The sequence below is a fragment of the Paenibacillus sp. FSL P2-0121 genome (genome assembly GCF_037975345.1).
Classification (GTDB): Bacteria; Bacillota; Bacilli; order Paenibacillales; family Paenibacillaceae; genus Paenibacillus_AQ; species Paenibacillus_AQ odorifer.
Genome location: NZ_CP150245.1, coordinates 6282992 through 6336294 on the forward strand (window position 1 = coordinate 6282992; position 53303 = coordinate 6336294).

72 protein-coding genes, 14 tRNA genes and 4 rRNA genes (2 of these 90 running past the window's edge) are annotated in these 53303 nt (G+C 45.3%); 4 read left to right on the forward strand and 86 right to left on the reverse strand.

Annotated features, from left to right (window positions below; all coding sequences use genetic code 11):
• The 22 genes from MKY54_RS27645 to MKY54_RS27750 form a co-directional block, all read right to left on the reverse strand.
• Positions 1-133, reverse strand: partial view of a hypothetical protein gene (locus MKY54_RS27645; protein ID WP_339169929.1) — the start only. It extends 257 nt beyond the left edge of the window; the window shows 133 of its 390 coding nt (coding positions 1-133); its start codon is at positions 131-133; its stop codon lies off the left edge, out of view.
• Entirely contained in the window at positions 126-326 is a 201-nt protein-coding gene (locus MKY54_RS27650; protein ID WP_036681274.1) for a hypothetical protein, read from the reverse strand. The genes MKY54_RS27645 and MKY54_RS27650 overlap by 8 nt, the downstream gene beginning before the upstream one ends.
• A gap of 2 nt (positions 327-328) precedes the next feature.
• The gene (locus MKY54_RS27655) at positions 329-610 is read right to left on the reverse strand and encodes a hypothetical protein (RefSeq protein WP_036681272.1); all 282 of its coding nucleotides are present in this window, start codon (positions 608-610) and stop codon (positions 329-331) included.
• Between the two features lie 93 nt (positions 611-703).
• Complete coding sequence (locus MKY54_RS27660; protein WP_076186574.1) at positions 704-922, reverse strand: hypothetical protein; 219 nt, start codon at positions 920-922, stop codon at positions 704-706.
• Between the two features lie 25 nt (positions 923-947).
• Positions 948-1388 (reverse strand): XkdW family protein, encoded by a 441-nt coding sequence (locus MKY54_RS27665; RefSeq protein WP_339188616.1) that lies wholly within the window; start codon positions 1386-1388, stop codon positions 948-950.
• Between the two features lie 18 nt (positions 1389-1406).
• Complete coding sequence (locus tag MKY54_RS27670; RefSeq protein WP_339188617.1) at positions 1407-2903, reverse strand: hypothetical protein; 1497 nt, start codon at positions 2901-2903, stop codon at positions 1407-1409.
• Between the two features lie 11 nt (positions 2904-2914).
• Positions 2915-3526: a putative phage tail protein gene (locus MKY54_RS27675; protein ID WP_339188618.1), complete on the reverse strand. Its 612-nt coding sequence runs from the start codon at positions 3524-3526 to the stop codon at positions 2915-2917.
• A 3-nt stretch (positions 3527-3529) separates the two neighbouring features.
• Positions 3530-3865: a hypothetical protein gene (locus tag MKY54_RS27680; protein WP_076099872.1), complete on the reverse strand. Its 336-nt coding sequence runs from the start codon at positions 3863-3865 to the stop codon at positions 3530-3532.
• 11 nt (positions 3866-3876) lie between these two features.
• Positions 3877-4899 carry a DUF2793 domain-containing protein gene (locus tag MKY54_RS27685; RefSeq protein ID WP_339188620.1) on the reverse strand — a complete coding sequence of 341 codons (1023 nt, stop codon included), beginning with the start codon at positions 4897-4899 and terminating at the stop codon, positions 3877-3879.
• A 1-nt stretch (position 4900) separates the two neighbouring features.
• The gene (locus MKY54_RS27690; RefSeq protein ID WP_339188622.1) at positions 4901-5314 is read right to left on the reverse strand and encodes a phosphoglucomutase; all 414 of its coding nucleotides are present in this window, start codon (positions 5312-5314) and stop codon (positions 4901-4903) included.
• A gap of 1 nt (position 5315) precedes the next feature.
• Positions 5316-6374: a baseplate J/gp47 family protein gene (locus tag MKY54_RS27695; RefSeq protein WP_339188623.1), complete on the reverse strand. Its 1059-nt coding sequence runs from the start codon at positions 6372-6374 to the stop codon at positions 5316-5318.
• Positions 6367-6798: a DUF2634 domain-containing protein gene (locus MKY54_RS27700; RefSeq protein WP_339188624.1), complete on the reverse strand. Its 432-nt coding sequence runs from the start codon at positions 6796-6798 to the stop codon at positions 6367-6369. Before MKY54_RS27700 ends, MKY54_RS27695 begins: the two co-directional genes overlap by 8 nt.
• Complete coding sequence (locus MKY54_RS27705; RefSeq protein ID WP_076099903.1) at positions 6795-7091, reverse strand: DUF2577 domain-containing protein; 297 nt, start codon at positions 7089-7091, stop codon at positions 6795-6797. Before MKY54_RS27705 ends, MKY54_RS27700 begins: the two co-directional genes overlap by 4 nt.
• Positions 7092-7096: 5 nt before the next feature.
• Positions 7097-8059, reverse strand: a complete 963-nt coding sequence (locus MKY54_RS27710; RefSeq protein WP_076129764.1) for a hypothetical protein — start codon at positions 8057-8059, stop codon at positions 7097-7099.
• Between the two features lie 9 nt (positions 8060-8068).
• Complete coding sequence (locus tag MKY54_RS27715) at positions 8069-8821, reverse strand: LysM peptidoglycan-binding domain-containing protein (protein WP_076129763.1); 753 nt, start codon at positions 8819-8821, stop codon at positions 8069-8071.
• Between the two features lies 1 nt (position 8822).
• Positions 8823-10766 carry a hypothetical protein gene (locus MKY54_RS27720; RefSeq protein WP_280753584.1) on the reverse strand — a complete coding sequence of 648 codons (1944 nt, stop codon included), beginning with the start codon at positions 10764-10766 and terminating at the stop codon, positions 8823-8825.
• A 194-nt stretch (positions 10767-10960) separates the two neighbouring features.
• Positions 10961-11383: a phage portal protein gene (locus MKY54_RS27725; RefSeq protein ID WP_076129761.1), complete on the reverse strand. Its 423-nt coding sequence runs from the start codon at positions 11381-11383 to the stop codon at positions 10961-10963.
• A gap of 126 nt (positions 11384-11509) precedes the next feature.
• The gene (locus MKY54_RS27730) at positions 11510-11980 is read right to left on the reverse strand and encodes a phage tail tube protein (RefSeq protein ID WP_036681245.1); all 471 of its coding nucleotides are present in this window, start codon (positions 11978-11980) and stop codon (positions 11510-11512) included.
• A gap of 1 nt (position 11981) precedes the next feature.
• Entirely contained in the window at positions 11982-13304 is a 1323-nt protein-coding gene (locus MKY54_RS27735) for a phage tail sheath family protein (protein WP_339188628.1), read from the reverse strand.
• Positions 13304-13483, reverse strand: coding sequence for a hypothetical protein (locus MKY54_RS27740; RefSeq protein WP_076220512.1), 180 nt, complete (start codon positions 13481-13483; stop codon positions 13304-13306). The genes MKY54_RS27735 and MKY54_RS27740 overlap by 1 nt, the downstream gene beginning before the upstream one ends.
• Complete coding sequence (locus tag MKY54_RS27745) at positions 13480-13893, reverse strand: DUF6838 family protein (protein ID WP_339188629.1); 414 nt, start codon at positions 13891-13893, stop codon at positions 13480-13482. The genes MKY54_RS27740 and MKY54_RS27745 overlap by 4 nt, the downstream gene beginning before the upstream one ends.
• A 531-nt stretch (positions 13894-14424) precedes the next feature.
• Complete coding sequence (locus MKY54_RS27750) at positions 14425-14925, reverse strand: ArpU family phage packaging/lysis transcriptional regulator (RefSeq protein ID WP_094902361.1); 501 nt, start codon at positions 14923-14925, stop codon at positions 14425-14427.
• A gap of 285 nt (positions 14926-15210) precedes the next feature.
• Here MKY54_RS27750 and MKY54_RS27755 point away from each other — a divergent pair, with 285 nt between their 5' ends.
• Positions 15211-15642, forward strand: a complete 432-nt coding sequence (locus MKY54_RS27755) for a transcriptional regulator (RefSeq protein ID WP_076129758.1) — start codon at positions 15211-15213, stop codon at positions 15640-15642.
• A 28-nt stretch (positions 15643-15670) separates the two neighbouring features.
• Complete coding sequence (locus tag MKY54_RS27760) at positions 15671-16084, forward strand: ImmA/IrrE family metallo-endopeptidase (RefSeq protein ID WP_036681396.1); 414 nt, start codon at positions 15671-15673, stop codon at positions 16082-16084.
• 101 nt (positions 16085-16185) lie between these two features.
• Here the strand turns inward: MKY54_RS27760 and MKY54_RS27765 are convergent.
• The 20 genes from MKY54_RS27765 to MKY54_RS27860 form a co-directional block, all read right to left on the reverse strand.
• Positions 16186-16259, reverse strand: a tRNA-Pro gene (locus MKY54_RS27765).
• A gap of 14 nt (positions 16260-16273) precedes the next feature.
• A tRNA-Gly gene (locus tag MKY54_RS27770) sits at positions 16274-16347 on the reverse strand.
• Between the two features lie 11 nt (positions 16348-16358).
• Positions 16359-16432, reverse strand: a tRNA-Pro gene (locus tag MKY54_RS27775).
• Between the two features lie 31 nt (positions 16433-16463).
• A tRNA-Arg gene (locus MKY54_RS27780) sits at positions 16464-16540 on the reverse strand.
• Between the two features lie 7 nt (positions 16541-16547).
• Positions 16548-16622, reverse strand: a tRNA-Gly gene (locus MKY54_RS27785).
• Positions 16623-16628: 6 nt separating this feature from the next.
• Positions 16629-16712 (reverse strand) — tRNA-Leu (locus tag MKY54_RS27790).
• Positions 16713-16728: 16 nt separating this feature from the next.
• A tRNA-Lys gene (locus MKY54_RS27795) sits at positions 16729-16801 on the reverse strand.
• Positions 16802-16806: 5 nt separating this feature from the next.
• Positions 16807-16881 (reverse strand) — tRNA-Gln (locus MKY54_RS27800).
• Positions 16882-16924: 43 nt separating this feature from the next.
• Positions 16925-17000: transfer RNA gene (locus tag MKY54_RS27805), tRNA-Val, on the reverse strand.
• Positions 17001-17040: 40 nt separating this feature from the next.
• Positions 17041-17115: transfer RNA gene (locus tag MKY54_RS27810), tRNA-Glu, on the reverse strand.
• A gap of 11 nt (positions 17116-17126) precedes the next feature.
• Positions 17127-17202: transfer RNA gene (locus MKY54_RS27815), tRNA-Thr, on the reverse strand.
• Position 17203: 1 nt separating this feature from the next.
• Positions 17204-17279 (reverse strand) — tRNA-Asn (locus tag MKY54_RS27820).
• 6 nt (positions 17280-17285) lie between these two features.
• A 5S ribosomal RNA gene (gene rrf / locus MKY54_RS27825) occupies positions 17286-17402 on the reverse strand.
• A gap of 74 nt (positions 17403-17476) precedes the next feature.
• Positions 17477-20403 (reverse strand): 23S ribosomal RNA (locus MKY54_RS27830).
• A gap of 169 nt (positions 20404-20572) precedes the next feature.
• Positions 20573-20648: transfer RNA gene (locus MKY54_RS27835), tRNA-Ala, on the reverse strand.
• 24 nt (positions 20649-20672) lie between these two features.
• A tRNA-Ile gene (locus tag MKY54_RS27840) sits at positions 20673-20749 on the reverse strand.
• A gap of 46 nt (positions 20750-20795) precedes the next feature.
• Positions 20796-20912: ribosomal RNA gene (rrf, locus tag MKY54_RS27845) — 5S ribosomal RNA — on the reverse strand.
• A gap of 124 nt (positions 20913-21036) precedes the next feature.
• Positions 21037-22594 (reverse strand): 16S ribosomal RNA (locus tag MKY54_RS27850).
• The 16S, 23S and 5S rRNA genes sit together here with 14 tRNA genes alongside, the layout of an rRNA operon.
• A gap of 359 nt (positions 22595-22953) precedes the next feature.
• Positions 22954-23184, reverse strand: coding sequence for a hypothetical protein (locus MKY54_RS27855; protein ID WP_036680631.1), 231 nt, complete (start codon positions 23182-23184; stop codon positions 22954-22956).
• A 253-nt stretch (positions 23185-23437) separates the two neighbouring features.
• A complete protein-coding gene (locus MKY54_RS27860) occupies positions 23438-24049 on the reverse strand; it encodes a stage II sporulation protein M (RefSeq protein ID WP_076138447.1) in 612 nt (203 codons plus the stop codon).
• Between the two features lie 108 nt (positions 24050-24157).
• Here MKY54_RS27860 and pdaB point away from each other — a divergent pair, with 108 nt between their 5' ends.
• Positions 24158-24961, forward strand: coding sequence for a polysaccharide deacetylase family sporulation protein PdaB (gene pdaB / locus MKY54_RS27865; RefSeq protein WP_036680629.1), 804 nt, complete (start codon positions 24158-24160; stop codon positions 24959-24961).
• Between the two features lie 50 nt (positions 24962-25011).
• Here pdaB and MKY54_RS27870 read toward each other — a convergent pair whose 3' ends face one another.
• Together MKY54_RS27870 and MKY54_RS27875 are read right to left on the reverse strand one after the other, a co-directional pair.
• Positions 25012-25833, reverse strand: coding sequence for a PPK2 family polyphosphate kinase (locus MKY54_RS27870; protein ID WP_076280126.1), 822 nt, complete (start codon positions 25831-25833; stop codon positions 25012-25014).
• Positions 25834-26204: 371 nt separating this feature from the next.
• Entirely contained in the window at positions 26205-26795 is a 591-nt protein-coding gene (locus tag MKY54_RS27875; protein ID WP_038574906.1) for a KinB-signaling pathway activation protein, read from the reverse strand.
• 131 nt (positions 26796-26926) lie between these two features.
• Here MKY54_RS27875 and gerD point away from each other — a divergent pair, with 131 nt between their 5' ends.
• On the forward strand, positions 26927-27613 hold the full coding sequence (gene gerD, locus MKY54_RS27880) for a spore germination lipoprotein GerD (protein ID WP_036680627.1): 687 nt from the start codon (positions 26927-26929) through the stop codon (positions 27611-27613).
• Between the two features lie 59 nt (positions 27614-27672).
• Here gerD and MKY54_RS27885 read toward each other — a convergent pair whose 3' ends face one another.
• From MKY54_RS27885 to tuf, 42 genes are all read right to left on the reverse strand, one after another.
• Positions 27673-28782, reverse strand: coding sequence for an Mrp/NBP35 family ATP-binding protein (locus tag MKY54_RS27885; protein WP_076130012.1), 1110 nt, complete (start codon positions 28780-28782; stop codon positions 27673-27675).
• A 90-nt stretch (positions 28783-28872) separates the two neighbouring features.
• A complete protein-coding gene (gene cwlD / locus MKY54_RS27890; protein ID WP_038573445.1) occupies positions 28873-29613 on the reverse strand; it encodes an N-acetylmuramoyl-L-alanine amidase CwlD in 741 nt (246 codons plus the stop codon).
• Positions 29614-29691: 78 nt separating this feature from the next.
• Positions 29692-30861, reverse strand: a complete 1170-nt coding sequence (sat, locus tag MKY54_RS27895; RefSeq protein WP_076280125.1) for a sulfate adenylyltransferase — start codon at positions 30859-30861, stop codon at positions 29692-29694.
• A 37-nt stretch (positions 30862-30898) separates the two neighbouring features.
• Positions 30899-31591, reverse strand: a complete 693-nt coding sequence (locus MKY54_RS27900) for a phosphoadenylyl-sulfate reductase (RefSeq protein WP_036680616.1) — start codon at positions 31589-31591, stop codon at positions 30899-30901.
• A 229-nt stretch (positions 31592-31820) separates the two neighbouring features.
• Positions 31821-32459 carry a hypothetical protein gene (locus MKY54_RS27905; RefSeq protein ID WP_076219352.1) on the reverse strand — a complete coding sequence of 213 codons (639 nt, stop codon included), beginning with the start codon at positions 32457-32459 and terminating at the stop codon, positions 31821-31823.
• Between the two features lie 12 nt (positions 32460-32471).
• Positions 32472-33041, reverse strand: a complete 570-nt coding sequence (locus tag MKY54_RS27910; protein ID WP_076194820.1) for a matrixin family metalloprotease — start codon at positions 33039-33041, stop codon at positions 32472-32474.
• A gap of 198 nt (positions 33042-33239) precedes the next feature.
• Positions 33240-33632, reverse strand: coding sequence for a 30S ribosomal protein S9 (gene rpsI, locus MKY54_RS27915; RefSeq protein ID WP_025706574.1), 393 nt, complete (start codon positions 33630-33632; stop codon positions 33240-33242).
• 20 nt (positions 33633-33652) lie between these two features.
• On the reverse strand, positions 33653-34090 hold the full coding sequence (rplM, locus tag MKY54_RS27920) for a 50S ribosomal protein L13 (RefSeq protein WP_036680589.1): 438 nt from the start codon (positions 34088-34090) through the stop codon (positions 33653-33655).
• A gap of 229 nt (positions 34091-34319) precedes the next feature.
• The gene (gene truA, locus MKY54_RS27925) at positions 34320-35102 is read right to left on the reverse strand and encodes a tRNA pseudouridine(38-40) synthase TruA (RefSeq protein WP_076194818.1); all 783 of its coding nucleotides are present in this window, start codon (positions 35100-35102) and stop codon (positions 34320-34322) included.
• 317 nt (positions 35103-35419) lie between these two features.
• The gene (gene rplQ, locus MKY54_RS27930; RefSeq protein ID WP_019908254.1) at positions 35420-35785 is read right to left on the reverse strand and encodes a 50S ribosomal protein L17; all 366 of its coding nucleotides are present in this window, start codon (positions 35783-35785) and stop codon (positions 35420-35422) included.
• Positions 35786-35819: 34 nt separating this feature from the next.
• Positions 35820-36764, reverse strand: a complete 945-nt coding sequence (locus MKY54_RS27935; protein ID WP_036680585.1) for a DNA-directed RNA polymerase subunit alpha — start codon at positions 36762-36764, stop codon at positions 35820-35822.
• 130 nt (positions 36765-36894) lie between these two features.
• Positions 36895-37290 (reverse strand): 30S ribosomal protein S11, encoded by a 396-nt coding sequence (gene rpsK / locus MKY54_RS27940; RefSeq protein ID WP_019908251.1) that lies wholly within the window; start codon positions 37288-37290, stop codon positions 36895-36897.
• A gap of 19 nt (positions 37291-37309) precedes the next feature.
• Positions 37310-37678 (reverse strand): 30S ribosomal protein S13, encoded by a 369-nt coding sequence (rpsM, locus tag MKY54_RS27945; protein WP_036680583.1) that lies wholly within the window; start codon positions 37676-37678, stop codon positions 37310-37312.
• Between the two features lie 19 nt (positions 37679-37697).
• Positions 37698-37811: a 50S ribosomal protein L36 gene (rpmJ, locus tag MKY54_RS27950; protein ID WP_003322638.1), complete on the reverse strand. Its 114-nt coding sequence runs from the start codon at positions 37809-37811 to the stop codon at positions 37698-37700.
• A gap of 53 nt (positions 37812-37864) precedes the next feature.
• Positions 37865-38080: a translation initiation factor IF-1 gene (gene infA / locus MKY54_RS27955; RefSeq protein ID WP_036652996.1), complete on the reverse strand. Its 216-nt coding sequence runs from the start codon at positions 38078-38080 to the stop codon at positions 37865-37867.
• Positions 38081-38082: 2 nt separating this feature from the next.
• A complete protein-coding gene (locus MKY54_RS27960; RefSeq protein WP_036680581.1) occupies positions 38083-38391 on the reverse strand; it encodes a KOW domain-containing RNA-binding protein in 309 nt (102 codons plus the stop codon).
• An 11-nt stretch (positions 38392-38402) separates the two neighbouring features.
• Positions 38403-39155, reverse strand: coding sequence for a type I methionyl aminopeptidase (gene map / locus MKY54_RS27965; RefSeq protein WP_038573450.1), 753 nt, complete (start codon positions 39153-39155; stop codon positions 38403-38405).
• Between the two features lie 4 nt (positions 39156-39159).
• On the reverse strand, positions 39160-39804 hold the full coding sequence (locus MKY54_RS27970) for an adenylate kinase (protein WP_038573451.1): 645 nt from the start codon (positions 39802-39804) through the stop codon (positions 39160-39162).
• A gap of 96 nt (positions 39805-39900) precedes the next feature.
• Complete coding sequence (gene secY, locus MKY54_RS27975; protein ID WP_036680571.1) at positions 39901-41199, reverse strand: preprotein translocase subunit SecY; 1299 nt, start codon at positions 41197-41199, stop codon at positions 39901-39903.
• Positions 41199-41639: a 50S ribosomal protein L15 gene (gene rplO, locus MKY54_RS27980; protein WP_036680569.1), complete on the reverse strand. Its 441-nt coding sequence runs from the start codon at positions 41637-41639 to the stop codon at positions 41199-41201. The genes secY and rplO overlap by 1 nt, the downstream gene beginning before the upstream one ends.
• A 40-nt stretch (positions 41640-41679) precedes the next feature.
• Positions 41680-41865, reverse strand: a complete 186-nt coding sequence (gene rpmD / locus MKY54_RS27985) for a 50S ribosomal protein L30 (protein WP_036680567.1) — start codon at positions 41863-41865, stop codon at positions 41680-41682.
• 14 nt (positions 41866-41879) lie between these two features.
• A complete protein-coding gene (gene rpsE, locus MKY54_RS27990) occupies positions 41880-42377 on the reverse strand; it encodes a 30S ribosomal protein S5 (RefSeq protein WP_036652980.1) in 498 nt (165 codons plus the stop codon).
• Positions 42378-42404: 27 nt separating this feature from the next.
• Positions 42405-42773 carry a 50S ribosomal protein L18 gene (gene rplR / locus MKY54_RS27995; RefSeq protein WP_036680564.1) on the reverse strand — a complete coding sequence of 123 codons (369 nt, stop codon included), beginning with the start codon at positions 42771-42773 and terminating at the stop codon, positions 42405-42407.
• Positions 42774-42857: 84 nt separating this feature from the next.
• On the reverse strand, positions 42858-43400 hold the full coding sequence (gene rplF, locus MKY54_RS28000) for a 50S ribosomal protein L6 (RefSeq protein WP_036680562.1): 543 nt from the start codon (positions 43398-43400) through the stop codon (positions 42858-42860).
• A 30-nt stretch (positions 43401-43430) separates the two neighbouring features.
• Positions 43431-43829 (reverse strand): 30S ribosomal protein S8, encoded by a 399-nt coding sequence (gene rpsH / locus MKY54_RS28005; RefSeq protein WP_036680560.1) that lies wholly within the window; start codon positions 43827-43829, stop codon positions 43431-43433.
• A gap of 32 nt (positions 43830-43861) precedes the next feature.
• Positions 43862-44047, reverse strand: a complete 186-nt coding sequence (locus MKY54_RS28010) for a type Z 30S ribosomal protein S14 (RefSeq protein WP_013312154.1) — start codon at positions 44045-44047, stop codon at positions 43862-43864.
• Positions 44048-44096: 49 nt separating this feature from the next.
• Entirely contained in the window at positions 44097-44639 is a 543-nt protein-coding gene (rplE, locus tag MKY54_RS28015; protein ID WP_036680558.1) for a 50S ribosomal protein L5, read from the reverse strand.
• Positions 44640-44670: 31 nt separating this feature from the next.
• Positions 44671-45024 (reverse strand): 50S ribosomal protein L24, encoded by a 354-nt coding sequence (gene rplX, locus MKY54_RS28020; RefSeq protein ID WP_076099615.1) that lies wholly within the window; start codon positions 45022-45024, stop codon positions 44671-44673.
• Between the two features lie 48 nt (positions 45025-45072).
• On the reverse strand, positions 45073-45441 hold the full coding sequence (gene rplN / locus MKY54_RS28025) for a 50S ribosomal protein L14 (RefSeq protein ID WP_036680556.1): 369 nt from the start codon (positions 45439-45441) through the stop codon (positions 45073-45075).
• Positions 45442-45479: 38 nt separating this feature from the next.
• Complete coding sequence (gene rpsQ / locus MKY54_RS28030) at positions 45480-45746, reverse strand: 30S ribosomal protein S17 (RefSeq protein ID WP_036680554.1); 267 nt, start codon at positions 45744-45746, stop codon at positions 45480-45482.
• 43 nt (positions 45747-45789) lie between these two features.
• The gene (rpmC, locus tag MKY54_RS28035; protein WP_019908232.1) at positions 45790-45987 is read right to left on the reverse strand and encodes a 50S ribosomal protein L29; all 198 of its coding nucleotides are present in this window, start codon (positions 45985-45987) and stop codon (positions 45790-45792) included.
• On the reverse strand, positions 45977-46411 hold the full coding sequence (rplP, locus tag MKY54_RS28040; protein WP_036680552.1) for a 50S ribosomal protein L16: 435 nt from the start codon (positions 46409-46411) through the stop codon (positions 45977-45979). Before rplP ends, rpmC begins: the two co-directional genes overlap by 11 nt.
• 2 nt (positions 46412-46413) lie before the next feature.
• Complete coding sequence (gene rpsC / locus MKY54_RS28045; RefSeq protein ID WP_038573452.1) at positions 46414-47079, reverse strand: 30S ribosomal protein S3; 666 nt, start codon at positions 47077-47079, stop codon at positions 46414-46416.
• A 13-nt stretch (positions 47080-47092) separates the two neighbouring features.
• Positions 47093-47425 (reverse strand): 50S ribosomal protein L22, encoded by a 333-nt coding sequence (gene rplV, locus MKY54_RS28050; protein WP_036680546.1) that lies wholly within the window; start codon positions 47423-47425, stop codon positions 47093-47095.
• Positions 47426-47458: 33 nt separating this feature from the next.
• Positions 47459-47737, reverse strand: a complete 279-nt coding sequence (gene rpsS, locus MKY54_RS28055) for a 30S ribosomal protein S19 (RefSeq protein ID WP_036652940.1) — start codon at positions 47735-47737, stop codon at positions 47459-47461.
• Between the two features lie 76 nt (positions 47738-47813).
• The gene (gene rplB, locus MKY54_RS28060) at positions 47814-48644 is read right to left on the reverse strand and encodes a 50S ribosomal protein L2 (protein ID WP_036680541.1); all 831 of its coding nucleotides are present in this window, start codon (positions 48642-48644) and stop codon (positions 47814-47816) included.
• Positions 48645-48673: 29 nt separating this feature from the next.
• Entirely contained in the window at positions 48674-48967 is a 294-nt protein-coding gene (gene rplW / locus MKY54_RS28065) for a 50S ribosomal protein L23 (RefSeq protein WP_036680537.1), read from the reverse strand.
• Positions 48967-49590 carry a 50S ribosomal protein L4 gene (gene rplD / locus MKY54_RS28070; RefSeq protein ID WP_036680536.1) on the reverse strand — a complete coding sequence of 208 codons (624 nt, stop codon included), beginning with the start codon at positions 49588-49590 and terminating at the stop codon, positions 48967-48969. Before rplD ends, rplW begins: the two co-directional genes overlap by 1 nt.
• A gap of 25 nt (positions 49591-49615) precedes the next feature.
• A complete protein-coding gene (gene rplC, locus MKY54_RS28075) occupies positions 49616-50239 on the reverse strand; it encodes a 50S ribosomal protein L3 (protein ID WP_036680532.1) in 624 nt (207 codons plus the stop codon).
• A 42-nt stretch (positions 50240-50281) separates the two neighbouring features.
• Positions 50282-50590, reverse strand: coding sequence for a 30S ribosomal protein S10 (rpsJ, locus tag MKY54_RS28080; protein ID WP_017692074.1), 309 nt, complete (start codon positions 50588-50590; stop codon positions 50282-50284).
• 225 nt (positions 50591-50815) lie between these two features.
• Positions 50816-52165: a globin-coupled sensor protein gene (locus MKY54_RS28085; RefSeq protein ID WP_076280122.1), complete on the reverse strand. Its 1350-nt coding sequence runs from the start codon at positions 52163-52165 to the stop codon at positions 50816-50818.
• Between the two features lie 259 nt (positions 52166-52424).
• Positions 52425-53303, reverse strand: partial view of an elongation factor Tu gene (gene tuf, locus MKY54_RS28090; protein WP_036680523.1) — the 3' portion only. Its footprint extends 312 nt past the window's final position; only the last 879 of its 1191 coding nucleotides appear in the window; its start codon lies off the right edge, out of view; it ends in the stop codon at positions 52425-52427.

A 53303-nucleotide genomic window follows, 5' to 3' on the forward strand; every position in this document is an offset into this window, starting at 1 on the left:
GCATAGCCAGCATAAACACGCTGACCACACCTTTTTGGAATCTTTCGTAAAAATATTGCCTGTGGCGATGAATAATGTATATTCCGCAGGCCGTAGTAGTGCCATATAGCACCAATAATAAAAATTCAATCATGTGCATCATGATCCCCTCGATCATAAACTAAATATTTGGCGAACCGGTTACGATCAATCTCCTCCTGAATTTCCTGCGAGACATTTTTATAATGACTTATGGTCAGTGTAACGCTGGTAGAGGCTCTGCGGAGCTCCATCTCTTTATCAACATGCCGGGGGAGAAGCAGCCGCCGAATCCATTGTGACAGCATTCCTAACTCCCCCTGTCTTCCGTATGGTCAATCTTCAGTTTCTTTAAGACGTCCAGTGTGGGCTGCATAAACTCCGAGCGCTCCTTATCCAAAATCGCTTGCAGACGATCCCGATCCTCCTCTGCCCGATCCAGCATTTCTCGCGGTACAAGGTTCCCTTTGACAATCGCACGCAATAACACCATCAGTACGATCATCAAAATGAAAGCAACAATATAAGCCAGCCCATACTTATCTGCCAGCGGCAGCAGCTTCTCCAATTGCGCAATATCCCCTTCGCCCATTCGTCTGCTCCTTTCTGTAATGATGTTGATGCGTAATAGCCCCCGGCACCACCGAGGGCACAAAAAACACGCTCCTGTGTGGATGCGTGCTAATTATTTGGCTGATGAAGCTTGCTCAGTCGAATCGTTTTCAGCAAAATGAATATCTGATCGTTTCTCGATAATCTGATCCTTAACCAAAATCTCATTATCCGGCTGCATGTTATAGGAAGAAATGATATTCTCTATCGGACCCTCCTCACGATCAAAACGAGTGATGCAGGCATTGGCCATCAAGCGGAGTTTGGCGGCTGTCAATGAATCCATTGTCATGATTACAACTCACCTCCTTTTGGGTTTATATGCTGAGTAATTCAGCCATAATGACTTCGACATCTTGAAGCCTGTCTTGCAAAGTAGTATTCTCAGCACGGAGTTGCTCGAATTCGCTTAATTCTGGTGGTTTGTTAGCTTCTGCTTCTAGATATGCTTCCCACGCGGCTTCGAGTTCTTCTTCCGTTGGTTGTGGGACATCTAGGTTCCAAGCTGCGATGTATGGGCCACGTTCAATAATGTCGTAGTCTACGCCCTTTTTCAATCGGTTAAAATCCACTACATAACGATAGTGTACATCTTCTATATACTCGGTTTCGTCTTGATCTAATAGTCGGATTTCGTAGCGTGTGCGTCCGTGTACGCCTTCGTGTAATACGGGTTCAGCTCCGTTATCTTGCACTATGAAATCTTTTATTGGGTCGGCGTTTGGGTATAGATACATAATTGCTTGTGCTATATTCATTGTTCCTCATCCCCTTTTCTATGCAACTTTAACTATTCTCAAATGACTGAAAAGACCGTCACCAGTTACCCCAACGTTAGATGTTCCGTAATGATAAATGTAAAATTCAAGCGTATGCCCAGCGCTAAGATCTGTATTAGAAACCCCAAGGACGGAAACGTCTTGCCCACTAGCTGACGCAACGGTTCTTCCAATGCACTGATCCCGCGCTCCGTTTTTATAAATTTGAATCTGAACCACAAATGGCAAGGGTACGGATGTGCATGTAGCCATAACATCAATAGCGTATATACCAGCAGCTTTTGCAGTGAAAATCCCGGTGGTCGCATTCCATTCACCTAAACGATCATAGTAAACCGATGGGAATAAAAGTTTAGTGAATGTGAGCGGTACGATTGTTTGTGTAGCGCTACCGCCGCATGCAATATTACTTCTAGAATTCGTTGTATTATCTCCCCATGGGTTAAGAACCCCACTTGTGATGATACCATTTAATGAGCCTTCGGGAGTTATTCCTGATGGCTGTGAGCCATATTTATAGATTGAACCGCCATGACTAGTGTAAAGACCTACGCCATTCGCTTGCCCCGTGTTTTCGAGTGATGTAACAATCGAAGCACTTCCGACTATTATTCCAAAGTTTCGTCCAGATACCGAAGAATTTCTAATGTCTGCGTTTTGACCTGCAATATTAATGCCCGGATAATTAGCGGTAGTTCCACAGGAGCAATTTTTAATGTCGATGTTTCCACCGTCATATGCATTAAAACCCATTGAGGTTGTGGTATTAGCAGAAAAACCGTCTATAACAATACGATTGCACCGTTCAGCCACGAAGGAGCGGATAGTTACAGAAGTACCCATAAATTGAACATGACCACCGCCTACTTTGCCGCTAATCCTCACATCTTCGGCATAGGTTCCAGATGTAACATTTATAGATGCAGTATGATTAACAACTTGAGGAATCATGCCGATAGCCCTATTGATTGTTTTAAATGCCCCTGCTGCCGTATTGGCTAAACCGTTGTTTGTGTCATTCCCGTCCGTCCGTACGTAGTACGTAATATCCGCTGTCGTCTGCTGAGGCGTAGTAACCAACGGCGCCTTACCATTCAACTGCCCCTGAATCCCACTAGTCACCCCATCCAAGTACCCAAACTCCGCGTTAGAGACCACTCCCGTTCCAATCTTCGAAGCATCAATTCCGGCTGAAGCATTAACATCGGCGTTTACAATCACCCCAGCCGCAATTGCGGTCCCCCCGTCACCAGTACTTATAACATCCCCCGTGTGATTAGGATGCACATAATTATTCGCTCCTGTTGCAATCCCCGCCAGCTTTGTTTTCTCAGCTGCGGTGTAGTCGTTCGTGGATAGCTGCTTACCAGTAACTTTATCGACCTTGCTATTCACTGCATTATCCAAAATGTCCATATTCCCGTTCAAATCGGCAATATCAACGATATCTGTTCCCTCTGGCTTCTTTAAGCCCAAATTTCCTGTGGTTTGCATATGTCACTCTCCTATCTATAAGTTCTTAATTCGTTCCATGTTTTACTGTGAGCACTCTCCCAAGTCAAAGCCTTAACAGAGTCCCACCAGGTATAGCTGAACACAAATTCATAAGCTAAATGCGCAGGTTTAATCTCTTCGATGATTTGAATCAACCCTACCATATTTGGAGGAATCCCCAGTGTACTCACAAAATGAATCTCAAAACGGTACTCCTCAGGCACTTCCTTTACTTCAACCACTCCACCTGAAAAAGCTGACGCCGTCCGCTGAATCATCTCCGGTGTGGTCGTCCCATTTCCACGCAGCTTTGCCTTAATCATCTCTCGGCGTGTGGCATATGACTTGGATGAATCGATATTTAGTCCAAGCTCAGCTTCCCATCGTCCAAGGCTCACCGTTGCCGTTTCAACAAAAGCCTGATCCAGTACGTCTATAGTGCCCAGCTTCAGTCCACCAATTTCTAGCCCGATGGTCTCCTGAAGCTTCTCCATTTCGCGGACATCCTTATAATAGTCCGGCAAATACTGCATTAGATCAGGCGCCTCGACTTCACCCGGATGGCTCGAATCTTTATCTGCGGAATATTGCAATTCGCTGTATAAAGAGCTGCCGTAACTCATCCTCTACACCCCCTTCAGTTGATTCCAGGTTAGGGGGCCTTTGGGCAAATAATCATGTGTATGCGCCGCCGGAGGAAATACCACTGGTTTACCTGCTACCCCCGCCCAAGCTACACTATCCGCTTGTTGCGCAAAATCCACCTTGCCATTGTTATTCGTATCGTAAATGCTTTTCAGCATATCCCCGGTACTCTGCGCGGCTACCAGCAAGACATTACCAGCGGCAGAACCAATGTACAGCTTGCCACTGTCTGTACAATACCCAAGCTCACCAATAGCCAGCGCTCCAATGGCGCTTTCCAAGCCGCGGCGTATTTGAATCAATGTTTTTAGAGCCATTGTCCCGCCCCCTAGAATGTTCCGCCATCAATACTGGCTACGGTAAGTCTATTGCCATTCGCTGCATCATAAATGATGCTGCTTCCATCCACACTTACAACTACACCGGATCCATCTACGGTGATCCCTTTTCCTGCCGTAACCGCAATCGCGTCTGCAGTAACCGTGATCCCATTACCCGCACCAATGTTCAACGTCACAGTATCGGCCTGCCCCCCACCAATCAGCCCGCTCCCGGCTGTAATGGTCTGTAGTGCACCACCGGTACGTACCCATGCGCTGCCGTTCCAGCTGTAAATCTTCTGCTCATCATCGACGTAAGCGGTCCAACCGACGGCAGGAACATAAAATACCCAAGCGGCAGATTGGTATTCAACAATTTGATTCGCTTTGCCCGCCCATGCCCCGGTTGCCCCTGCTGGAATAATATAACGATCACCCTCAACCGGACTGGCAGGTGGAGCCAGCAGGTTCTGGTCTTTTACCGATGCTTGCGGTTCGATGTTATGCTTAGCCAGCTCAATTTCATTTTTAATCTTTTGCGCAGACCACAAGTCTGTAATCGTAGTCCCTGCATCATTGATTGTCCGGTGCTTGGCCACATCATCAATGTGAGTCTTGATCTCAGCGGCAGTCTTTACGTTTGTGCCATCCGATACTTTATTGATATGTCCCGCACTAATATCCGCTTTAAGCACCTTCGCATAGGTTGCTCCATCAGCGATATCATCAATTGTACCTGTCAGATCGGTAAGCTTCTGCGCATTCACCCGCCGCCAAGCTGCCCCATCATCAAAATATAAATATCCGCTATTCGAACCCGTAGTCACGTAATACAAACGACCAACGGATCCTGCAACCGGACGCGAAGCTTCTGGCCCTGACAGCGCCCTGCCGACCATGGAATTGGACGTGCCGTCACCAATATAAACTTCCTTAGTATCACTGCAAAAACCAAGCTCGCCTGCCTTCAACACGCCATAACTCGTTAGCTCAGCCTTTGTACCCCGCTTTATTTGTATGGTCTGTGCCATTTTACACCTCTCTTCTAAATGATCCTCCGTCAATCTGGCCCTTGTTCTTATAACGCTCTATTTCAGTCTGGACAGCAGTAAGACTCACCTGCAAACCGTTAATATCCTCTGCTTCAACCGTATCGCCGGGAGTTTCGTAAGTCACATATACCTCAGGCACATCGGCAAAAACCTTAATCAACCGCCGCCAGGGCGCCTCATCCGGAAAAGACACAGTGAAATTGCGTAGCTCGATCCCGGAATACTGTGACCCTGTGTACACCGCAATGGTCTGATTATTAATATTGTCATGCGCTAGAAGACCACTGTAAACGCCATTTACAAGCGGTAATCTCTCTTCGATAACATAGCTGCTACCGTTTACTTTTTTATTAAGTTTTTCTTGAAAAATATCAATTTGCTCTGGATAACCCATGCTACACCTCCAGTAGAACGTTACCGAACAACGGTACTTCTTCTTCGTTCAACATCACATTGCCCGCTCCACTGTTCAACTTCAGCTCTGTGTAATCCGCAACTCCTTCAGTAGCAAGCAATAATGCCCCGATGACAGAATGACTGATATAGGTTGCTGAAAAAGCCTTCTCCTTGCGATATTTCTCAAGCATCACCTGAAAGCCTTGGCTTACAGCTTGCAGTGCATAGCCAGAAGCAAGGGTTACTTTGGCGCTTATACTGATGTTTTTGCCCGCAGCCGGCGCCACGGTCACAACAGCCCCTACCGGTGCTTGTCCCTCACCCGCTCCTGAGACCGGATCAATGTATTGCTGCACCTGAGCCGCCAACAGCTCGGATGCAGGTTTTTTTTCGGCGTCCACAATAATCACCTTCACAGTTTTAGGACCTTTCCATAATGGAAAAACACGTGCGCCTCCCACACCCGAAACTTGCAGTGCCCACTCCATATAGTGATATTTATTTCCGCTAGTAGCTGGGCGTCTGGCTGAATCCAAATAACGCTGGCGTAGCGCATCATCCGTTTCAATGTCCTCCCCAGGGATCAGAAGAGAAGCTATTTCTCCGCGCGCTAGGTCTGAAATATAATCCACTGGCAGTAAAGAGCCAAAATATCGATTTCCTTCTTCTCCAGCGGTTTCACTTTCCAAGCGATACACTCCAGGAGATAACTTCTCTACAGCCGTATAATTCAGCATTTCGAGTGAGAAGCGGCTGCCGAGTGGAACATCCAACAATCCTCCATCCGCCTTATAAAAAATCCCTTTCAGCTGTGCCTTGCTGGCTTCATGCCTTACAATGCCTGACCAGGAGATACTTCGCTCTAAGTACTCTCCGGTAGCCGTATCTGCAAAATACAGATTATTATTCACATCCAGCTCAATATACATCTGTGCCAACTCAGCGGCTGCTGGAGCCAACGCGTCATAAATGATGCTGCCCTCGCGTTTATCCAATCCTGATGGAATCCGGTCCAACATCCGCTCCAAAAGAGCCTCATACGTCTGATCCTCATACATCCTCATTCCACTCCTTTCTCAGCTGAAAATTTCCGTAACGTGTGACGACTTTACAGTCAAAAGTTAGATTATCTCCGGTAAACGAAACAACAATATTCTCTAAGCTAAGTATTCGTTCATCCTGAAGTAGTGCCTCACTAACGATACGTCTGATTTCAGCTCTAACCAGCAGCCGGTCCCTACCAAGTACCAACCGCCACTCTGTTCCGTAATCAGAACTGTAAATCAGATGTTCAAACCGTTCGGTTCGCAAAATTTTTGCCGCTGCCTGTTGAACTGCTTCTAGTCCATCCGTTTGGCCTGTAATCCTTTTTCTCTCCCAATCCATCCGGTACGTAAGACTAGGGCTTTCCCCACGCTCAAGGTTGACCTCCCCCTCAAGCAAGGCCGTTATCGGTCCAGCTTTTCCAATCGCCGGGATCATATCGGGCTCACCAGCCGATCCAGAACAATGTAGCTTTGTCCGCCCTGCATTCGAACCATTAATACGCGGTCCCCACTCGCTAATCCTCGCCGAAGTATTACTTCTTTGCCCTCGATGTCGATCTTGCTTTCCATTACCGATTCAGGCAGCACTAACGCATTCCCCGATAAAATAAACCGCTGATCCACCTGGATCTGCAAAGGAGCTGCCTCCGTTACCGTTCCATAAGAAAAAGCCACGGGATTTGTACTTCCCACGGCTCCTAGACTTGCTTTTTTAATAATATCTAACATTATTTCTACACCACCTTAATATCGAGGGACATGGTATGCTCCCCTCCAGAAATCTTATGGCTGCATTGGTCCACCAGAAACAATTGAGTCTCGAATTCATCCAATAGGACATAAATGAAATTGCCTGCTCTTACGCGCATATCACCAATCGCCTGTACGGAGAGACTGAGCTTTTCACGGTTGTGCATTTTCAGTAAATTGTTTGCCTTCTCCTGAATTTGGGCAGCATTCGCTTTGTCATCAGCCTTCTGATACAAGTGCAGGATACCCCAGCGTTTCACATTGTCCTTGTCACTAACCGGATAGAAATCGCGTTTGCCCGATGCCTCGTTATCCTTGTACAGAAAAATCGTGTTGTACGTATCGTCATCAATACTTTTTTTGAGCGAATAATCGTACAGATAATGACCCGCTCCGAGCACCAGGTTAAGCAGCATAGAACCCGGTTTACGCAGCGTCAGCTTCCCAAAATCATCGTAAAAAGCCATCAACCGCCCCTTATACTGAAGCTCACTGCCGATGGCTCCCATAATGATGTCCAACAGCTTTTTGTCATCTTCAATTAAAGAAGGAATCCGGTACTCTGTCTCCTCCAGCACACCTGTCTTTAATCCGTAGTCCGTTGTTATTTTCTTGATCACATCACTAGCCGTAACATCCTGCAAAACATAACTACCATTGCCCAGCAAATAACGAATCTGATCATAGGCAGTCAGCTTAATCTCCTGATCCGAGCCCGTATCAATGCTGAACACAAATCCGTAAAATACATCTACATTATCTTTACTGAACTGAATAATATCACCATTGCTGATCCCAAACTTGGGAAGCTGATAGATTCCGCTATCCACAAGCGTTAACTCTAGCGTTGACGGTTTACCTGACCGTGCGGTTTTCCAAGAAATATCTGAGACGATGCCAGAAATATCCCATAGATTCCCTTCTTTATTCTTCACTAGCAGTTCCATAACACCCTCCTACGGCAGCTTGATGACTTTACCGATGGGCAGCTTTTTCAGCTCACTATCCGGAATGCCATTAAGCTTCTGAATGACTTTGTACTTCGAGCCATCACCTAGTTTTTTTTGAGCGATGCTCCATAGACTGTCTCCAGCTTTTAAGGTATAGGTAGTAGGCTTTGCTTTTTCATTGGCCCGCTTCTGCTCCGCATTCACTTCACCTTTGACAACCTTCACAGCTACCGCCTGATAGAATACGTATTTTTTGAGAGATAACGAATATTCAATATCCCCTGACGTACCCGCACTAAGCTTCCAAGTGAAACCTTCAATGCTCATAGCCATATTCACAGCAAAATCAATTTCTAAAGATCTATCCTCACTAATTGAAGATTCCTCTAGCCATTTCTGCGGTTTGTTTAACTTCTTTTCATCCTTTTTCGTATCATCGGGATACCTCACACCGGAGAACACAAACCGAATGGGCCGACGACTCGTCATCCATTTCTTAATAAGCTCCACATATTCAAAAGGCCTTTTCAGTCCATCCTCTTGCACCAATACGAACGGATACCTTTGTGCCGGGAAAATACTTTCAATTGTGATCTCCGTAAGCTTCGGATAAGCAATCGTATTGATCTCACCCAGATCGATAATGGTATAGCTTTTTCCATCTCCACTCTCCTTGATTTCCAAGGTCTCTGGATTGACTGGCAGCCGGATTGCATCCTCCTGATTATTAAAGCCCAAAAAAATCCCGTACTCTTCCACGTTACGTATACACCCCCTGCGCCGTAGAGACAAACTCCTCGTTCAGCTTTTGCCCGATCTTGTTGATAATCGTATCAATGTCTCCGGCATTGTTAATATTCCCGGTCGTCACCTGCACCGTCGGCGTAAGCTCCACAAAATTCTGGATCGCCTGAATCTCGGCCAGCTCGCGCAGCATTTTCAGATCATCACTGGAGATGTCTACGGTGTCGTTGATGGAGCCGAGCTCGTTCACACGGTTGACGGTGTTCAGATTATTGCCCTGAGTAGCTAGTAGACCTGTTGAATCCAGTGCTTTTGTACTGCTGATCGGATTCAACATATCCTTCACTTTTTCAGTAGCATCGCGCCCTTTGTCCATCAACTTGTTCGTGGCATTCTTTCCTTTTTGACTGGCGCTATTAAAACTATCTTCAAGATTAACGTACTCGATCTTAGCAGTCTTTTGCTCTGGAAAATTATCAGCGGTAGGAGCAAACGCCTTAAAATTTTGCCGGTATTTATCGATCATATCGCTTGCTGCATGAGGAATTTCCGGCTCCTTCCTCTCAACTTTTAGTTCACTTATCCCCAATTCGTCGAAGAATGGAATATGACTTAAAGCCTCAATCATGGAATTGAATTTGTCTAGTACCCAATTGATTGCTTTTGCCATTACCTTCATGAATCCCCCGGCAAAGCCCTCTGCTCCAACTGTCATATTGTAAAGAACATTAAGGGCACCCATACCCAAATCATATAGCAGCTGCTTCATAAAATTGACCGCTTCATGAAATTTATTCACTATATAATCCCATGCAGAGATAGCTGCATTCTGTATAAAAATCCAAATGTTATCCATCACTGCGCTTAACCATCCAAATGCTCCCACTATAGCTCCAACGACATCCCCCGCAGAAATACCTAACATTTGAAAAATATAAATAAGAACAGCTATAACAGCGATAACCACTAAAATAGGCCAGTTTACTACCAACCATGCTGCTGCAAGCTGATAAGCGGCTGCTACAAGTAGAGCCACTTGTACGATCATAGCTACGAGATAGACAATGGCTATCGCTTCAAGAATCGGTTTAATCCAAGACCAGTTCTCCTGCAACACTCCAACCAACCATAATAAGCCATCCACTACCATGCCAATCACATTAGCAATGATCAGAAAGCCGTTAGCCATAGCATCTATAATCGGCATAAATTGGTTTGAAGTCAGCGCCTCGTTCAAAGTATCCATCACTGGCCTCAAGGCTCCCATTGCTTTCTCACCGATTTTCCCAAGTGCAGCATCTGTATTGTCATTCAGCTTATTCCAGTCAGCGATATCTCCTGGTTGTGCCGCAGCTTTTACAGCTTTCTCCCCAAAAGACTTCACGGCATTAAATGGCTTTACCACATCAACTGTCTTGAGAAACTTCATAATTCTCGAGTCAGGAGTTGGTGGGGATGGTGGAACCGGAGGTTCCTTTTTCAGATTAATTTTGGGCTTGGGGACCGGATCAGCCTTAACCTCCGGCTTTTTCTCCTCTTCTTTCTTTTTCTCCTTCGCTTTTAGCCCTTTCCACCACTCTACCTTTTTCGCCTCTTCTTCTTCAGCCTTACCTTTTTGCACACTTGGGGAGCTATTTAATGTTCGAAGCGCTAACTGTTGTGATTGCCCTGCTTGTTGGCTTTGCTCGATAACTATATCTCTAGAAACTATGACCTTAGGAGGAAGTCTCTTAAAGCCTTCAAGTAGCGTATCATTGATATCCTGCAAAGATTGGTTCACTAGATTCAGAGAACGGCTCATCTCATCGCTTGACCGCTTAACAACTACCTGCACTCCCTTGACCAATCGATTAACGATATCCAGATTGCTGTTCACACGAACACATTGTTTATTAACACTCTTCCAAATTGCCAGAGATTTCATCGGTAGCATTACGGCTTTAGATGCGTCTATCTTCATTCTCTCACCCCCTAACTATCTCTTCCTCGCCTTACTCCGTGCCTGATCGCGCTTCTCCTTCTCCACACGAACAGCAATCATCGCATATATTGCGGCGCGTTCGCGGGAAGACAGCTTCATCAGCTCATGGGGTAAAATGTGCAGCTCATGGAGGGCGTAATAAGCAAAATTGGCTTCACTATCGCCCTCGTTGATTAGTTTTTTACTTCATCCACCAGCTCGTTCATGTCCGTGCCAAAACCATTTAAGGCCTGCACCCGCTCACCCAACGCCGCGAATTCACCTGGTAGCAGCATTTTACGCAGCAGTGTCTCAGCGCCAAGTACGCCATAAGAACGCTGCAATTCAGCATTTTTCAGATCCGGATGCACTACACTTGAGGTCATCAGCTTCGCCATATAATCGTTAGGCTCAATTTCGGAGGTATACACTCCGTTTTTACCTTTGACTTTACGGGTTGCGGCCTTGCGGCATTCCTGATTCTCATCCTCAGTCATACTGCGCAGCTTCCAAGCTACCGCATTTCCTTCCTTATCCTTAAAACGCTGGGATACTACAAACTCCTCGGTCGTGTCACATGCTACATTTTGGGCAAAAAATAAACTTAATTCGCTCATTGTCTTCCTCCTAGAATTATTTATTTAGATACTTCTCCTGCTACTAGCTGCCAATAGACAGAGAAGAGACCCGCCGCTCATTCTACGTTCGGGTCTTGCTTGCTCCAATCTATCTAGTTGTCTTAATTAAAGCCCGGAACCTGCCGGAGCACCAAAAGCTTGCACAATCTGCACATCTTCAAAGGTAAAGCTAACTTCTTCTTCTAGAGCGTCTGACTCTGTATCGAGTGAGGCCATGATGACACTATCAAGGTTCACGCCTTTTAAAATAATACGTTGTGCTCCCACGCTGGACGATGGATCTTCGTTCGTAACCTCAATATCGAAGTACTGATCAACACCCGTATTCATATAATCGAGCATCATCTGGCGGAAACGACTAGTCATATAAAAAATCGTCATCGAACCGCTGCCCGACCATCCAGTCGCTTTATGCTGAACACCCCGGCGGCCCAGTGTTTTCACCTCTGCCTTTGTTTTTTCTACTGTAGCTTCAAGAGTTTTCACATAGAACATCTCTTCGGTTTGTGTACCAATCACAGCATAAGCACGGCCCTCCTGGCCGGAAATCGTATCACTAGCTTTTAAAAATGCCATCTTAAACCACCTTCACTTTCATATATACTTTTTCTACCGAATCTACCGGTTTCACAGCCACATCCAGCACGATACTATCACTATCTGCACCAGCCACAACTACAACATCTGTCTGCGCGTTAAAGCCCTCAATCGCACCCATATCCTGCAAATCATTCATATAAGTCGCACACTGTGACCAGAAAAGAGCACGGCCATCTTCATTATTCGCGACCTTACCGATATAGTAGTTCTCAAAAATACGCTTCATATCATTTGCAATTCCATCCAGCACGCGCAGTACACGATTTTTGGAGAATGCTTTGCCTTTGTCCGGTGAAAACGCGGTAAATGTATTGATATCCTGTTCCACCACAGCCCGTCCGCCACTGTAAGTAAAGATAAGCTCTCCTTTTAGCAACGCAGCTGTAGTCTCAGAATGGCTAAGTCTTACATCAGCATCCACCGAATCATCATAACCCTGATAAGTCAGCGATTCATTAACAGCAGCTGCTGCTGTAGCACCAGCTACCCAAGCAACGGCATTGACGTTATCAATCGTAGTTCCGTCGCTCAGTACTACCCCATTATTCACGCTAATCACACCTTCATGACCTGCAGCCACATAATCGGATAGTACAGCCTGTACCTTTTTCCCTTCTGTATCCCGAAGCCGTCTCACAAAAGAACTGTAGAGTGCCTTCAGAGCACTATCCTGCGATACTAGACCCACTGTTTGGAATTCCTGCACCTCAAGAGCAGACAGGAAGTCACTATGTGCTCCATTCGTCACGGTTCCGTTAGCCCCCCCTGTAAGCGGCATGCCTGCAATTAGCTTCAAGCCTTCTGCACCATTTTTCTGGAATTGAACATAATCGTTCGCGACCAACTCTTCAGCCGTTCCGACCGTTTGCTTGTTCAGTTCGGTTCCATTAAGCAACGTCTTTACATCAAAAAGAGCAGCATTCTCTATATTTTTCTCAATTACAATCGAAAGATCATTTCCGCGTACACCGCCATATTTAGCTGTTACCTGAAGGCCGTTATTCGTGACTGCCGCTTTAACACCTTCATTCAATCGATAGAGCAGCAAGGTTCCCGCCCGTTTCAGCGCTTCACGCACTGGCAGTAGAGTTGGATGTTCCAAATCCACTCCTAGCAGCTTATTCACATCATCCTGCGGGGTAATCCTCATGATTACTCCCGGCTCTCCCCAAGATAGGGCAAGCGCCAATGCCGTAATCCCGCGTTCTCCCATTTTGCCGATGGCACCTTGATTTGATGCTACATTTACGTACACCCCGGGGCGCACCTTATTTTGCGTTGTCCATGTTCCGCCTGCCATTAGTTCATTACCTCCTTATTTTTGAACAATCCCATAGATTGCTTTGCTTCTTCGAGCGTATAGTTCTTGCCATCCTGCAAAATAACGTTCAATATATCCTTTTCCCTCGGCGTAAAAAGTGGGGAATTCACAATCTGTTCCTTACTGAACCCATTCCCGTTACTTCCTTTAGTACTCATTTCAATCGTTCTCCTCCAATCATTTGTCCCATCTTAATGCTGTCAGGCTTGTCGTTTTGCAAATACAACATATAGTCAACTGTAAACAGCGGCCCATGCCCTTCAGTTCCAGCTTCCCAAGCTTGCCTAACTACACGAAAAGCTCCACCATCCTGCTCCATTCCTGCCATCGCCTCACTTAGCTTATCTGCCATTCTCTCAGCTGCCAGCAAATTGCCTTGCTCAAAATGGATGCCAAAACGGTAGACCGCTAAATACCGGCCCTCCCGCTGCCGATCCAGTGTTGCTGAGATCAATCCGGGATGAAAATAAGCGGTTTGAGGTTTTTCTCCTTCTACATATACAGGCACATCAGGAAAATACCGTTCAAGTGTACTTGTAATATGTTCTCGCAATTGTTGTACCGACATCACTCCATTCCTTTCTGATCTGCGACCGTTCGTCGATCCTTGATGGTGTTAACCTTCAACTGCATGAACATTAAGCAGACACCCCCTCAACTAGATTTAAGAAAAAAGGATACTATCCGAGGTTGGATAATATCCCTTCTTCATTAGGCAAATGCGAGAAGAATCTTTCACTGCTAGGTTGTTCTCATCACCCTTAGGGCGGAACTATTAGCAGAGCATTCATGCTCTTGCGGTGTTCTTTTGCTTCATTTGCCATGTTATAATCATACCCCCATATTATCCTTGCGGAGAGGGTAAACGGACGAGGTTTTGGCTAGCTTTGGGATGGTATAGAGCGGTTTGTTGGAGGTACACAATTGAAGACAAGCTAAAGAGCCTTCGACCCTCCTTTTATGGACGGCAAGCATTTGTGCGAGGATTATAAGGATAAAGTACACCCTGAAACTTATACTTTCTTATAATTCAAAAAAAGACCGCATCATCCGCTCGGACGATACAGTCTTCTTTACTAATCAAACTATTCTACTTCTATTAAGTAATACTCATTTTCTCTTTCTTTACCCTAGGCGCTGTTGTTACTAAAGTTTGCAGAGACAGTAAGCCGAGATCCGTTAACGCTAATGCCATCTTGTAAAAAGCCTTCGAGCGTATCTTCACGTAAGTGTCCTTACTTACCGGTGGATCAAACACATGATTGTAAATCGTATAATCGTACATCTCGTCTCTTCTCATATACCTTTCCCGTACCAGCTGCTGTTCTCTCGTATCGAGTCTCTCTACCACAGAGTCTATTGCGGAACAATAAGCTCTCCTTGCGGCGGGGATGTCCACATTATAAGAAGCTATCGCAGCAGTCTGATCAGTTACAGTGTTAGTAGGACCATGAAATCTTTCTGTGTATGAATAAGTTGTGCTTGCTTCCTTAGCTTCAAATGTAACGGTCTTAAAAATACGGTATTTCTCCAACATGCTCTCTATAGCGACCTGGGTTCGGCGACGGTCCAACTCTGGTAAAGTTGATATGTTCATCATTTATGCACTCCTTTTGGGTTTAACTGAATGAGATTTAATTTGCGGAATTTTCCAGCCCAATGTGATAAAATAAATCTTGTTCGTATTCTGTTCGTATTTTTCTATAATATACCACTTCTTTACCAATCTCGTAAAACCCCGTTTTAGGCTGTTTTTATCGAAAAAGAGCGTATATCCCTCCATTATCTTGCCTTTTGGCAATTATATACGCTTTGTCGTTTACCTATTGGCAAAAATGGCTTATATTATTATCATAAGGTTACAGCCAATAAGGAGTGAGTTGAGATGAAACAGGAATTCGGGGATTATATGAAGCATCTTCGGGAAACAAAGGGACTCACCATTAATCAATTAGCAGTAGCTGCCGGAATCAGCGGTTCGCAAATTTCCCGGATTGAGAATGGATTAAGAGGGGTTCCTAAACCAACCACGTTACGCAAAATTGCTGAGGCCACTGGCGTCCCCTACGAGGAGCTAATGGATCAAGCAGGGTATTTGCAGGACCAGACTCTTTCAAGCGATGAGGCTGTCCCAGATTGGGCCACAAGCAAAGATAAAAGAGACTTTCGAAAAATGCTAGAGGATGATGGAGAGCTGATGTTTGACGGAATTCCATTAGACAAAGAAGATAAACAGAGGATAAAAGATGTACTAACCGGATTGTTCTGGGAAGCCAAACAGATGAATAAGAGAAAAAAATCCAAAGACACTAAATAACTATACTAACATGCTGCAGGTGAAGAACATGGATGAACTGATCAATAGTCTGATTAAAAAATATAAAACCAACTGCCCGTTCGAGCTTGCCGCAGCACTAGGCATTCAAATTCGTTTCATGAATCTGGGGACTGGCACAAAGGGATTATATTATCGAAAACTAAGAAGAAGGTTTATCGTCATTCATAATGAGTTGCCTGTAGAATGGCAGCGCTTCGTTTGTGCGCATGAATTAGGACATGATCGGCTTCACAAGGGGATCAATCGCTTTTTTCTGGAGGAAAGCTCCTATTTCTCTCCTGGGAAGCTTGAACGTCAAGCTAATGTCTTTGCTGTAAAATTATTATCTTCAGGCAGAAGCCCCGAACAAGAGGAATCATGGAGAAACTATTATCTACGGATTGGAATTCCACCGGAAGTCCGATTTTTTTTGGAGGAATAATAGAACATATGTTCTTTGGCTGTATTTATATGTATATTAAATACATAACAAAAAAAGCCCTTACCGAAGTAAGAGCTTTTGAGCAGCGATTAAGCTGAGTATCGGGATGACACGATTTGAACATGCGACCCCCTGGTCCCAAACCAGGTGCTCTACCAAGCTGAGCTACATCCCGTTACTATAAAATTATGGAGCGGGTGATGGGAATCGAACCCACGCTATCAGCTTGGAAGGCTGAAGTTCTACCATTGAACTACACCCGCAAAGGTGAAAATCGGGATGACACGATTTGAACATGCGACCCCCTGGTCCCAAACCAGGTGCTCTACCAAGCTGAGCTACATCCCGTTATAAATACTATAATTGCTTAATAATAAAATGGCGCGCCCTGAGAGATTCGAACTCCCGGCCTTTTGATTCGTAGTCAAACGCTCTATCCAGCTGAGCTAAGGGCGCAAAATTATGGAGCGGACGACGGGAATCGAACCCGCGACCCTCGCCTTGGCAAGGCGATGCTCTACCGCTGAGCCACGTCCGCAATAAGTGGTGCGCGTGAAGGGACTTGAACCCCCACGTCGTGAAACGCCAGATCCTAAGTCTGGTGCGTCTGCCATTCCGCCACACGCGCATGATAATAATAAAAGTGAGCCATGAAGGACTCGAACCTTCGACACCCTGATTAAAAGTCAGGTGCTCTACCAACTGAGCTAATGGCTCGCACTTGGCTGGGGATATAGGATTCGAACCTATGAGTGACGGAGTCAAAGTCCGTTGCCTTACCGCTTGGCTAATCCCCATTGATGGTACCTCTATGTTGCCCATAATCTCTTAGGAAGATTATGGTGGAGGCTGAGGGGATCGAACCCCCGACCCTCTGCTTGTAAGGCAGATGCTCTCCCAGCTGAGCTAAGCCTCCATATCTATGGGACCCTCTAAGGGTAAGTACAAGTAAAAGTTGGTGACCCGTATGGGATTCGAACCCATGTTACCTCCGTGAAAGGGAGGTGTCTTAACCCCTTGACCAACGGGCCTTGCAAATCTGTGGAGCTCTCAACCGGATTCGAACCGGTGACCTCTTCCTTACCATGGAAGCACTCTACCTGCTGAGCTATGAGAGCATGGCTCCCCGAACAGGACTCGAACCTGTGACAACTCGATTAACAGTCGAGTGCTCTACCAACTGAGCTATCAGGGAATATCCGCTTGGCAACGTCCTACTCTCCCAGGACCCTTCGGTCCAAGTACCATCGGCGCTGGAGGGCTTAACGGTCGTGTTCGGGATGGGTACGTGTGGAACCCCTCCGCTATCGCCACCAAACGGGCATTTACAGCGTAAATGCTCAGGCTTGATCGCCTGAAAACTGAATCCGAAACGAATCTGCATTCTAAGTATAGGATAAGCCCTCGACCGATTAGTATTGGTCAGCTCCATGCATTGCTGCACTTCCACCTCCAACCTATCTACCTCGTCGTCTTCAAGGGGTCTTACTAATTGGGAAATCTCATCTTGAGGGGGGCTTCACGCTTAGATGCTTTCAGCGCTTATCCCGTCCGTACGTAGCTACCCAGCCATGCTCCTGGCGGAACAACTGGTGCACCAGCGGTACGTCCATCCCGGTCCTCTCGTACTAAGGACAGCTCCTCTCAAATTTCCTGCGCCCACGACAGATAGGGACCGAACTGTCTCACGACGTTCTGAACCCAGCTCGCGTACCGCTTTAATGGGCGAACAGCCCAACCCTTGGGACCTACTTCAGCCCCAGGATGCGATGAGCCGACATCGAGGTGCCAAACCTCCCCGTCGATGTGGACTCTTGGGGGAGATAAGCCTGTTATCCCCAGGGTAGCTTTTATCCGTTGAGCGATGGCCCTTCCATGCGGTACCACCGGATCACTAAGTCCGACTTTCGTCCCTGCTCGACTTGTAGGTCTCGCAGTCAAGCTCCCTTATGCCTTTGCACTCTGCGAATGATTTCCAACCATTCTGAGGGAACCTTGGAACGCCTCCGTTACTCTTTAGGAGGCGACCGCCCCAGTCAAACTGCCCGCCTGACACGGTCCCCGTACCCGATAAGGGTACTAGGTTAGAACCTAGATACGATCAGGGTGGTATCCCAACGGCGCCTCCACCGAAGCTTGCGCTCCGATTTCTACGGCTCCCACCTATCCTGTACAGATCGTACCCAAATTCAATATCAAGCTGCAGTAAAGCTCCATGGGGTCTTTCCGTCTTGTCGCGGGTAACCTGCATCTTCACAGGTATTAAAATTTCACCGGATCTCTCGTTGAGACAGCGCCCAAGTCGTTACGCCATTCGTGCGGGTCAGAATTTACCTGACAAGGAATTTCGCTACCTTAGGACCGTTATAGTTACGGCCGCCGTTTACTGGGGCTTCGGTTCATAGCTTCGGGTTACCCCTAACCACTCCCCTTAACCTTCCAGCACCGGGCAGGCGTCAGCCCGTATACTTCGCCTTGCGGCTTCGCACAGACCTGTGTTTTTGCTAAACAGTCGCTTGGGCCTTTTCACTGCGGCCCCCTCGTGCTATTCACACTACCGGGGCACCCCTTCTCCCGAAGTTACGGGGTCATTTTGCCGAGTTCCTTAACGAGAGTTCTTCCGCGCGCCTTAGAATTCTCTTCTCGCCTACCTGTGTCGGTTTGCGGTACGGGCACCTTCTCCTGGCTAGAGGCTTTTCTTGGCAGTGTGAGATCATGACCTTCGCTACTACAATTTTCGCTCCCCATCACAGCCCAGCCTTAATGATGTGCGGATTTGCCTACACATCAGCCTCACTGCTTAGACGGACATCCATCAGTCCGCGTCACTACCCTCCTGCGTCACCCCATCGCTCATAGCGGATTACGGTGGTACAGTAATTTCAAACTGTTGTCCTTCGACTACGCCTTTCGGCCTCGCCTTAGGTCCCGACTTACCCTGAGCGGACGAGCCTTCCTCAGGAAACCTTGGGCTTTCGGCGGATCAGATTCTCACTGATCTTTTCGTTACTCATACCGGCATTCTCACTTGTGTAGTGTCCAGCGCTCTTTTCAGTACACCTTCAACCCCTACACAACGCTCCCCTACCCCAGATACATACGTATCTAGCCATAGCTTCGGTGGTGTGTTTAGCCCCGTTACATTTTCGGCGCAGAGTCACTCGACCAGTGAGCTATTACGCACTCTTTCAATGGTGGCTGCTTCTAAGCCAACATCCTGGTTGTCTGTGCAACTCCACATCCTTTCCCACTTAACACACACTTGGGGACCTTAGCTGATGGTCTGGGCTGTTTCCCTTTTGACAATGGATCTTAGCACTCACTGTCTGACTCCCGGCAATAAGTATATGGCATTCGGAGTTTGACTGAGCTTGGTAATCCTTGCGGACCCCGCACCCAATCAGTGCTCTACCTCCACTACTCTTATACCGAGGCTAGCCCTAAAGCTATTTCGGGGAGAACCAGCTATCTCCGAGTTCGATTGGAATTTCTCCGCTACCCCCACCTCATCCCCGCACTTTTCAACGTACGTGGGTTCGGGCCTCCAGTGCGTGTTACCGCACCTTCACCCTGGACAGGGGTAGATCACACGGTTTCGGGTCTACGTCCACATACTAAGTCGCCCTATTCAGACTCGCTTTCGCTGCGGCTCCACCTTCTCGGCTTAACCTTGCATGTTAAACGTAACTCGCCGGTTCATTCTACAAAAGGCACGCCATCACCCATTAATAGGGCTCTGACTTTTTGTAAGCACACGGTTTCAGGTTCTATTTCACTCCCCTTCCGGGGTGCTTTTCACCTTTCCCTCACGGTACTGTTTCACTATCGGTCGCCAGGTAGTATTTAGCCTTAGCAGATGGTCCTGCTGGATTCATACGGGGTTTCACGTGCCCCGCACTACTCGGGATCCGTCTCGGAGAGAATACAGTTTAGGTTACAGGGCTTTTACCTCTATCGCGGGCCTTTCCAGACCTCTTCACCTACCATATTCCTTTGTAACTCCATGTGAGACGTCCCACAACCCCTAAGAGCAAGCTCTTAGGTTTAGGCTGTTCCGCGTTCGCTCGCCGCTACTGACGGAATCACTATTGTTTTCTCTTCCTCAGGGTACTTAGATGTTTCAGTTCCCCTGGTCTGCCTCTACACACCCTATGTATTCAGGTATGAGTAACTGCGAATTACCACAGCTGGGTTTCCCCATTCGGACACCCCCGGATCAAAGCTTGCTTACAGCTCCCCGAGGCAGTTTCGTTGTTCGCCACGTCCTTCGTCGGCTCCTGGCGCCTAGGCATCCTCCGTGTGCTCTTATTAGCTTAACCTTGATTTTTCCGCAGGAAAATATCATACGATGACATTCTCTTTGGAATCATCTCACTAATAACATTTACTTGTTTGCACAAGTTGCTAAAAGATGTTCTAAAACGCAAATTCGTTTCGGTATCCAGTTTTCAAGGATCAAGTTGAAAAAGTTATTCATTTAAAAATTTATGGTGGAGCCAAGCGGGATCGAACCGCTGACCTCCTGCTTGCAAGGCAGGCGCTCTCCCAGCTGAGCTATGGCCCCATAAAATTACTCTATAATGTTATATGGTGGGCCTTGGTGGACTCGAACCACCGACCTCACCCTTATCAGAGGTGCGCTCTAACCAACTGAGCTAAAAGCCCATATAACATATATAACATTGTGAATCAACCAATCAATTGGTTGTCCGCTTGGCAACGTCCTACTCTCCCAGGACCCTTCGGTCCAAGTACCATCGGCGCTGGAGGGCTTAACGGTCGTGTTCGGGATGGGTACGTGTGGAACCCCTCCGCTATCGCCACCAAACGCATACGAAAGAGACTTGCTCTTTCAAAACTGAACACGAGTGAGTGTTCGAACCCGAAGGTTCTATTGTGGAAGCTAAGCTTCCGATTTGAATGTTCTCATTGCAGAGAACGATTCTCCATAGAAAGGAGGTGATCCAGCCGCACCTTCCGATACGGCTACCTTGTTACGACTTCACCCCAATCATCTACCCCACCTTCGGCGGCTGGCTCCCTTGCGGGTTACCCCACCGACTTCGGGTGTTGTAAACTCTCGTGGTGTGACGGGCGGTGTGTACAAGACCCGGGAACGTATTCACCGCGGCATGCTGATCCGCGATTACTAGCAATTCCGACTTCATGCAGGCGAGTTGCAGCCTGCAATCCGAACTGAGACCGGCTTTGATGGGATTGGCTCCACCTCGCGGCTTCGCTTCCCGTTGTACCGGCCATTGTAGTACGTGTGTAGCCCAGGTCATAAGGGGCATGATGATTTGACGTCATCCCCACCTTCCTCCGGTTTGTCACCGGCAGTCACTCTAGAGTGCCCAGCATTACCTGCTGGCAACTAAAGTTAAGGGTTGCGCTCGTTGCGGGACTTAACCCAACATCTCACGACACGAGCTGACGACAACCATGCACCACCTGTCTCCTCTGTCCCGAAGGCCGCCACTATCTCTAGTGGATTCAGAGGGATGTCAAGACCTGGTAAGGTTCTTCGCGTTGCTTCGAATTAAACCACATACTCCACTGCTTGTGCGGGTCCCCGTCAATTCCTTTGAGTTTCAGTCTTGCGACCGTACTCCCCAGGCGGAGTGCTTACTGTGTTAACTTCGGCACCAAGGGTATCGAAACCCCTAACACCTAGCACTCATCGTTTACGGCGTGGACTACCAGGGTATCTAATCCTGTTTGCTCCCCACGCTTTCGCGCCTCAGCGTCAGTTACAGCCCAGAAAGTCGCCTTCGCCACTGGTGTTCCTCCACATATCTACGCATTTCACCGCTACACGTGGAATTCCACTTTCCTCTTCTGTACTCAAGCCACCCAGTTTCCAGTGCGACCTCAGGTTGAGCCCAAGGTTTAAACACCAGACTTAAATAGCCGCCTGCGCGCGCTTTACGCCCAATAATTCCGGACAACGCTTGCCCCCTACGTATTACCGCGGCTGCTGGCACGTAGTTAGCCGGGGCTTTCTTCTCAGGTACCGTCACTCCGGTAGCAGTTACTCTACCGGACGTTCTTCCCTGGCAACAGAGCTTTACGATCCGAAAACCTTCATCACTCACGCGGCGTTGCTCCGTCAGGCTTTCGCCCATTGCGGAAGATTCCCTACTGCTGCCTCCCGTAGGAGTCTGGGCCGTGTCTCAGTCCCAGTGTGGCCGTTCACCCTCTCAGGTCGGCTACGCATCGTCGCCTTGGTGGGCCGTTACCCCACCAACTAGCTAATGCGCCGCAGGCCCATCCCTCAGTGACAGATTGCTCCGTCTTTCATTCTTCTCTCAGGAGAAAAAAGAAATTATCCGGTATTAGCTACCGTTTCCGGTAGTTATCCCAGTCTGAAGGGCAGGTTGCCTACGTGTTACTCACCCGTCCGCCGCTAAGTTACTTTGAAAGCAAGCTTTCAAAGTAACTCCGCTCGACTTGCATGTATTAGGCACGCCGCCAGCGTTCGTCCTGAGCCAGGATCAAACTCTCCAATTAGTATTGAAAAGAGCGATATGCTCATTTTGAAACATCTGACGAGAAAATTAATTCTCTAATTTTGGATTTCACTTGCGTGATTTCCCACTCACTCGTTGTTCAGTTTTCAAAGATCAATATCTGTCATTTCGTCGTCGTTGTTTATCAGCGGCGACCTTTATAATATATCACAGTGTTAAGCTGTTTGGCAAGTCTTTTTTTTGAAAAATCTTTTTTTCAATTTTTCTTGCCTTCCGCTTTCCTTTTACACAAGCAAAAGGAGCGCGAGATATAATTTATCATGAGCACTCCTTTTTAGTCAAGCTATTTTATTAAATAATCTGAAAACTTTATAAAACTGTAGCAATTCTCGTATATCTTCAGTGTTTATACTGAGAAGAACGCCCACCCCATGCATACTTGGAAAGCTCTTTCTGAGGAGCGAAGCGAGCATACATCCGGAATACAGTCTTATATCTATTAGCGATGGCGTGCCTGATATTTTGGTCCAAGCGCTGATCACTCAAATCTAACAGCATCTCATCTAGTTCTTTTCTCAAAACATAATCCAGTTCCTTGCATTCCTTTTCGTTAAACAACATTCCCAACATATGCTTGGCCTCCTTCATGAAGTTGCAATTAACACCTTCTCTAAACCCCCAAAACCTTTTTTGCATAATCAGTAAGTACATCTCATGGAGAAAGCTGCCTTAAGATCCTCTTACACTAGATTAACCGGAGTCCTCTTTTTATAACCATAATTATTAAAAATTCCCTTTATGGTTTCGTCTAGATTATATACTCCTTACCTTTAGGCAATCCTTGGATGAACGCCCTTAATGTTATGCTCTATTCCCGGAAGTTTTATGATAAAAGTGAAAAAGTAATTGTACTTTCAATAATGGCTGCAACAAATAACAGGATTACAGTCCATATGGAAGCCGTAAGTGTTTGACGCATGAAAGCAGACCAGTCTGCGCTTCTCTCCTCTTTTCTATCTGTAGATCGAAATAGACTTGAAATCACTTTTCCGCCAAAGTGCAGCCCAAAGGCACACGCGATAATGATTGCCGGAATCTCTATAATCCCGTGTGGCAGCAATCCTTTTACGATTAAATCGAACAAATCCTGTCCTTGCAGTGCGGATAAATGTATCAAGTAGCCAATTACCGCTCCGTTTATAAATAAGAATATAGCTGGCAATATGCCGAACAACGCTCCCAGGAAAATAATAACCACGCCCTTGATGGCGTTATTCAGAAATATAAATACAAAGAAGTTCCATTGCGGATTAGCGGTGTCTCTTAAGTTTCCGCTGATCTCACTAAGCCCTTCCAATTGCTGAACCAATAGTTTTTCCAGACTACTTGTCGCTACCCAGCCAACAACCGCTCCTATTACGAAGAGCAGACAGGATAGCAGCAAAGCCTTGCGGATCGATTTAATATCTTTAACAAACGTGAAGAACGACAACATAAATACCTCCTGAAATTGTGATCTCTGTTTCTTAGGTCATAACCGTGCGGTACGAGCATACATTTAGAACAAACAAGCATTTCGCATGGGAGAGGAGCGCTGTCATTAATGAATTCTTTTTATGTATTCAGCGGCAAAAAGATCAAAAGGTTCATCTATATCTTCGCCGCTGTGCTTCTTGCTGCTGGAGTTGTCTATGTCGAGAGGGGTAATATCACCGTTTTTTCTGAGGCTGGACCTTCTGCCATTTACAGTGTGCCAACAGAGAAGAAGCTGATTGCCCTAACCTTCGATATTAGCTGGGGGGAAAAGAGACCCGAACCAATTTTGAAGGTACTTGAAGACAAGAAAGTGGACAAAGCCACCTTTTTCCTATCGTCACCATGGAGTAAGACTCACCCGGATATTGTAACAAGCATTAAAAACGCAGGATTCGAAATTGGCAGCCATGGCCATAAACACGTCAATTACAGCACTCTAAGTAACGAAGAGATTCGCACTCAGATCACAACGGCTCACACTGTGCTTACAGAATTAACCGGTAAAGAACCAAATTTAATTCGTATGCCTAATGGTGATTTTGACAAAAGAGTTCTGCAAGTGGCCAATGATCTTGGTTACAAAGTCATCCAGTGGGACACAGACTCTCTAGACTGGAAGAACATAGGTGTAGACAATATCGTGAAGCGTGTAACGACTAAAGCACATCCTGGTGATATCGTTCTTCTACATGCCAGTGATTCCTGCAAACAAACTCACGAAGCTCTTCCGCAAATTATCGATGAGCTCCGCAGACAAGGTTATGAATTCGTTACCGTCTCTGAGCTGATCAGCCAAAGCAACGCAGAGGGTAAAGAGGTTCGCGACTCGGCCTCACTAAATAGTGCCTTAGAGGATGCTGCCGGGCTGTAACGCTCCTCCCAATCTTAGGTACCGCAATAGATGTTGGTTTTATCCAAATATTAATGACGCGGGGAAATGAGCTCCGATATGTCGGGTGTGGGGGTATTCAGCTTCGGATAGCTCAGATCCAGACTCTCCAGTGTCTTTACAACGATGGATAAGGCCAAATAGTTGCGGTACCATTGATGATTGGCTGGTATCCAGTACCAGGGTGCTTTATCAATACTTGACTCCTTAAAAACATCTACATATGCCTCTTGGTAATCATCCCAAAACTCCCGCTCCTGTAGATCACTTGCGTCAAATTTCCAGTGTTTTTTGGGATCTTCAAGCCGTTCTTTGATTTTCTTAAGCTGCTTCTCTTTTGAAATATGCAGAAAAAGCTTGATAACTGTCGTTCCCTCTTCCACCAGCATCTCCTCAAACTGCCGTATGTAACGAAAGCGGCGCTTCAAATCATCCTTTTTCAATCCCCCATGTACCCGCGGTACCAATACATCTTCATAGTGTGAGCGGTTAAATGCAGAGATGTAGCCTTTAGGGGGTGTCTTTTGATGCACTCTCCATAAGAAATCGTGAGCTTCTTCCTCCAGAGAAGGTTTCTTGAAGCTGGTCACTATAAAGCCTTGTGGATTAATCCCTGAAAAAATATGTTTAACCGTTCCATCCTTACCGCTGGAATCCATCCCTTGCAGAATTACGAGCAGTGAATGCTTTTTCTGTGCAAAAAGAATATCTTGAAGCTCTGCCAACCGTTCCTTTAACTGCTCTGTTTTGGCTTCTGCTTCTTTTTTTGATTTAAAGTTACCTGTATCGTCCGGGTCCAGCTTGTTAAGCTGGATTTCATTTGTGTCTTTTATCATATAACGCTTGATGTCCATATATTCCCCTCCTAAAAGTTTTGTAAAGCATGTGCATCATTGAAAAACTTCGTACAAAACTCACTTCGGAAGCATCTACTTAGTTTTGTGAGCGTTGCTACGCTTGTATTACTTCGTACAAAACTGCTTCGGAAGCATACGCTTAGTTTTGTAAAGCATGTGCATCATTGAAAAACTTCGTACAAAACTCACTTCGGAAGCATCTGCTTAGTTTTGTGAGCGTTGCTACACACAAAGAATCCGCTCTATTGTTCTTTAAGATTAACCTCCTCCAGCGGATTTTAATCGTTAGGATACATTCTAGAGCAAAAAACCCCGTTTTCTGAAGGCCAGAGCACGGGGTTCATGATTTGCTGAATTCGCCCCAACCTTTATCCGGCTGCCGGCTTGAGAATACGGTGAAGCATCAAAATTTGGAATGCATTACAGGCGATGAGCGGAACAACAATAAACACTGTCGCACTATCAACACCTATACGGAGCACGCCGATAATTTCCACAATTGAAATAGCTGTCATAAAAAAGAGGGTTGGAATCCAAGCTGAGATGTTTGTACTTTTCACTTTGAAATAAGACACAATAATGGCAGCTAACAAAATAAAGATTCCTAATATTAGATCAGACAAGACACTTCTTTCCCCGCCAACGACGGTACGCAAAAAAATCAGTTCAAGCAATGCGAGCACAGAAAGCACCAGTTGTATGTATTTCCAAATTTTTGGCGGGAAAACACCATTGCCCATGTAATTTAAAATTAGATAAGCAAAAAAACCAAGTTGCGCATAAACACTGACAAGCATACCGTAGCCGAATAGTATCAGCGGGTATAAAAAGAAATCAGCGACACTTTTGAAATCAATTCGACCGTTCACGAATTGCAGTGCCAGACCTGCGATTACTGCTCCGCCCGCTCCTATTAGAAGGGTTGTCCAAAATAAATAAAACCATTTTTTTATACTCAGCCACTTCACCTCCCCTATGTCAGATTTATTTTACCAAGGATACCGACAAAACACCATTACATCAGCAACATAAATGTGTGTTAATGCGGCATAATACAACTGGAGAATCCTAATAAAGGAGGGCAGCGCCAATGAAATGGAGATTTATCGGATCTGTGGGTTTGGCTTTAAGCTTTGTTATGGCCTTAACGGCTTGCGGAAGTGAGCAGAGCAGTTCTTCTTCTGGTCAGGGCAGTTATAAAGAAATGAAGACCATGGTTATTGATATATTAAAAAGTGAAGATGGAAAAAAAGCAGTTGAGGAATCATTATCAAATTCCAGTTCTGGAGGCACCAGCGGAATGAGTATGAAAATGATGCCACTTCAAACAACAGAGGATATAAAAACCGCTGTTAAAGATACCCTCACTGCACCGGAATATCAAAAGGAAATCGAGAAAATTATGACTGATCCCAAGTTCGCAGGCGATTTTGCTAAAGCCATTCAATCACAAAGCAAAGAATTGCACCTGCAACTAATTAAAGATCCCACCTATCAAAAATCCGTCGAGGAAATCATGAAGTCTCCAGAAATGATGACCATGTTTCTTAATCTCACCAAAACACCTGACTACCGAAAGCAATCCATGAAGACCATCCAGGAATCTATGCAGACTCCATTATTCCGGATGGAGGTATTGAATTTACTTAAAAAGGTCGTTCAGGACGAGCTCGAACCGAAGGAACAGAAAAAGGGCGGCGAAAGCGGCGATAAACAGGAAGGCAGCGGCAGCGGTGGTGAAAGTGGCAGCGGTAGCGGCGATGATTCAAGCACATAACAAAAAAGAGGCCTTATCCCACCTAACAAAGTGGGACGGCCTCTTTTTATGCACAATAATTAGTGCTCATATTTCGCAATCAGCTTATCGGCGATATCAGCAAACAACAACGCAGTAGCTGTGTCTTCCTTGTATACGGAAGGTGAGAAATCCGGTTCAGAAATATGGTTGTCCGGTGCGCCCAATGGAACTTGTGCAAGCAGCTCGGTATGGAGTGTCTCCGCAAGCCGAGCGCCTCCGCCTCTGCCAAAAATATAATCTTTTTTACCGCAGTCTTTACACTCATAATAAGCCATGTTCTCAATGACCCCAATAATCTCATGTTCTGTCTGCAGAGCCATAGAGCCCGCTCTAGCCGCCACAAACGCTGCGGTAGCATGAGGGGTAGTAACAATAATCTCTTTGCTGTGAGGGAGCATCTGATGTACGTCAAGCGCCACATCACCTGTACCTGGAGGAAGATCAAGCAGCATATAATCAAGTTCTCCCCAGCCCACATCACCGAAGAATTGGCGCAGCATTTTGCCAAGCATAGGTCCCCGCCAAATTACCGGACTATTCTCACGGATAAAGAAGCCCATAGACATGACCTTCACTCCGAAACGTTCCACAGGAATAATGATTCCCTCTTCTACAACGGGTCCCTCTTCGATTCCCATCATATCAGGGATGCTAAACCCATAAATGTCCGCATCAATCAATCCAACCTTTTTACCTTTTCTAGCCAAAGCTACTGCCAAATTCACAGTAACTGTAGACTTTCCAACACCGCCTTTACCACTGGCAATGGCGATAAAGTTAACACCAGAGTTCTCATTGATTAATTCATGATCGTCAAGGCCAGCTGCATGTCCCTTAAGTTTCCCCGGTTCATCAACCAACGGCTCTTCCCCGGCACTCTCTCCGCGAAGCAGAGCACGTTCATAATCGGTTGCATCACGCAGCCGGATATGCACATTAGTGACTCCACCTGCTTCAAGCAACTCACGAACCCGTTGTTCTAGATCCATGCGACTTTGCTCTTCAGGATCCAGACATACGATTGATAAAGATATACGATCTTCTTTAATCATAATGTCACGGATCAGCTGTAGTTCCACAAGGCTTTTTCCGGTTTCCGGGTCTGTTATTGACTGCAGTATTTCCTGGATATGTTCCCTAGTCAGCATGGAAAGCACCTCTGTTTCCTTTCCGGAGGAGAATTCTTCCGGAGTTTTTGTCTATTATAGCATTACCCATCTCCTGATGAGTAGTCCCGGCTACTCGGAAGCATAACGAAGAATGCCACGATATATGCTAGTCGCTACCTTGCGTTGATAAACATCATCTCCGAGTAGAACTGATTCCTGAGGGTGCGACAAAAAACCGACCTCTACAAGGATCGCAGGTATTTTTAATGCTTTTAGTAGATAAACAGTATTTACAGTCTTAGCTACACGATCAGTATTCTCCAGTGTAGTCTTCAGCTCACTCTGTACAAACTCTGCGATAGCTTTATTATCCTTGTGATTGGGATAGTAAAAGGTCTGCGCCCCGCTCCATCGGTTCGAAGGCACACTGTTCATGTGAACGCTTATAAAAAGATCTGCGCCCTTCTCTTCAATACTTCTTACTCTTTGCTTAAGATCTTCAGTCTTGCGCTTAGAATAGCCCTTAGTGCCCTCCTGAGCCAAATCATAATCCCCCTCACGGGTCATCACAACAATAGCCCCGGCCTGTTGCAGGTAATCACGTAAATAAAGAGAGACTGCAAGATTAATGTCTTTCTCAATTAGCCCTTCCCGGCTAACTGCCCCTCCATCTGCTCCCCCATGTCCAGCGTCGATAGCGATCACTTTACCAGACAAAGGCAGACTCCAATAATTTAACGTTTTGGCAGTAGGCATGTCATACGCTATAATGCCGATCATTATAGCTAGCAGTGTCGCGCCCAGCATACATTTTTTGATACTGCTCCATGAGATCCAGACCGAGACTTTACTGTGTTTTCGGCCAGACATAACAAAGACCCCCTCGTCCCGATAGATAATACTCATCTATATGGGACAAGAAGGCCAAATAGTACTAGCTAACGATGATTAAGCTGTTACTTCTTGAGTCATGCCTTCAATTAGAATCTGCGCAACCTCAGGTCGCGTAAATTCAGGAGGCGGACATTGACCCTCCCGAAGCAAAGCCCGTACCTTTGTACCCGACAATGTCATATGATCGTCGCCAGGATGTGGGCAGGTTTTACTGGAAGCCATATTTCCGCATTTTTTACAGAAGAAGCTGTGTTCAAAAAATAATGGAGTAATATCAAGTTCCTCAGCGGTGAAATCCGCAAAAATTTCTTGCGCTTCATAAGTTCCGTAGTAATCACCTACGCCCGCATGGTCACGTCCGACAATAAAATGGGTGCAGCCGTAATTTTTGCGAACCATAGCATGAAAAATCGCTTCTCTCGGACCAGCATAACGCATGGCCGCCGGGAAAACACCTAGAAAGGTACGATCCTCAGGATAATAATTCTCCAAAAGCGCCAGGTAGCTCTTCATTCGTACATTTGCCGGTACATCATCAGACTTCGTCTCACCCACTAGCGGGTTTAAGAACAGAGCGTCTACAACCTCCATAGCGCACTTCTGAATATATTCATGTGCACGATGAACAGGGTTACGCGTCTGGAAGCCTACAACTGTTCTCCAGCCCTTGTCTGCAAATATCTTACGTGTAGCTGAAGGGTCAAAATAAAATTCTCCGAACTTTTCTGGCTGTGGTCTATTCAGCACTGTAATTGGTCCTCCTACATAGATAGCCGGGCGGGCCAACAGCTTACTTACTCCTGGATGTTCAGGGTCTGTTGTTTTGAATACATTTTGCGCTTCAAGGTTTTGATCAACCGTATAAATACTCTCAATATCCAATAAACCGTAGATCTCGCCATCCTCTTCACCGATTAGAGATACCTTGTCTCCAATAGCTAAACCAGAGGCCACATCCTCTTCTACAGCAAGTGTTATTGGAATGCTCCACACTGTGCCATCTGCTAAACGCATGTTTTTGACTACGGAGTGATAATCTTGTTCATTCAAAAATCCAGTCAGTGGAGAAAATGCACCTACCGCAATTAGATCCAAATCAGATAAAGTCCAGGTGTTCACGGCAATCGCCTTATAATCACGTGCAAGCTGCAGTAATTCTTCTCTTTCTGTACCCTCTACTACACGGTTAACTAATGTTCCGCCATGCGGACGTATTGAAGTCATTATCGTCTCTCCTTCTGTGTTCTCACGGGGATAGGTCTTACTTGTGTAATCCACACTCAGTCTTCTCTGATCCAGCCCAACGTCCAGCACGCGGATCTTCACCAGGCATAACCTGACGTGTACATTGCTCACAGCCGATACTTGGATAGTTACGGTCATGTAGAGGGTTATAAATTACATCATTTTCACGAATATAGTTCCATACATCCTCGGTTGTCCAATCCGCAATTGGATTAAACTTAACCAAACCAAATTTATAATCATACTCAACCTTTTTGGCATTAGCACGGGTAGGCGCTTGGTCACGACGAATGCCTGTAATCCAAGCTTCATATTGAGATAGGATACGAGTCAGCGGCTCTACTTTACGAATCCCACAGCATTGGTTAGGGTCTACTGTCCATAACGCATCACCGTGTTGAAGTGCTTGCTCCTGCGGAGTGATTTGTGGAGACACTCGTACGAACTCCAGCCCGTATTTATCTGCCATCAAATCTCGGGTCTCATAGGTTTCCTTAAAATGATAATCTGTATCGAGATAAAAGACGTCTGTAGACGGACTAACTTTGTGAAGCATATCAACTAGCACTACATCTTCGGCACCAAAGCTGCAGGCAAAAGTAATGTTAGGAAATGTTTCTACAGCCCAGCGGATAATTTCCTCGGGTGAAGCAGTTTCTAATTCTTCGGCCTTAACTTTGATTAAATCCTCTTTCTCGAGCAGGTTCATTAAGGTATTCCTCCATCCAAAATATTAATCGTATGAATAAATGAGGTAAAAGAAGTAATAAAACCAACTAATTCTATATGAAATAGTATATAACTTTTACTGAGGAAGTCAATGCGTTTCAACCGTTAGAATTAGTAAATAGATGCAAAAAAAAGCCCATTTCTTGTGGAAAGGGGCTAAACAAGAAAAACCCTTAACCATAAAGGTTAAAGGTTTCTTATGTGCTTTTTTATCTCCCGTATTTTTCTAAGGCTTCTTTAAATATAGTATTTAACGCTTCAGGATACTCACCATAGATTTCTAAATCTTGAGAAGACTCTTCCTCAGACTGTTCCAATATCTTATTCACTTTGGGTTCACTCAAAGGAATTTTACCGTAGTAAACTCCTTTAACAAAATAAACATTAGGATCGGTTAAACTTTTATCTAAGAATAATAAATACTCTTCATTTTCATTCATTAACTGATAACCTTCAATTCCATAGATCAATGTTCCATCTTCTGTTGTTTCGATAGCTCCATTTTCTTGCACTGTAACTTCAGAGCCCTCTACAATATCTTGATTATCAGATTTGAAAATCTGATTAATCTTTATTGCAGATTGCGTATGATAATCAATCGTTTCACCAAATTCATTTTTATCGATAAATGTATTTATGACTTTAGCTTTTGTGCCTTTCAGTATCAATTCAGCCGTGTTGTCTAGCTCATTAAAATCACGATAACCAATAACTTTTGCTTCAGAACTGATAAATGCAGGAGAATTATCTCCCTTTACAGCTTTGTTATTGTTAATGAATCCTGCAGCACCGACAACCAATACGAAAGCCAACACACCTATTGAAAGAAACTTATTTTGTTTTTTCATATATTGACCCCCTTAATCAAATTGGTAAATATGCGCTATACCATCTTTATCATCTTGTACTGGGTAAGTTCCATATAACCAAGCTGGTCCAGAAAGCATAATGGACGGAACTGTATCTTCATGAGTTAAGCCTAGTACATGTCCCATTTCATGAGCAGTGGTTTCTTTTTGTCTATTTCCATCTACTGTCTTGAATCTTACCGTGTTAATTCTAACGATTGATGTAGAGGTTAGTGTACCTGAAGTAGAGGTTTGCGCATAAAATTGTCCAAGATCATTTGTTTCTGACGAAGCGTACCACTTTACGTCAGCAGCAGAGGCTGAAGTTGTTGAAGTAACGTTAATAGACAGTCTACCAGCAGTAAGACCATTCCACGCTGTACTTCCATGTATGGCAGCGGCATTGTAGCCAATTGAAGATATAGAGGCATCAAGCCAATATTTAACTTGGTTAGGTCTATCCACTCTGTTTCCGCGAAGTACATAAGCATCTACCTGAGAGATAAAAATCGAAGCAACAACCATTAGAACGATTGAGGACAAAATAAATTTCCTCTTACTCAAAGAACTCTCAATTTCCATAAATTCAACTCCTCCTTTATAACCTTAAACGCCTATAATTGGAAAAAAGTTGCTATGAATAAATAAAAAATATTAATATAAAAAAACCTATTTCCGAAAGAAATAAGTTAGTTTGAAACACAGCTCTAAATATGATTCTGTTCTGATATAAAAAATAAAACCCTCGGCCATATGGCCAAGGGTTGAATTCTGTAGATATTAACGTTTCGAGAACTGAGGCGCACGACGTGCAGCCTTCAAGCCGTATTTCTTACGTTCCTTCATACGTGGGTCACGAGTCAGGAAGCCGGCTTTCTTCAATGCACCGCGATATTCAGGGTCAACTTTAAGCAATGCACGGGAGATACCGTGACGAATTGCTCCAGCTTGACCGGAAATGCCGCCACCATGTGCAAGAACGATTACATCGTAGTTGCCCAGTGTTTCAGTCAGGTTCAAAGGTTGTTTTACGATCATTTTCAGTGTTTCCACACCGAAATATTCGTCCATCTCACGTTTGTTAATGACAATGCGTCCTTCACCCGGTACAAGGCGAACACGTGCTACCGAATGTTTACGACGACCTGTCCCATAGTATTGTACTTGTGCCATGAAACTGTCCTCCTCTATTCTTATCCGCGAAGTTCGTAAACTTCAGGTTTTTGTGCTGCATGTGGATGCTCGGCGCCTGCATATACTTTCAATCTCAGCTTCATGTGGTCCCCTTGACGAGTCTTAGGAATCATACCATGAACCGCGAATTCAATTACGCGTTCTGGTTTAGTATTCAGCAGAGTTTCAGCATTAGTAACTTTCAAACCACCTGGGTGCATCGAGTGACGGTAGTATTTTTTGTTTTGCAATTTCTTACCGGTCAAGTGAATTTTCTCAGCGTTGATAACGATAACGAAATCTCCTGTATCAACGTGTGGAGTGAATTGCGGTTTGTGTTTGCCACGGATCAAAGCAGCGGCTTCGCTGGCCAAACGACCGAGTGTTTTGCCTTCGGCATCAATAATGTGCCAATTGCGTTCAACTTCGTTCGGCTTCGCCATATAGGTGGTACGCATGAATGTTTCCTCCTTGTTCTCGTACGAAAATCTTCTGTTTCGTATATCTTGTTTCTCATTGAATTACGATTATGTGAGTTAAGCAAAGCATTTTTTTGGCATTTTCTCGATCGGGGCTGTGGGATAGCCATCAAGAAAACACAACTTTTATATTACAGTATAAACATAACAAGTGCAAGTGATTTTTAAACATTTAGCCTATTAATCAGGAAGAAATTTATAGAAAAAACTATTCACTTTCAATCTCGTCATATTCAACACTCCACAAAGCTAACCCCATGGCCACAGCTGTTGGACCAGCATGTGATCGATCACATGCTGCCAATATTTCAGCAACCTTATCAGCAGGTATTTTACCTTCCCCCACATGGATCAAAGTCCCCATAATAATGCGAACCATGTGCTGAAGAAATCCACTACCCGTTATATAAGTATGGATAACTCCTTGATCTGATGAAGAGTGTCGGCACATACTGCGGTCTACTTCCATATGAGCTTCAAAGATCGTTCGTACATGAGAAGTCTTCGTAGACCGTCGTGATGCAAACGAAGTGAAGTCATGTGTCCCTATAATTTGCGTTAAGCCTTGCTGCATCGCAGGAATATCCAACTTCACTGGATGGTGAAGCTGCCAGCGCCGCTGAAACGGATCTGGAAACCTGTTGCCATTGATCGTGTATCGGTAAGTTTTACGCTTAGCCCCTCTACGAGAGTGAAACGTTAGCGGAACTTCCCTAGCCTCTGTAACCACGATGTCTTGTGGCAGCCGGGCATTAAGCGCTAGACACCAACGTTCAGTTGGGATTCGAGAGGAGGTTGTAAAGTTAAAAGGCTGGCCATAGGCATGTACTCCGGCATCTGTGCGGCCTGAAGCAGTAATCTTAAGCTTCTCACCTGTCAGATGGAGTATGGCTTGCTCCAGCCGATCCTGAATCGTATTGCCCTGAGGCTGGGTCTGAAAGCCATCATAATTCGTTCCGTCATAATTGACCTTCATCAATAGATTACGCATTCCGTTCTCCTTTTTAAACCGGTCAGCAGAACGTCGATCGAAGCACTGTCTGATCTTCTATTTGAAGAAATGGCTTCGCCGTCCCTAGAAGGACGGCATCCATTTTTCATATATAGAACTACAAGTCCTATAGGATCCTTAATTTCAAAAAAAAGAGCCCCTGCGGGAGCTCCTTCAATTGAACCAAGGTGATTCCCACGGTTATTAGTACAGCAGAGTCTTGCGCCTCTGCAGCACAATAACGCTGATATTTCCCCCATCTTTACTCCAAAGAGGGCTGGATGAAAGGGAAGCATCGGAAATCAATACTTGTGATACTACGCGCGGTCTACCAATTCAAGATAAACCATAGGCGCAGCGTCGCCACGACGAGGTCCTAGTTTAAGGATACGAGTGTATCCACCTGGACGCTCAGTGTAACGAGGAGCAATGTCAGAGAACAATTTTTGAATTGCATCTTGTTCACCATCAACAGTCTCGCGGCGAACAAATGCAGCTACTTGACGACGAGCATGAAGATCACCTTTTTTAGCTTTAGTGATCAGCTTTTCAGCGATAGAACGAACTTCTTTCGCTTTAGCTTCCGTTGTTTGGATGCGCTCGTATAAAAACAGATCCGTTACCATGTCGCGAAATAACGCTTTACGCGCACTGGAATCACGGCCCAATTTTTGGTATGCCATTGTGTTTTCCCTCCTTTACTAAAGCAATCTGCAGCTATTCTTCTGTGCGGAGACCCAAACCAAGTTCCTCAAGCTTTTCCTGAACTTCTTCCAAAGATTTGCGACCAAGGTTACGCACCTTCATCATATCTTCTTCAGTCTTCGTGGTAAGCTCTTGTACGGTATTAATACCAGCACGTTTGAGGCAGTTGTAGGAACGAACAGAAAGATCAAGCTCTTCGATTGTCATCTCAAGTACTTTTTCTTTTTTGTCTTCTTCTTTTTCAACCATAATTTCGGCGTCTTTCGCTTCGTCCGTAAGACCTACGAACAGAACGAGGTGCTCGTTCAAAATTTTGGCTCCGAGGCTTACAGCCTCTTCCGGTCTGATACTTCCATCCGTCCAAATTTCAAGCGTCAATTTGTCGTAGTTAGTCACTTGACCAACACGTGTATTGTCTATGCCGTAGTTAACGCGTGAAATTGGAGTGTAGATGGAGTCAACTGGAATAACACCAATTGGCTGATCGTCACGTTTGTTCCGGTCCGCTTGGACATAGCCGCGACCACGGCCTGCAAAAATACGCATATGAAGTCTCGCACCAGGTCCCAGCGTTGCAATGTGAAGATCCGGATTGAGGATCTCAACATCGCTGTCCGCACGGATATCACCTGCGGTAACGATGCCTTCCCCTTCAGCATCAATCTCGAACACTTTTTCCTCGTCTGAATGAATCTTCAGAGACAAGGCTTTAAGGTTCAGAATGATTTCCGTCACATCTTCCATTACGCCTGGAACGGTCGAGAACTCATGCAGAACGCCGTCAATTTGGACCGAAGTCACTGCGGCTCCTGGAAGCGAAGAAAGCAATATCCGGCGAAGCGAGTTCCCCAGAGTCGTGCCATACCCACGTTCCAGCGGTTCAACTACGAATTTCCCATAGGTACCTTCATCATTAGCTTCTACGGTCTCAATCTTCGGCTTTTCGATTTCTATCACGAGTTTACCCCTCCTTCAACGTCGCTCCTATATGAAACTGTCACCCCATCAGGTGCATCATGTAGTATGCCTAAACACCTATTATTAGCAGATGCGTCAGAATTATACCACATTCACAATACTGATTTCACTATACGCGACGACGCTTAGGCGGACGGCATCCATTGTGAGGAACCGGAGTTACGTCTTTAATAAGGTTAACTTCAAGCCCTGCAGCTTGAAGGGAACGGATGGCTGCTTCGCGGCCCGCGCCCGGTCCTTTAACCATAACCTCAACCGACTTCATGCCGTGCTCCATAGCTGCTTTAGCTGCTGATTCAGCTGCCATTTGCGCTGCGAATGGAGTGGACTTACGGGAACCTTTAAATCCTTGGCCGCCGGAGCTTGCCCAGGAAATTGCATTTCCGTGAGGATCCGTGATGGTAACGATGGTGTTGTTGAACGTGGAACGAATATGTGCCACGCCGGATTCGATATTTTTACGGTCGCGACGTTTGGTACGTACGACTTTTTTCGGTTTAGCCATTGTCTCTTATCCCCCCTTATTATTTCTTTTTGTTTGCTACCGTACGACGCGGGCCTTTCCGGGTACGGGCATTCGTTTTAGTACGTTGACCGCGAACAGGCAATCCACGACGGTGGCGAACACCGCGGTAACAGCCGATCTCAGTAAGACGTTTAATATTTAAGGAAATTTCACGACGCAGGTCACCTTCAACCTTAACCGTTTTGTCGATCGTTTCACGCAGTTTGCTGACTTCATCTTCCGTCAAATCACGGACACGTGTATTAGCGCTAATGCCTGTTTCATTAAGAATTTTCTGAGAAGTCGTTTTACCGATTCCGAAAATATAAGTCAAGGCGATCTCAACGCGTTTGTCACGTGGCAAATCCACTCCAGCTATACGAGCCATTTTACGCTACACCCCCTTCTTAACCTTGTTTTTGTTTGTGTTTCGGATTTTCGCAAATCACCATAACAGTCCCTTTGCGGCGGATTACTTTACATTTCTCGCAAATGGGCTTTACAGAAGGTCTTACCTTCATGTTAATTACCTCCTCAAAGTTTTGCGAAGCAAAACTTTTTTCGTAGTTCCCATCTATTTACGGTAAGTTATACGACCTTTTGATAAATCATAAGGCGATAACTGCACGACCACTTTGTCTCCGGTCAAAATACGGATAAAGTGCATCCGCAATTTACCGGATACATGGGCAAGTATTTGATGACCGTTCTCAAGCTCAACCTTAAACGTTGCGTTTGGCAACGGTTCAAGGACAGTACCTTCTACTTCAATGACATCTTCCTTAGCCACAGTTAGTCTCCTTTCTCATCAGCACTTATTCCGGTGGGTCCAGCATACTTCATGACTGCGAATCGCAGCTTTCCGTTTGTTACCCGCCCAGTTTCCTTCAAACTGTCCACAACCTCACTGCTGATGAAGGGTATGAGCTCAAGATGAAGAATATTCTTCTTCTTTGGCCCATCAAACTTACGTTTGTCTCCATCTGCAATGTATACAAATCTGCTATCAACAACTGCGATAACAACGGCTGCCTCTCCGGCATCTTTGCCTTTGAGAATTCTCACTAATTGACCAACCTGCGGGCTGCTCACAGTATTCAAGAGGAGATCACCTACGCATTCAGTTTTGTGAAAATTTCCATGCCGTCCGGAGTAACTGCTACTGTATGCTCGAAGTGAGCACATAGTGAGCCATCAACCGTAACGACAGTCCAGTTATCTTCCAGTGTTCTGACATGTCTCTTTCCTGCGTTTACCATCGGCTCAATCGCGAGCACCATACCCGGTTTCAGACGTGGTCCGCGGTCCGCTATGCCATAATTCGGAATTTGCGGTTCTTCATGCAGTTTTGCCCCAATACCATGACCAACATACTCACGTACGACTGAAAAACCAGCCTCTTCGATGTATTGCTGAATAGCATGGGAGATTGTAAACAAGCGCACATCCGGCTTAACTAACGCCAGTCCCGCGTACAAGGAGCCTTCCGTAACGTCCAGCAAACGCTGAGCCTCTTCGGAAATGCTGCCCACACCGTAGGTCCAGGCGGAATCACCGTGATAACCGCGGTACTCTGCACCGATATCCAGCGTAACAATATCGCCTTCGATCAGTTTACGTTTACCAGGAAATCCATGCACTAATTGTTCGTTGACTGAAGCGCAAATGCTGGCAGGAAAACCGTTGTAGCCTTTGAAAGACGGCACAGCATCTTGACTGCGAATGTATTGATCGGCGATTCTGTCGAGCTCACCCGTTGTAATGCCAGGCTCAATGGCCTGAGCAATAAGACGGTGACTCTCGGCAACAATTCGACCAGCTTCCCTCATAAAGGCAAGTTCCTGTTCGGATTTACAAATGATCATTACATTAACCCCGCATTAAAGACACGATTTCAGAAGTAACGACATTAATTTCGTTTTCCCCGTTTACCTGACGCAAAAGACCTTTATTATCATAAAACGCAAGCAGCGGCGCTGTTTTATTATCATACTCATCCAGGCGCTTGCCTACACTTTCTTCGTTGTCATCCGGACGTTGATATAATTCACCGCCATCAATGTCGCAAATGCCATCTTGCTTCGGCGGGTTGAAGATTAAATGGTAGGATGCTCCGCAAACGCTGCAGATACGACGTCCAGTAAGACGCGCCATTAGCAATCCACGGTCAACATTCAAGTTGATGACATGATCCAAAGAAGTGTTCAAACGGCTAAGAATATCATCCAGCGCTTCCGCTTGCGAAAGAGTTCTTGGAAAACCATCCAATAGAAATCCTTTTTCGCAATCGGACTGCTGCAGCCGTTCTTCGACTATCCCAATGGTCACATCATCTGGTACAAGCAAACCTTGATCTATAAATGATTTGGCCTTCAATCCTACCGGAGTTTCCTGTTTGATTGCCAAACGGAAAGCATCTCCTGTCGAAATATGAGGAATACCAAATTCTTTAACGATTTCTGCCGCTTGTGTTCCCTTGCCTGCCCCAGGAGGGCCCATGAATAAAATGTTCACGATTTCTCTCTCCCCCCAAAAGTTCGCCACCAAGCAAGAAACAGCATAATAGGTGCCGGGAAGAATAAAAACTTAAGCTTCACCGGAACCTATCACCTATTTATTGATGAAGCCTTTGTAATGGCGTTTGATCAAATGGCTCTCGATCTGCTTCATAGTATCCAATGCCACGCCGATTACGATAAGCAGCGCAGTGCCACCAATTCGAACTTCTTTGGGCAATCCAGATATAGCACCGAAGAACATCGGTAGTACAGAGATCAAAGCTAGAAACAACGCGCCTGACATAGTCAACCGAGACATTACTCTAGTCAGATATTTCTCTGTAGCTTTACCAGGACGAATACCTGGGATGTAACCACCATTCTTCTTCATATTATCGGCCATCTGCTGAGGATTCATCTGTACGAACGTATAGAAGAACGTAAACCCGATGATCATCACTACATATAGAAGCATACCAAGCGGAGCATCGGTTGCCAAATATTTGGTAATCCATTGTGCCCAAGCATGTGTTGACCAGAAACTGGAGAGAACAACTGGGAACTGAAGCAATGATACGGCGAAGATTACCGGAATTACACCTGCCGCATTAATTTTCAGCGGAATATGTGTATTCTGTCCACCGTACATTTTGTTGCCAACTACGCGTTTAGCATATTGAACAGGAATCTTCCGAATACCTTGCTGCACGAAGATAACTGCTGTAATAATCGCTACAATCACAATCAGCACAATAACGACTTTAAGAATATTCAGGAACACCTGATCCGGCTGAATAAAGCTTGAGTTAGCCGTACTTGTGATATATCCCGGGATACCGGCGACGATTCCCGCAAAAATCAGGATCGAAATCCCGTTCCCGATTCCCTTTTCGGTAATCTGTTCACCAAGCCACATCAAGAAAGAAGTACCTGCCGTCAAGATAATGGCAACCAGCAAGTAATCAGCAAATGTCGCATTCGGCATCATTTGAGTATTGTATATCCGGTTAAACCCTATCGACGTAGCAAAACCTTGGATCAGGGCTAATATCACTGTACCGTAACGAGTGATTTGCGCCAATTGTTTTTTTCCGTGCTCCCCTTGTTTAGCCCATTCAGCAAACTTAGGAACAACATCCATCGACAGCAATTGCACGATGATGGATGCTGTAATGTACGGATAAATACTGATCGCAAATATCGAGAAGTTTTTGAGCGCTCCGCCCGAGAAGGTGTTCAATAGTCCCATCAAAGCGTCACCGCTCTGATTTGCTGTTGCCAGTACATCTTTGTTTACACCAGGAACCGGAACAAACGAACCGATACGGTAGATAAACAGAATGAACAAGGTAAACAGGATCTTTTTGCGCAAATCTTCAACATGCCAGATATTCTTAAGCGTCTTGAACATTAGATCACCTCGGTTTTACCGCCGGCAGCCTCGATTTTCTCTACCGCAGATTGAGAGAACTTATTTGCTTGTACAGTCAATTTTACGGTCAACTCACCGTTGCCGAGAATCTTGATGCCGCTTTTGGAATTCTTGACAACACCAGTTTCAAGCAACAACTGCGGAGTCACTTCAGTTCCTTCTGCAAAGCTATTCAGATCTTCCAGGTTCACAATCGCATACTCTTTACGGGTAGGATTGACGAAACCACGTTTAGGCAGACGACGATAGAGCGGATTTTGTCCACCCTCGAAGCCCGGACGAACACCACCGCCAGAACGTGAGTTTTGACCTTTGTGACCGCGACCGGAAGTTTTACCATTTCCGCTACTAGGACCACGACCAACGCGATTGCGTTCTTTGCGGGAACCAGGAGCTGGAGCAAGTTCATGTAACTTCATCGTTTGCACCTCCTTATGTTTGTTAATTTATGCGAGGCGATTAGCCTTCAATTTCAGTTACAGATAGCAAGTGACTCACTTTATTGATCATTCCGCGAATTGCAGGACTGTCATTGTGAACCACTGTCGTGTTGAGTTTACGCAGGCCGAGCGTCTTAACAGTAACACGTTGTGTTTCTGGACGTCCGATTACACTACGTACGAGGGTAATTTGCAATTTTGCCATTGACGTTCCCCTCCTTAACCGCGCAATTCTTCGACAGATTTGCCGCGAAGTTTCGCGACCTCTTCAATGCGTTTCAGACGGGAAAGTCCCTCCAAAGTTGCATTGACCATGTTCATGGAATTCGAAGAACCCAGTGATTTTGTCAAAATGTCGCCAACGCCTGCCAATTCCAATACGGCACGAACTGGACCGCCAGCGATAACGCCAGTACCCTCTGATGCTGGTTTCAGCAACACGCGTCCTGCGCCGAAGTGTCCAGTAACGAGATGGGGAATCGAAGTTCCTACGATTGGGATGTGAATCAGGTTTTTCTTGGCGTCTTCAATGCCTTTACGGATGGCATCCGGAACTTCGCCGGCTTTACCGATACCAGCACCGACGTAGCCGTTGCCGTCGCCCACAACAACAAGTGCACTAAAGCTGAAACGGCGTCCGCCTTTTACAACTTTTGCAACACGGTTAATGTGTACAACTCTTTCTGTCAGTTCTAAACTGTTCGGATCTACACGCAAGTCGTTAACCTCCTTTTAAGAATTATTCTAGAATTCAAGACCAGCTTCACGAGCTGCATCAGCCAATGCTTGAATCCGTCCATGGTACAAGTAACCTCCGCGGTCGAATACGACCACTGCATATCCTTTTTCTTTGGCACGCTCAGCGACCAATTGGCCAACTTTCGCTGCAGCTTCAACGCTGCCGCCATTACCGATGTTAGCGCTCAGATCTTTATCAAGTGTAGAAGCGGATACGATAGTAACCCCTTTAACATCATCGATCAGTTGAGCGTAGATGTGTTTCGAAGAACGGAATACGTTCAAACGTGGACGCTCAGTAGTTCCCTGGATCTTCTTACGAACACGCAGGTGTCTTTTGAGACGAGCCTTGTTTTTATCTTCTTTTGTAATCATGACTTCCCTTTCACTCCCTTCAGTTTGCCGTAAACAGCTTCACTTTAAGATGCACGGGGTATCTTACAATTAAGTTTAAACTGGTTATTTCTTCTTACCAGCTTTACCTTCTTTGCGGATGATACGCTCGCCTTCATATTTGATACCTTTACCTTTATACGGTTCTGGTTCACGAACGGAACGGATTTTAGCAGCGTATGCGCCAACGCGTTCTTTATCGATACCTTTAACGATGATCTTCGTGTTCGCAGGAACTTCGAACTCGATACCAGCTTCCGGTGTAATTTCAACCGGGTGGGAATAACCAACGTTCAGAACGATTTTATCTCCGGATTTGCTTGCACGATATCCGACCCCAACCAGTTCCAGAGATTTCGAGAAACCTTCAGTCACACCTGCTACCATGTTGTTGACAACGGAGCGGGTTGTGCCGTGAAGTGAACGATGCAATTTGTTATCCGACGGGCGAACAACGGTAATTTCGTTATTTTCAACTGTAACCTTCATGTCTTTATGAAGCTCACGAGTCAAAGAACCTTTTGGACCTTTTACTGTAATAACGGCGTTGTCCAAAGTGACATCTACACCGCTAGGTACTGCGATTGGTTTGCGACCAATACGAGACATGTGTTGCACCTCCTTATCTTGTGACGTTTATTACCAAATGTAGCAGACAACTTCTCCGCCAGATTTTGATTGACGAGCTTCTTTGTCGGTCATAACTCCCTTAGATGTGGAGATAATCGCGATTCCTAGACCACCGAGTACACGAGGCACTTCATTGCTCTTCGTGTATACGCGAAGGCCTGGTTTACTGATTCTTTTCAAACCAGAAATAACACGCTCTTGGTTAGGGCCGTATTTCAAGAAGATACGGATAATCCCTTGTTTGCTATCTTCAACGAATTCCGCATCGCGGATGAAACCTTCACGCTTCAAAATGTCAGCGATTTGTTTCTTCATAGTAGAAGCAGGCATTTCTACCGTCTCGTGACGCACAATGTTAGCGTTACGAATACGAGTAAGCATATCTGCAATAGGATCAGACATAGTCATGTGTGTAAACCTCCTTCCCGTTTATAAACTTCTTACCAACTTGCTTTTTTCACGCCAGGGATCTGGCCTTTATAAGCTAATTCACGGAAACAAATTCTGCAAATTTTGAACTTTTGCAGTACCGAATGTGGACGACCACAACGTTCGCAACGTGTATATGCACGTACTTTAAACTTAGGCGTACGTTGTTGTTTAACTTTCATCGAAGTTTTTGCCACTTAGCCTGACACCTCCTAAACATTTTCGGAGAAAATGGATTAACCGACTTTATTTTGCGAAAGGCATTCCCAGCTGACCCAGCAGCTCGCGGGATTCCTCGTCCGTCTTAGCAGTCGTTACAATAACGATGTCCATACCGCGGACTTTATCCACTTTGTCATATTCGATCTCGGGGAAGATCAATTGTTCTTTAAGACCAAGTGTGTAGTTACCACGGCCGTCAAAGGCTTTAGTGGAAACACCACGGAAGTCACGTACACGTGGAAGTGTTACGTTGAACAATTTGTCCAAGAAGTAATACATACGCTCTCCGCGCAGTGTTACTTTAACCCCAATCGGCATATTTTCGCGTAGTTTGAAACCAGCGATGGATTTTTTAGCTTTAGTGATTACTGGTTTTTGACCAGCGATCAACTGCATGTCATTAACTGCAGCATCAAGTACTTTGGAGTTTTGAACAGCGTCACCCACACCCATGTTGATGACAACCTTCTCGATCTTAGGCACTTGCATAACAGTTGTATAGTTAAACTTCTGCATCAAAGCAGGTGTAATTTCGTTAAGAAAACGTTCTTTCATTCTTGCTGCCATGAAGATTTAACCTCCTTTCTTAAGGGCTAGATTAGTCGATAATCTCTCCGGATCTTTTAGCAATCCGAACTTTTTTACCATTGTCCAAAACTTTGTAACCGATACGGGTTACTTTGCCGGTCTTCGGATCGATGTGCATTACGTTGGACACATGAATCGAAGCTTCCTGCTCAATAATTCCACCCTGTGGATTCAGCTGGTTCGGCTTTTGGTGTTTTTTCACCATATTGACGCCTTCTACCAGAACGCGGTTTTCACGAGGATAAGCAGCGATGACACGGCCTTTTTTGCCTTTGTCTTTACCACTGATCACAAGCACCACGTCATCTTTCTTCACGTGCAGTTTATTGTTATGGGATTCCAGAACTTTTTTCACTCTAGGCATTTATTACACCTCCTATAACTAACCTTCAACTTATTGGTGCCGTGTTTATTAGATAACTTCCGGTGCCAAGGAAACGATCTTCATGTAGTCTTTATCGCGAAGTTCGCGAGCAACTGGTCCAAAGATACGTGTTCCACGAGGGCTTCTGTCGTCTTTAACAACAACAGCTGCATTTTCGTCGAATGCGATGTAAGATCCATCTTTACGACGAACGGAACGTTTCGTACGAACAACTACCGCTCTAACAACATCACCTTTTTTGACAACGCCGCCTGGTGTTGCTTGTTTAACGGAACAAACGATCAAATCACCGATTGCTGCTGTACGGCGTCCAGTACCACCCAGTACGCGGATACACATCAGTTCCTTCGCACCAGAGTTGTCAGCCACATGCAAACGTGTAAATGGTTGAATCATTATAATTTCCTCCTTCCGGAAAAACTCTCTTGATTATCTTAGATGATAACCGCTGCTTCTACCACTTCAACTAGTCTCCAACGTTTGTCCTTAGACAACGGACGAGTTTCCATGAGTTTTACGGTATCGCCAATCTTTGCAACATTTCCCTCATCATGTGCTTTGAATTTCTTCGTAGACTTGATGCGTTTGTGGTACAAATTGTGTTTCTTATAGGTTTCAACAGCAACTACGATGGTTTTATCCATTTTATCACTGACCACTTTACCGATTAGCACTTTACGTGCATTACGTTCTTCACTCATTAGTTAGCCTCCTTCCTGAATACGGATCTGCGATCCGTCTCACTTAACTAATCCCAAGCACTCTTTGATGGATCACGGTTTTAGCACGAGCTATTTCCTTACGCACGTCACGAATCCGAGTTGGGTTGTCCAATTGGCCAGTTGCCAATTGAAAACGGAGATTAAAAAGTTCCTCTTTGAATCCAGCGATCTTTTGTTCAATCTCAGCAGTGGTTAAGTTGCGAAGTTCATTAGCTTTCATTTGCTTCACCACCCAATTCTTCACGTTTCACAAACTTAGTCTTTACAGGCAGCTTGTGAGCGGCAAGACGCATCGCTTCACGAGCGATTTCTTCCGACACGCCTCCGAGTTCGAACATAATCTTGCCCGGTTTAACTACGGCTACCCATTTCTCAACGTTACCTTTACCACTACCCATACGAACCTCGAGAGGCTTTTGAGTAATAGGTTTATCTGGGAAAATCTTGATCCAAACTTGACCGCCACGTTTGATATAACGTGTCATCGCGATACGAGCAGCTTCGATCTGACGGTTAGTGATCCAAGACGGTTCAAGTGCAACCAGGCCGAATTCGCCGAAGTTCAATTCAGTACCGCCTTTTGCCATACCCTTCATGTGTCCGCGTTGTTGCTTGCGGTGTTTTACGCGTTTTGGTACCAACATGATTAGTTGCCTCCTTCCTGAGCAGCTTGTTTCTTAGCTGGGGGAAGAACTTCTCCACGGTAGATCCATACTTTTACGCCGATAAGACCGTAAGTAGTATGTGCTTCAGCCGTTCCGTAATCGATATCGGCACGAAGCGTATGAAGTGGAACTGTTCCTTCGCTATAACCTTCTGAACGAGCAATCTCAGCTCCGCCAAGACGTCCGCCCACTTGAGTTTTAATCCCTTTTGCGCCAGAACGCATAGTTCTTTGAATCGCTTGTTTGAGGGCACGACGGAACGATACACGACGTTCCAATTGTTGAGCAATGCTCTCAGCTACAAGAATTGCATCCAATTCAGGGTGCTTGATTTCATTGATGTTGATGTGTACTTTTTTGCCACCAGCGATTGCTGTAACTGCGCTGCGAAGTACTTCTACTTCTGCTCCGCCTTTACCAATAACCATACCTGGTTTAGCTGTATGAATTGTAACGTTCACGCGGCTAGCCGCTCTTTCGATCTCGATATGGGAAACAGCGGAATCCTTCAATTTGCCTTTAAGGTATTCCCGGATTTTGACGTCTTCCATCAGAAGAGTACCGAAATCTTTTCCTGCATACCATTTAGATTCCCAATCGCGAATAATACCGATTCGGAGTCCGATTGGATTTACCTTTTGACCCACGTGTTATCCCTCCTTATTTCTCAGATACCACCAGTGTAATGTGGCTCGTGCGTTTATTGATCCGACTTGCGCGGCCCATGGCGCGCGGACGGAAACGTTTCATAGTAGGTCCTTGGTTAACGAAAACCTCGCTAACGAACAAACTGTTCACGTCCAAAGAATAGTTATGCTCAGCATTCGCAATTGCCGAATTAAGCAACTTTTCAACGACCGGAGAAGCGGATTTCGGAGTGTGGCGAAGAATAGCAATTGCTTCCCCCACTTGCTTACCACGAATCAAGTCAACAACCAGTTTCGCTTTACGAGCGGAAATTCGCACCGATCTTGCATGTGCTTTTGCTTCCATTGTTTAACCTCCTTTCAAACAGAGACCTTATTATTATCTTCTTGTTTTCTTATCGTCACCCGCGTGGCCTTTGTAAGTACGTGTTGGCGCGAACTCGCCCAACTTGTGACCTACCATATCTTCTGTTACGTATACAGGCACGTGTTTACGGCCGTCATATACACCAAACGTATGTCCGATAAACTGAGGGAAAATGGTTGAGCGACGGGACCAAGTTTTAACAACAACCTTTTTCTCAGCCTCGTTCAGTTCCTCAACTTTTTTAAGCAGGTAGCCATCGATAAACGGCCCCTTCTTTAAACTGCGACCCATGTGTGAATCCTCCCTTCATCCGGTTCTTCAAACCGCGAATCGACGCTTCGCGCTTTATTAACTTGCCAGAAGCGTCTTATTTAGTGCGGCGGCGAACGATATATTTATCAGATGCCTTGTTTTTCTTACGCGTTTTGTAACCAAGGGTTGGTTTGCCCCATGGAGACATTGGCGATTTACGTCCGATTGGAGCGCGACCTTCACCACCACCGTGTGGGTGATCGTTAGGGTTCATTACTACCCCGCGAACTTCAGGACGACGGCCGAGCCAGCGACTACGTCCAGCTTTACCGATTTTGATCAATTCGTGATCTTCGTTACCTACGGAACCGATAGTTGCACGGCATACGCTAAGGATCTTACGAACCTCACCGGATGACAAACGAACGGAACAGTATTTTTCTTCTTTACCAAGCAATTGAGCTTCTGTACCAGCTGCACGAACCAATTGTCCGCCTTTACCTGGTTTCAACTCAATGTTGTGGATAACTGTACCTACTGGAATGTTCTCCAGTGGAAGACTGTTACCAATTTTGATGTCGGCCGCAGGACCGGACTCTACTTTATCCCCAACTCTTAGTCCTTTAGGAGCGATGATATAACGTTTCTCTCCATCAGCATAGTGGATCAAAGCAATATTAGATGTGCGGTTCGGGTCATACTCGATTGTAGCAACGCTACCTGGTATGCCGTCTTTAGTCCGCTTGAAGTCGATAATACGGTATTTACGTTTATGTCCGCCGCCATGGTGACGAACCGTAATTTTACCTTGGTTGTTGCGTCCCGCATGTTTGAACAGCGGAGAAAGCAACGATTTCTCTGGCTGGTTTGTTGTAATTTCTTCAAACGTAGACACGGACATAGCGCGTCTTGCCGGAGAGGTCGGTTTGTACTTTTTGATTGGCACTGTAGTTCCCTCCTTACTTCAACAGAGTATTATTCTACCGCTTCAAAAAATTCAAGCGGTTTGCTGTCCGGGCTAAGCTTAACGATGGCTTTTTTCCACTCTGGAGTGTAACCAGAATATTTACCATAACGTTTCAGTTTGCCAGGTACGCGCATTGTGTTCACATTAGTTACTTTTACTTTGAAAATAGCCTCGACAGCTTTTTTGATTTCGGTTTTGTTAGCACGGATATCCACTTCAAAAGCGTATTTCATTTCGCTCATGTAGTCGGAAGTACGTTCCGTAATCACCGGACGTTTGATAATATCACGAGGATCTTTCATTACGCGAACACCTCCTCTACCTTCAGAACTGCTTCTTTAGTGATGATCAGTTTGTCGTACGTCAGTACGTCAAGAACATTAATGCCGTCAGCCGCTACGAATTTCACCCCAGGGATGTTACGAGCGGAAAGTGCTACGTTATCATCATAGCTAGTAGCTACGATCAACGCTTTACGATCTACTTTCAGGTTGTTCAAGATTGCTGCGAATTCTTTCGTCTTCGGAGCATTCATTGTCAAGCTATCCAATACGATAATGTCATTCTCGAGTACTTTCGAGGACAAAGCGGATTTGATCGCCAAACGACGAACCTTCTTAGGCAGTTTCCAGGAATAGCTACGTGGTGTTGGTCCGAAGACAACGCCGCCGCCTTTCCATTGTGGAGAACGAATGGAGCCTTGACGAGCGCGACCTGTACCTTTTTGTTTCCAAGGTTTACGTCCACCGCCACGAACTTCAGAACGTCCTTTTACTTTGTGTGTACCACGACGTAGGGAAGCTCTTTGCATAAGCGCAGCTTCATGTAGAACGTGCTCATTCGGTTCAATACCGAATACTGTATCGCTCAGTTCCACTTCACCAACTTCGTTGCCACTAATATTAAAAAGTGTTACTTTTGGCATTTCATGTTCCTCCTTTCTTCAATAATTATTTCTTAACGGTTTGTTTAACTTTCACGAAGCTGTTTTTAGGACCTGGGATAGCGCCTTTAACCAGCAATACGTTACGTTCAACATCAACCTTGATAATTTCAAGCTTTTGAACCGTAATAGTCGTGTGACCCATATGTCCTGGAAGGCGTTTGCCCTTAGGAACACGGTTAGCTTGGATAGAACCCATGGAACCCGGTCTTCTGTGGTAACGCGATCCGTGTGCCATTGGTCCGCGACTTTGTCCCCAACGTTTGATGTTACCTTGGAAACCTTTACCTTTAGATGTACCAGTTACGTCAACAAATTCGCCCTCAGCAAAGATATCAGCCTTCAGCTCTTGTCCAACCTCGAGAGACCCGAGATCAACACCGCGAATTTCACGAACGTAGCGCTTAGGTGTTGCATTTGCCTTTTTGGCGTGACCCTGTTCAGGCTTATTGGAGCGTTTTTCTTTTTTATCAGAAAAGCCCAATTGCACTGCTTCATATCCGTCGATATTCAGGTCTTTCTTTTGCAGTACTACACAAGGGCCTGCTTCGATAACAGTAACAGGAATTACGTTACCTTCTGGAGTAAACACTTGAGTCATACCGAGTTTTTTTCCTAAGATACCTTTCAATGTTGACACCTCTTTTCTTTTCCTAAATTACTTAAAATAGAATTACAATTTGATTTCGATATCTACACCGGACGGTAGATCCAAGCGCATCAAGGCATCCACAGTTTGTGGTGTTGGGTTCACAATATCGATCAAACGTTTGTGAGTCCGTTGTTCAAACTGTTCACGGGAATCCTTGTACTTGTGTACCGCACGGAGAATAGTAATGATTTGCTTCTCAGTTGGTAACGGAATCGGCCCGGACACACCTGCACCCGAACGTTTTGCTGTTTCAACAATCTTCTCAGCGGATTGATCAAGAATTCTGTGGTCGTATGCTTTCAAGCGAATACGAATTTTTTGCTTTGCCATTTTAGTCCCTCCTTCTATCGCCCAATTTGGTATCGGACATACTCCGTGAAAATTTTCTGACCTCGTCCCCATGGCAAAGGGGCCGGGTGTGTCAGTAACCTCTCACATCATCGCAACGTCTCAGAACAACATTTATTATTATATATAATAGGCAGCAGTATTGCAAGCGAAAATAGAAAAACAACGCATATTTTTTTCATGCACTGTTCTTCTACTATATATATGTTAAAGATTCTCTGTGGCAGACTTAAAAAACTCTGCGGAGGAAGCAGTCTGAGCCGTTGCTGTTCCGATCCCCTCAATGGTTTGGATTAAGGTTCTTATTTCTTCTTCCACTATTACAATCTCCTGTGTACTGCTACGCATAGCGTCTACAATATCAGAGAACAAAAGACTAGTCTCGACCGATTGGTGCTTCCCATTCTTAGTTAACTCCTGCACCTTACGAATCTCTTCTACAACCTGCTGAGTGAGTAGACCTGATTTATTTGTTAGCTCTACGATCTGAATTACAGTACTCTTAGTATCCTCTGCAAGCCGGCTAACTTCTTGAGCAACCACACTAAAACCTCTACCATGCTCACCGGCTCTAGCGGCTTCAATCGTTGCATTAAGTGAGAGGATTTTAGTCTGATCGGCAATTTCCCTTACTGAGTTCACAATTTTTTGAATTTGCTTAGAGGAATCGCTTAACTCAATGATCGAGTCTTCCATCTCGCTGGTGGTCTGATATATAAGATTAATTTGCTCAGTCAAATCACCCAAGTGTTCATGCCCATCTGTAGCTAATCCCTGTGACTCCAGGGCGGATGCAGCGGTACGTTGGAATGTTCTACTTACTTCATTGCTGCTTGCCACTAGCTGCTTCACAGCAGCATTAGTATCGATGCTATAATCTATCAATTCAACGCTAAACTCTGAAATTTTTTGTTTTAATTCATTTTTCACCAATAGATATTGCTCTTCCTTCTCTTTTATGTTCTCCTTCTCATATTCTTCTAGAACCAGCTGCTGCTCAAGGTTAAGGAGTTTGGTCACGGTCTGAACCACTCGAAGGCGTGTATTATCATCGTTTGTTTCATTATATATAACGCGTATAAATACGTTCTGAAGATTCTGAAAAGCAGATAAGTACCATTTGGGCTCAAGCCCTACTTTTTTATGAATATTAGCGATCAATAGACGCTTTGCTATGTACTCATCATCAACCTTTCCATTAAAAATCTCTAGAATATGCCCACGAAGAGTAGTTTTTAACCTGTCTATACTGCTATGCTCTAAAATAATAGCTTCAAGTTTATTTACGCCTAATACCGAATTGTAAAATTGATCAATGATATAGTCTATATTTTGCTCAACAACAGGTTTCACCCTGCGTAGTAAGTTCAAATCTGCTTCAGTTAGATCAATCATTCTCATCTGCTCGTTAAGCTCACCATGTCCATCCAGCTTATGAAAAGACTCTGCCACAGAATGATTCTGATCCTTGAAGTCTAAGGAATGAGAGGCAGGAGAATCCACATTATTATTACGTGCAGTTAACGCATGCATGAAGGAAAAAGGACATTTCCCCATATTACCACTCTCCCACAATTCCTATTATTTTACATTATTATTCCTCCTTCATTTTACTCTATCATTAGTATAATTGTAAACAATTGATTGTTGTAATTTGACGAATTATGTAGAAAAAGATCATATTGTTATGCTTTATTATCAATTGGTGTCGAATAATACATTATTCTCAGAAAAAACAAAAAAGCCCCTGATTCTCCGCAAGAAGAATCAGGGGTGTTTGTAATTCGGAATCTACCCGCAGATAGAAGTCGAATTATTATTTTTGGATAGAAGCTACGCTACCAGCACCAACCGTACGGCCACCTTCGCGAATGGAGAATTTAGTACCTTCTTCAATAGCGATTGGGGAGATCAGTTGTACGGTTACGGAGATGTTATCACCAGGCATAACCATTTCAGTACCTTCTGGCAAGTTGATGATACCAGTTACGTCAGTTGTACGGAAGTAGAACTGTGGACGGTATCCAGTGAAGAAAGGCTTGTGACGGCCACCTTCTTCTTTTGTCAGAACGTAAATTTGAGCAGTGAACTCAGTGTGTGGTTTAACGGAGTTCGGCTTAGCCAATACTTGACCACGCTCGATCATGTTACGGTCAACACCACGAAGCAATGCTCCGATGTTGTCCCCAGCTTGAGCGGAATCCAGCAATTTACGGAACATTTCTACGCCCGTAACTACGGATTTCTTAGTATCTTCGTGAATACCAACGATTTCGATTTCTTCTCCGACTTTAACTGTTCCGCGTTCTACGCGACCAGTTGCCACAGTACCGCGGCCAGTGATGGAGAATACGTCTTCGACAGGCATCAAGAAAGGCTTGTCAGTTTGACGCTCAGGAAGTGGAATGTACTCATCGATTGTTTCAAACATTTCGATGATTTTTTTAGCGTAATCGCCATCTGGGTTTTGCAGAGCTTCACGAGCAGAACCACGGATGATTGGAGTATCGTCGCCTGGGAAGTCATACTCGCTAAGCAAGTCGCGAACTTCCATTTCAACCAATTCCAACAACTCTTCGTCTTCAACCATGTCGCATTTGTTCAAGAAGACAACGATGTAAGGAACGCCTACTTGACGGGACAACAGGATGTGCTCGCGAGTTTGTGGCATTGGGCCATCAGCTGCGGATACAAC

What these genes read in the sequence shown, in the direction of transcription:
- MKY54_RS27650 (WP_036681274.1), bottom strand. Translation starts at nt 326, where the DNA reads ATGCTGTCACAATGGATTCGGCGGCTGCTTCTCCCCCGGCATGTTGAT.
- MKY54_RS27655 (WP_036681272.1), bottom strand. Translation starts at nt 610, where the DNA reads ATGGGCGAAGGGGATATTGCGCAATTGGAGAAGCTGCTGCCGCTGGCA.
- MKY54_RS27660 (WP_076186574.1), bottom strand. Translation starts at nt 922, where the DNA reads ATGACAATGGATTCATTGACAGCCGCCAAACTCCGCTTGATGGCCAAT.
- MKY54_RS27665 (WP_339188616.1), bottom strand. Translation starts at nt 1,388, where the DNA reads ATGAATATAGCACAAGCAATTATGTATCTATACCCAAACGCCGACCCA.
- MKY54_RS27670 (WP_339188617.1), bottom strand. Translation starts at nt 2,903, where the DNA reads ATGCAAACCACAGGAAATTTGGGCTTAAAGAAGCCAGAGGGAACAGAT.
- MKY54_RS27675 (WP_339188618.1), bottom strand. Translation starts at nt 3,526, where the DNA reads ATGAGTTACGGCAGCTCTTTATACAGCGAATTGCAATATTCCGCAGAT.
- MKY54_RS27680 (WP_076099872.1), bottom strand. Translation starts at nt 3,865, where the DNA reads ATGGCTCTAAAAACATTGATTCAAATACGCCGCGGCTTGGAAAGCGCC.
- MKY54_RS27685 (WP_339188620.1), bottom strand. Translation starts at nt 4,899, where the DNA reads ATGGCACAGACCATACAAATAAAGCGGGGTACAAAGGCTGAGCTAACG.
- MKY54_RS27690 (WP_339188622.1), bottom strand. Translation starts at nt 5,314, where the DNA reads ATGGGTTATCCAGAGCAAATTGATATTTTTCAAGAAAAACTTAATAAA.
- MKY54_RS27695 (WP_339188623.1), bottom strand. Translation starts at nt 6,374, where the DNA reads ATGTATGAGGATCAGACGTATGAGGCTCTTTTGGAGCGGATGTTGGAC.
- MKY54_RS27700 (WP_339188624.1), bottom strand. Translation starts at nt 6,798, where the DNA reads ATGATCCCGGCGATTGGAAAAGCTGGACCGATAACGGCCTTGCTTGAG.
- MKY54_RS27705 (WP_076099903.1), bottom strand. Translation starts at nt 7,091, where the DNA reads ATGTTAGATATTATTAAAAAAGCAAGTCTAGGAGCCGTGGGAAGTACA.
- MKY54_RS27710 (WP_076129764.1), bottom strand. Translation starts at nt 8,059, where the DNA reads ATGGAACTGCTAGTGAAGAATAAAGAAGGGAATCTATGGGATATTTCT.
- MKY54_RS27720 (WP_280753584.1), bottom strand. Translation starts at nt 10,766, where the DNA reads ATGAAGATAGACGCATCTAAAGCCGTAATGCTACCGATGAAATCTCTG.
- MKY54_RS27725 (WP_076129761.1), bottom strand. Translation starts at nt 11,383, where the DNA reads ATGAGCGAATTAAGTTTATTTTTTGCCCAAAATGTAGCATGTGACACG.
- MKY54_RS27730 (WP_036681245.1), bottom strand. Translation starts at nt 11,980, where the DNA reads ATGGCATTTTTAAAAGCTAGTGATACGATTTCCGGCCAGGAGGGCCGT.
- MKY54_RS27735 (WP_339188628.1), bottom strand. Translation starts at nt 13,304, where the DNA reads ATGGCAGGCGGAACATGGACAACGCAAAATAAGGTGCGCCCCGGGGTG.
- MKY54_RS27740 (WP_076220512.1), bottom strand. Translation starts at nt 13,483, where the DNA reads ATGAGTACTAAAGGAAGTAACGGGAATGGGTTCAGTAAGGAACAGATT.
- MKY54_RS27745 (WP_339188629.1), bottom strand. Translation starts at nt 13,893, where the DNA reads ATGTCGGTACAACAATTGCGAGAACATATTACAAGTACACTTGAACGG.
- MKY54_RS27750 (WP_094902361.1), bottom strand. Translation starts at nt 14,925, where the DNA reads ATGATGAACATATCAACTTTACCAGAGTTGGACCGTCGCCGAACCCAG.
- MKY54_RS27755 (WP_076129758.1), top strand. Translation starts at nt 15,211, where the DNA reads ATGAAACAGGAATTCGGGGATTATATGAAGCATCTTCGGGAAACAAAG.
- MKY54_RS27760 (WP_036681396.1), top strand. Translation starts at nt 15,671, where the DNA reads ATGGATGAACTGATCAATAGTCTGATTAAAAAATATAAAACCAACTGC.
- MKY54_RS27855 (WP_036680631.1), bottom strand. Translation starts at nt 23,184, where the DNA reads ATGTTGGGAATGTTGTTTAACGAAAAGGAATGCAAGGAACTGGATTAT.
- MKY54_RS27860 (WP_076138447.1), bottom strand. Translation starts at nt 24,049, where the DNA reads ATGTTGTCGTTCTTCACGTTTGTTAAAGATATTAAATCGATCCGCAAG.
- pdaB (WP_036680629.1), top strand. Translation starts at nt 24,158, where the DNA reads ATGAATTCTTTTTATGTATTCAGCGGCAAAAAGATCAAAAGGTTCATC.
- MKY54_RS27870 (WP_076280126.1), bottom strand. Translation starts at nt 25,833, where the DNA reads ATGGACATCAAGCGTTATATGATAAAAGACACAAATGAAATCCAGCTT.
- gerD (WP_036680627.1), top strand. Translation starts at nt 26,927, where the DNA reads ATGAAATGGAGATTTATCGGATCTGTGGGTTTGGCTTTAAGCTTTGTT.
- MKY54_RS27885 (WP_076130012.1), bottom strand. Translation starts at nt 28,782, where the DNA reads ATGCTGACTAGGGAACATATCCAGGAAATACTGCAGTCAATAACAGAC.
- cwlD (WP_038573445.1), bottom strand. Translation starts at nt 29,613, where the DNA reads ATGTCTGGCCGAAAACACAGTAAAGTCTCGGTCTGGATCTCATGGAGC.
- sat (WP_076280125.1), bottom strand. Translation starts at nt 30,861, where the DNA reads ATGACTTCAATACGTCCGCATGGCGGAACATTAGTTAACCGTGTAGTA.
- MKY54_RS27900 (WP_036680616.1), bottom strand. Translation starts at nt 31,591, where the DNA reads ATGAACCTGCTCGAGAAAGAGGATTTAATCAAAGTTAAGGCCGAAGAA.
- MKY54_RS27905 (WP_076219352.1), bottom strand. Translation starts at nt 32,459, where the DNA reads ATGAAAAAACAAAATAAGTTTCTTTCAATAGGTGTGTTGGCTTTCGTA.
- MKY54_RS27910 (WP_076194820.1), bottom strand. Translation starts at nt 33,041, where the DNA reads ATGGAAATTGAGAGTTCTTTGAGTAAGAGGAAATTTATTTTGTCCTCA.
- rpsI (WP_025706574.1), bottom strand. Translation starts at nt 33,632, where the DNA reads ATGGCACAAGTACAATACTATGGGACAGGTCGTCGTAAACATTCGGTA.
- rplM (WP_036680589.1), bottom strand. Translation starts at nt 34,090, where the DNA reads ATGCGTACCACCTATATGGCGAAGCCGAACGAAGTTGAACGCAATTGG.
- truA (WP_076194818.1), bottom strand. Translation starts at nt 35,102, where the DNA reads ATGCGTAATCTATTGATGAAGGTCAATTATGACGGAACGAATTATGAT.
- rplQ (WP_019908254.1), bottom strand. Translation starts at nt 35,785, where the DNA reads ATGGCATACCAAAAATTGGGCCGTGATTCCAGTGCGCGTAAAGCGTTA.
- rpsK (WP_019908251.1), bottom strand. Translation starts at nt 37,290, where the DNA reads ATGGCTAAACCGAAAAAAGTCGTACGTACCAAACGTCGCGACCGTAAA.
- rpsM (WP_036680583.1), bottom strand. Translation starts at nt 37,678, where the DNA reads ATGGCTCGTATAGCTGGAGTGGATTTGCCACGTGACAAACGCGTTGAG.
- rpmJ (WP_003322638.1), bottom strand. Translation starts at nt 37,811, where the DNA reads ATGAAGGTAAGACCTTCTGTAAAGCCCATTTGCGAGAAATGTAAAGTA.
- map (WP_038573450.1), bottom strand. Translation starts at nt 39,155, where the DNA reads ATGATCATTTGTAAATCCGAACAGGAACTTGCCTTTATGAGGGAAGCT.
- secY (WP_036680571.1), bottom strand. Translation starts at nt 41,199, where the DNA reads ATGTTCAAGACGCTTAAGAATATCTGGCATGTTGAAGATTTGCGCAAA.
- rplO (WP_036680569.1), bottom strand. Translation starts at nt 41,639, where the DNA reads ATGAAGTTACATGAACTTGCTCCAGCTCCTGGTTCCCGCAAAGAACGC.
- rpmD (WP_036680567.1), bottom strand. Translation starts at nt 41,865, where the DNA reads ATGGCAAAATTGCAAATTACCCTCGTACGTAGTGTAATCGGACGTCCA.
- rplR (WP_036680564.1), bottom strand. Translation starts at nt 42,773, where the DNA reads ATGATTACAAAAGAAGATAAAAACAAGGCTCGTCTCAAAAGACACCTG.
- rplF (WP_036680562.1), bottom strand. Translation starts at nt 43,400, where the DNA reads ATGTCTCGTATTGGTCGCAAACCAATCGCAGTACCTAGCGGTGTAGAT.
- rpsH (WP_036680560.1), bottom strand. Translation starts at nt 43,829, where the DNA reads ATGACTATGTCTGATCCTATTGCAGATATGCTTACTCGTATTCGTAAC.
- rplE (WP_036680558.1), bottom strand. Translation starts at nt 44,639, where the DNA reads ATGGCAGCAAGAATGAAAGAACGTTTTCTTAACGAAATTACACCTGCT.
- rplX (WP_076099615.1), bottom strand. Translation starts at nt 45,024, where the DNA reads ATGCCTAGAGTGAAAAAAGTTCTGGAATCCCATAACAATAAACTGCAC.
- rplN (WP_036680556.1), bottom strand. Translation starts at nt 45,441, where the DNA reads ATGATTCAACCATTTACACGTTTGCATGTGGCTGACAACTCTGGTGCG.
- rpsQ (WP_036680554.1), bottom strand. Translation starts at nt 45,746, where the DNA reads ATGAGTGAAGAACGTAATGCACGTAAAGTGCTAATCGGTAAAGTGGTC.
- rpmC (WP_019908232.1), bottom strand. Translation starts at nt 45,987, where the DNA reads ATGAAAGCTAATGAACTTCGCAACTTAACCACTGCTGAGATTGAACAA.
- rplP (WP_036680552.1), bottom strand. Translation starts at nt 46,411, where the DNA reads ATGTTGGTACCAAAACGCGTAAAACACCGCAAGCAACAACGCGGACAC.
- rplV (WP_036680546.1), bottom strand. Translation starts at nt 47,425, where the DNA reads ATGGAAGCAAAAGCACATGCAAGATCGGTGCGAATTTCCGCTCGTAAA.
- rpsS (WP_036652940.1), bottom strand. Translation starts at nt 47,737, where the DNA reads ATGGGTCGCAGTTTAAAGAAGGGGCCGTTTATCGATGGCTACCTGCTT.
- rplW (WP_036680537.1), bottom strand. Translation starts at nt 48,967, where the DNA reads ATGAAAGATCCTCGTGATATTATCAAACGTCCGGTGATTACGGAACGT.
- rplD (WP_036680536.1), bottom strand. Translation starts at nt 49,590, where the DNA reads ATGCCAAAAGTAACACTTTTTAATATTAGTGGCAACGAAGTTGGTGAA.
- rpsJ (WP_017692074.1), bottom strand. Translation starts at nt 50,590, where the DNA reads ATGGCAAAGCAAAAAATTCGTATTCGCTTGAAAGCATACGACCACAGA.
- MKY54_RS28085 (WP_076280122.1), bottom strand. Translation starts at nt 52,165, where the DNA reads ATGGGGAAATGTCCTTTTTCCTTCATGCATGCGTTAACTGCACGTAAT.